The organism is Pseudomonas putida, from assembly GCF_050989985.1.
GTDB lineage: Bacteria > Pseudomonadota > Gammaproteobacteria > Pseudomonadales > Pseudomonadaceae > Aquipseudomonas > Aquipseudomonas putida_AI.
Genome location: NZ_CP158815.1, coordinates 4,445,583 through 4,502,859 on the forward strand (window position 1 = coordinate 4,445,583; position 57,277 = coordinate 4,502,859).

Below are 57,277 nucleotides of genomic sequence, written 5' to 3' on the forward strand. Positions count from 1 at the left end.
TCGCCGGCCTCTGCCTGTTGTTGGTGGTGGGTCTGCTGATGGGGTTGTCGTTCTACCAGACCCATCAAAGCAGCCAGCAAGTGGCCCGGGCCAGCAGTGAAATGCTCGCCGATGCGGCCAAGGAACACATGCAGGCGCTGGGCCGGGTCCAGGCGATGCAGGTGCAGCGCACCTTCATGCAGACCCATGAATTCGGCCAGGGCTTGTCGCGCTACTTACTCTATCTGCGACAACTCCAGCATCAGGGGACATTGACCCGCCAACAACTGCGCCAGGAGCTGAGTACCCAGCTTCATCAGGCCCTGAACGACAAGCCCGACCTGCTCGGGCTTTACGTCATTTTTGAACCCGACGCTTTGGACGGTGCCGACGCAAGCTTCGTCGACAAGGCTGATCTGGGCAGCAACGAGAAAGGCCGTTTTTCGTTGTACTGGGTGCAAAGCAAGCCCGGTGAACTGCAGGCGGTGATCGGCGACGAGGGCCTGCTCGCCAATACCGAACCGGGGCCGAGCGGCGCGCCCTACAACGCCTTCTACACCTGCGCCCGCGACACGCGCCAGGCCTGTGTGCTGGAACCCTATTTCGACGAAGCCTCGGGCAGTCGCAAGCTGGTCACCAGCGTCGCCTTCCCCCTGCTGGAAAACGGCAAAGTCATTGCCGTGGTCGGCCTCGACATCAACCTCGCCGCCCTGCAAAAGAACAGTGAATCCAGTGCCCTGCAACTGTTCGACGGCCATGGCCAGATCAGCATCATCAGCCCTCGCGGCGTCATCTCCGCCAACAGCCAGGACGTCAGCCGCCTCGGCCAGCCGATGGACAACGCCGAGGTGATGGATGCGCTGCGTCAGGGCCAGCCAAAGGTGTTTGTCGACCCGCAGCAGATCAAGGTCCTCGAACCCCTGGCACCGATTGCCGGCGCCGCGCCGTGGGGGGTGTTGGTCGGCGTGCCGCAAGAGGTGTTGCTGGCGCCGGTCACCACCCTGCAAAAGGAACTCGATGCCCAGGGCGCGCAAAGCACCGCGCTGGCCCTGCTGCTCGGTGGCGGCTCGGCCCTGCTCGGCCTGCTGCTGATCTGGTACACCGCCCAGCGCATCACCCGGCCGCTGCAAGTGCTGACCCGGGTGATGGAGGACATTTCCCTCGGCGAAGGCGATCTGACGCGACGCCTGCAAGTGCAGTCGCGGGATGAAATCGGTCAGCTGGCAACGGCGTTCAACCGTTTTGTCGAGCGCATCCACCAGTCGATTCGCGAGGTTTCGTCGGCGGCGCTCGGGGTCAACGAAGGCGCCCGCCGGGTGCTGGAGGCCTCCAATTCGTCGCTGAGCAATTTCGATGATCAATCGAGTCGCACCAACAGCGTGGCGGCCGCGATCAATCAATTGGGCGCGGCCGCCCAGGAGATCGCCCATAACGCCAGCGATGCTTCCCACCAGGCGTCCAGTGCCCGCCAGCAGGCGGAAGACGGACGTCAGGTGGTGCAGCGCACGATCGAGGTGATGAACGAGTTGTCGGGCAAGATCAGCGCGTCCTGCGCCAACATCGAAGTGCTCAACGACAAGACCGTGAACATCGGGCAGATCCTCGAAGTGATCAAGGGCATCTCCCAGCAGACCAACCTGCTGGCGCTCAACGCGGCGATCGAAGCGGCGCGGGCTGGTGAAGCCGGTCGCGGCTTCGCGGTGGTGGCCGATGAGGTGCGCAGCCTGGCCGGACGCACCCAGACCTCGGCGCTGGAGATCCAGCAGATGATCGAGGAGCTGCAAATCGGCGCCCGGGATTCGGTCACCACCATGACCGAAAGCCAGCAGCACAGTGAGGAAAGCGTCAACATCGCCAACCTCGCCGGCACCCGCCTGGGCAGCGTGACCCAGCGCATTGGCGAGATCGACAACGTCAACCAGTCCGTCGCCGCCGCCACCGAGGAACAGACCGCCGTGGTCGAGGCGCTGAACGTCGACATCACCCAGATCAACACCCTCAACCAGCAAGGCGTGGAAAACCTGCAATCGACCCTGCGCGCCTGCACCGAGCTGGAACAGCAGGCGGCGCGGTTGAATCAGTTGGTGGGGAGTTTTCGGATCTGACCATTGCGGTGCCTGATATACCGCTATCGCGAGCAGGCTCGCTCCCACAATGGATCTGCGTCGTACACAAATCCTGTGTTCACCGAAGATCCCTGTGGGAGCGGCGGTGCGACGATTCGACTTGCCCGCGAAGGGGCCGGCACATTCAGCATCTATGTCGACTGACACTCCGCCATCGCGAGCAGGCTCGCTCCCACAGTTGATCACCGCCGTACTCAAACCCAGCATCCAATGAAGATCCATTGTGGGAGCGAGCCTGCTCGCGATAGGGCCGGCACATCCAACATCTATTTCGACTGACACTCCGCCATCGCGAGCAGGCTCGCTCCCACAGTTGATCACCGCCGTACTCAAACCCAGCATCCAATGAAGATCCATTGTGGGAGCGAGCCTGCTCGCGATAGGGCCGGCACATTCAACATCCATGTCAACTGACACTCCGCCATCGCGAGCAGGCTCGCTCCTACAGTTGATCACCGCCGTACTCAAACTCTGCATCCACTGAAGATCCATTGTGGGAGCGAGCCTGCTCGCGATGAACGATAACGCGGTGTTCCTGCCCTCCTCCAAAGCCCAATCTGGCACCCACAATCAACCACATGGCATGCACGCAAACATGCCGCCGTGCACCCCGCGCGTAGTATCGAGATCAGCCCCGTTCAGTGGGCGCAAGCAACGCTCTACCCCCTCCATTTCTTACTAAAACAATAAATCGGCCTTCGGGTCGCGGGAGACTTCTGTGCTCAAGAAAAGTGCGCTGGGCTGGCCAAAGATTGCCGGCCTTGGAATTGCGTTGGTGGTGGCCGGGCAGTTTTCCGGCTGGAACTTCGGGCTGGCGGCCGGTGGCTGGTTGAACATGCTGATCGCCACGCTGTTGATGGCCCTGCTGTGCGGTGGCCTGGCGCTGTGCGTGGCGGAACTTTCCACCGCCCTGCCCAGCGCCGGCGGTGTGTTTGTCTATGCGCAAACAGCGTTCGGGCCGTTCGTGGGTTATCTGGTCGGTGTGGCCTGCGCGCTGGCACTGACCATCGGCACCGGCGCCGCAGCGACCTTCATCTGTGCCTACACCGAGTCGATTTTCGGCATCGGCGGCTGGCCGGTGAAGATCGCCCTGTTCGCGGTGATCATCGGCATCCACCTGCGCGGTGTCGGCGAGGCCATGGGCCTGACCTTCATTGCCGGCGTGATCGCCGTCGCGGCCCTGCTGACCTTCGGCGTCGCCATGGCGCCCCATGTCGAACTGAGCAACCTGCTGGCCTTGCCGGCCAGTGTCGCCACCCCCGTTAGCCTTGGCGGCATCTTCGCCTGCGTGCCGTTCGCCATCTGGCTGTTCATCACCGTCGAGCAGACCGGCTCGGCGGCCGAAGAAGCGGACAACCCTGGCCGCACCATGCCACGCGGCATTCTCGCGGCCATCGGCACCCTGCTGGTCACCGCACTGGTGGTGCTGGTTTGCGCACCGGGCGCCGGTGGCGTCGAGCTGGTGGGTTCGGCCGGCGATCCGCTGTACGCGGCGATGTCCAGCAACAGCGCCTTTGGTGAAAACTCCTGGCTGGCCAAGGTGATTGGCTGCGGCGGCGTGTTCGGCTTGATCGCCACCTTCTTCTCCCTGGTCTACGCCGCGTCCCGGCAACTGTTCGCCATGGCCCGCGACGGCCTGTTCCCGCAATGGCTGGGCAAGACCGGCAAGCGCGGCACGCCTTACCCGGCGCTATTGCTGATCGGCGCCATCGGCCTGCCGTTGTCCGAGGTCGATCCGGCCACCGTGATGCTCGCGGTCGTGCTGCTGCTCAACGTTTGCTACCTGTTCATTTTCGGCGCCTACCTGCGCATCAAAACCAGCCAGCCCGACCTGCCGCGCCCGTTCAGCCTGATCGGCGGAAAACTGGTCGCCTGGCTGGGCCTGGCGCTGACGCTGGTGGTGATCGCCGCCTGCTTCCAGCTCGACATGAAGATGTTGATCGCCCTCGGCGCGACCTTCGTGCTGTGCATTTTCAACTTCCTGCTGCGCACTCGCCGCAGCCCCGCCATCGAGGTTCCAGACCATGCCTGACACTCTCCTGCAACGCCGCCACCGCGTACTCGGCAGCGCCTCGCCCCTGTTCTACGACAAACCGCTGCATCTGGTGCGTGGTGAAGGCGTCTGGCTGTTCGACGTTGACGGTCGCCGCTACTTGGACGTCTACAACAACGTGCCCTGCGTCGGGCACTGCAACCCGCGCGTGGTCGAGGCGATGCACCGCCAGGCGACCACCCTGAACATCCACACCCGCTACCTGGACGAACAAGTGGTGCGTTACGCCGAGCGCCTGACCGCCACCTTCGCCCAGCCGCTGGACACCGCGATGTTCACCTGCACCGGCACCGAGGCCAACGAACTGGCGCTGCGCCTGGCGCGCTTCGCCAGCGGCGGTACCGGCATCATCATCAGCGATTACAACTACCACGGTAACTCGGCCTCGCTGGCCGAGGTGACCACTGCCCTGCCCTCGCCGGAACCCTTCGCCGCCCATGCCCGCGCCGTGCCGATCCCGTGCCTGTACCGTGCTCCCGCTGGCACCACCGAAGCGCAACTGGCGGATGAGTACGCCGCCAATATCGCTGCGGCGATTGCCTCGCTGCAGGCCCAGGGCATTCGCCCAGCCGCATTGTTGATCGACACTCTGTTCGCCAACGAAGGCCTGCCCCGTGTGCCGGCCAGCTTCGTGGCCCGGGCCGCCGAGCTGATCCGCGCGGCGGGTGGCCTGTTCATTGCCGATGAAGTGCAATCCGGGTTCGGCCGTACCGGCGATCACCTGTGGGGGCATCAGGCCCATGGTGTGACGCCGGACATCGTCACCCTCGGCAAACCCATGGGCAACGGCTACCCGTTGGCCGGGCTGATCACCCACAAGGCGCTGGTCGAATCCTTCGGGCGCAACGCCATGTACTTCAACACCTTCGGTGGCTCGCCAGTGGCGGCAGCGGTGGGCATGGCGGTGCTGGACGAGATTGAAGAGCGGCAACTGCTGCAAAACGCGCAGGACGTCGGCGCTTATGTGCAGCAGCGGTTGCAGGTGCTGGCCGGTAAGCACTCGATCATTGGCGATGTGCGCGGCAAGGGCCTGTTCTTCGCCATGGAACTGGTGCGCGATCACGCCAGCAAGGAACCCGCGGGCCTTGAGGCGCGCAAGGTGGTCAACGACATGCGCGACAACGGCGTGCTGATCAGCAAGATCGGCGCCGGCGACAACATTCTCAAGTTGCGCCCGCCACTGGTGTTCGGCCGTGAACATGCCGACCTGTTCGTAGACACCCTGGACCGGGCGCTGAGCGCCATTTGAGGACCTGCCATGACTGAATTTCACACCTTGAGCCATGACCAACAGGTCGCTCGCCTGCACGATCTGGCCCGCCACGCCCTGCAACACTGGGAAGGCGATTTCGCCGACATCGAACTGGTGAAATACCGCGAGAACGCGGTGTTCTCCGCCCGGCGCCACGACGGCCAGCGCGTGGCCCTGCGTATCCATCGCAACGGCTATCACTGCGAAGCGGCGCTGCGCTCCGAGCTGCAATGGATGGAAGCACTGGAAAGCGCCGGGATCACGGTGCCGCAGATCATCCGCGCGCAGGATCAGCGGCACTTGATCGAGGTGAGTCACGCGGAGCTCGGCGACCGTCACGTTGACATGCTTGCCTGGCTGCCGGGTGCGACCGCAGGCACCTCCGAAGCCGGGGTTCAGGCCGATACCGAGATCGATTTCCTGTTCAAGGAAGCCGGTGCGATTGCCGCGCGCATTCACCTGCATTCGGCGGACTGGCAGCAGCCGGACGAGTTTGTCCGGCATGCCTGGGATGAGGAAGGTTTGATTGGCACCAACCCGTTCTGGGGACGCTTCTGGGAACTGGAACAGCTGAGCGACGAGCAACGGGACCTGCTGCAACAGGCCCGGCGCCGGGCGCGGCAGGACTTGCGCCAGTACGGCCGGCACCTGGGCAACTTCGGCATGATCCACGCCGACCTCGTGCCGGAGAACCTGCTGATCGAAGGCCCGCGCCTTCGGTTGATCGACTTTGACGACGCCGGTTTCGGCTGGCACATGTTTGAACTGGCCACCGCGCTGTACTTCTGCCTGGATGACCCGCGTTATGAGCAGATCAAGGCCGCGCTGCTGGCCGGCTATCACGCCGTCAAGCCACTGACCGAGGCGGATCGCCAGACGCTGGCGCTGTTTCTGCTGCTGCGCGGGACCACCTACCTGGGCTGGATTCACACCCGCCAGGGCACCCAGACGGCGATTGAAATGGCACCGATGCTGATCGAACGGGCGTGTGGGTTGGCTCGGGAATATTTGCAGGTCTGATAGACAGCTATCGCGGGCAGGCTCGCTCCTACAGGGGTTCTCTGTCGTACACAAGCCTTGTGTTCACAGCAGATCCCACTGTGGGAGCGAGCCTGCTCGCGATGAGGCCAGGACATTCAACATCCATGGCGACAGATACACCGCCATCGCGGGCAAGCCCGCTCCCACAGGATCTGTGTCGGACACAGATTTTGTGTTCACTGAGATCTACTGTGGGAGCGGGCTTGCTCGCGAAGGGGCCAGCACATTCAACATCAGTGGCGGCTGATACACCGCTTTCGCGAGCAAGCCCGCTCCCACATGGGTTCTCTGTCGCACACAAGCCTTGTGTTCACAGCAGATCCATTGTGGGAGCGAGCCTGCTCGCGATGAGGCCAGAAGATTCAACATTGGTGGTGCCTGACACTCCGTCATCGCGGGCAAGCCCGCTCCCACAGTGATCAGTGTCGTACACAAATTCTGTGTTCACTGTAAATCTCTGTGGGAGCGGGCTTGCCCGCGATGAACGATAACGCGGTCTAATCAAGCCGCGCTGGCGTGTTCCAGGCGATGGAACAGGCGGTTGAAGTACACCAGGCTGTCACGCGGTTCGCGCACGCCGACCTTCTCCAACTCCACGAACATCACCGAATGCGATCCCACTTCCTTGCACTCGCTGATCCGCCCTTCAAGCTGCACCAGCGCATCGCGCAGCACCGGGACTTCGGCGGTGCCGTCGTCCCACAGGTCCCAGGCGAAGCGCTCGTCCATTGGCACCTTGGTCATGCCGGCGAAGTGCCGGGCCAACTCTTCCTGTTCGCCGCACAGCACGTTCACGCACAGCCGGCCGTTGGTGCGGAATACGTCGTGGGTGGCGCTGTTGCGGTTGACGCAGACCAGCACGGTGGGTGGCGAGTCGGTCACCGAGCACACGGCGCTGGCGGTGATGCCGCAGCGGCCGCCAGGGCCATTGGTGGTGATGATGTTCACTGCCGCCGGCAACTGCGCCATGGCGTTGCGAAAGTCGATTTGCTGCTGGCTCAGGTCGGCCATGTCGATGCCCCTTCCGTCTGGAGGACCGTCTTGTTGCGGTCCGTAGGTGATGGAACAAGAGTAAGGCCGGGCACCGGGCCCAACCATTCTGACGATCACCACAACGAGCTAGGCTTTCCGCTAGTCGACTAGGTGGTTTCTTTATCGCAAGGGCCGCCCACAGTGGTTATTCTGCACACTGGCTCCAAAAAGATGAGCCGATGCGTGCCGCGCGTTCGCGCGCGAAAACAATAATTAGAAATTTCGTGGCAGCCCCGATGGAAACCCGCAAACCGATTGTTTACATCGTTGACGACGACAAGGACCTGCGCACCTCGCTGGCGTGGCTGCTGGAGTCCGTCAGCGTCCAGGCGCAGTGCTTTGCCGGCGCCGAAGAGTTCCTCAGCCAGTACGACCCCCAGCAGCCCGCCTGCCTGGTGCTGGACGTGCGCATGCCGGAAACCAGCGGCTTCCAGTTGCAGGAAATCCTCAACCAGCGCGGCAGCACCCTGCCGACGATTTTCGTCTCGGCCCATGGCGACATTCCGATGTCGGTCACCGCGATGAAGAACGGCGCCCTGGACTTCGTCGAGAAGCCCTACAACCCGCAGCAGATGATCGATCGCATCCAGGCCGCGCTGAAGGCCGCCGTGCACGCCCAGGCGGACCAGCAGCAGCGTCAGAACCTGCAGGGCAAGCTGGCGCTGCTCACCAGCCGCGAGCGCGAAGTGCTGATGCTGGTGATCGATGGCAAGGCCAGCAAGGTGATTGCCCGGGAGCTGAACATCAGCGTGAAAACTGTGGATGTGCACCGGACCAAGATCAAGGAAAAGATGGGCGTGAGCAGCATTGCCATGCTGGTGCGCGAGGTGCTGCATTTGCCGGGTGAAGAGCCGGCGCGGCATTGAGATAGGGATCTGGATCTTCAGGGATCTTCAGGCCCTCATCGCGGGCAAGCCTTGCTCCCACAGGTCTTGATGGTGCTCACAGAATGTGTGTACGAAACCGATCACTGTGGGAGCGGGCTTGCCCGCGATGAGGCCAGCACAATCAACATCTTTAGCGACTGACAGGCCGCTATCGCGAGCAGGCTCGCTCCCACAGTGGTCCGTGGCGTCCACAAAATGTGTGTTCGCTGAAGATCTACTGTGGGAGCGAGCCTGCTCGCGAGGGGCCGGCACATCCAACCTCCATTTCGCCTGCCACGCACAAAACTGTAGGAGCTGCCGAAGGCTGCGATCTTTTGATTTTGCTTTTAAAAACAAGATCAAAAGATCGCAGCCTTCGGCAGCTCCTACATTGGGTTTGGAGTGTCAATTCTGGCTATAGCGCTTGCGATAGGCCCCCGGCGATACGCCGAAGCGTGACTTGAACGCCGAAGAAAAGTAGCTGGAGTCGGAGAAACCCCAGGCGTAGCACAACGCCGACAGCTTCTGCTCGACATCGCTGCGACGCAGGTTTTCCGCGCAGAAGTCCAGGCGCCGGTGCTTGATGTACTGCGCCACCACCAACCCGCGCTTGGAAAACATCCGGTACAGCCCGCGCACCGAAATCCCCACCTCACGAGCGATCAGCTCGGGGCACAGTGCTTCGTCGCTGATGTGTTCGTCGATGAAGGCAATGATCTTGCGGAACTGCCGCTCGTGGGCATCTCCGGTATTGTCGCGGGCACTGACGCCAGGCAACAGCAGGCTGGCCAGGGCGTCGAGCACCGCTTCGCTTTCCTGCATGTCCAGCCCTTCCTGCTGGCGGGTTTCCAGCACCAGCTTGTTGGCCATGGCCGCCAGCGGACTGTTGGCGCCGATGCGCGTGGCGCAGTTGACCGCCGTGAAGTGCGAACCACGCTCGACCACCTGGCGCGGCAGGATCAGCGACAACTGGCGCGAATCGTGGTTGTAGGTCATGTCGCTCGGACGGCTGGCGTCGATCAGGGCGATGTCGCCGCAACCCAGCTGCGCACGGTTGTCGCCCTGCTCCAGCTGCGAACTGCCGCGCATCTGGAACACCGCGTAGTAATGGCCGTCGCTGCTGATGCTGACGTCCTTGCTGGAGCGATACAGGTGCACGTGCGCCATGTCGACCACACTGAGTTTGATCGCGCCGCTGCGGAATTCCGCCAGCTCGCCATAAAAATCGGTGTCCAGTGCACGGGCGTCGAAACGCCCGCAGGCCTGGTTAACCTGGCTCAGCCAGGTTTCGAACGCCTCATTGCGCACCGTCGATGCTGTAATCATGTCCGCAAAGCCTCACGTGTTTTTGTTGTTATTTTTCGGCCGCTTCGTCGAGCGGCTCGCTAAAAATCTTTCGTACTCCAGCCATCTCCTCCCTTGACGGCCGCCGGGCGCCCATCCAACAGGCTCCGGCGTCGGCTTTCCAGCGTGGAAAGCCTTTAGATGTCCAATACCAGACGAGCGGAAAGCGCCCGAGAGACGCAGGCGCAAATCTGCTTGTTGGACGCCTTTTCCTTGTTCGACAGGCAGTTGTCGCGATGCTCCGGCAAGCCGTCCAGCACCTCGACAATGCACGTGCCGCAAATGCCTTCGCGGCATTCGGTGTCGATGTCGCAACCATGGGCCTGCAACACATCCACCAGACTGGAATCGGCCGGAACATGGAGCACCACACCAGAGCTGGCCAGTTCCACTTCGAAACTGCCGGTCGGTGCGCTGTTGGCCGCAGGGTCCGCGGCGAAATGCTCAAGGTGAATGGCGTCATCCGAACGGCTGCGTGCGGCCACTTCCACCACTTTGTTCATGAACGGCGCCGGGCCGCAGGTGTAGACATGGGCGGCGCTGCTGGCACGGCCCAGGCACTCGCTCAGCGCAGCGTCCAGGTCGGCAGGTTCCACACCGTAGTGGAACTCCACATGGTCGGCAAAATTCGTCGCCAGCAGTTCGGTGAACGCCGCGTACTCTGCCGAGCGGGCGAAGTAGTGCAGACGATACGGCTGGCCGCTTTCCGCCAGGCGATAGGCCATGCTCAACAGCGGCGTCACGCCGATGCCGGCGGCGAACAGCACGTGTTCGGTAGCGGTTTCATCGAGGCGGAACAGGTTGCGCGGCGCGCCCATCTCCAGCTCCATGCCCTCTTCCACCTGCTCGTGCAGGGCCAGCGAGCCGCCGCGCGATTGCGCTTCCTTCTTCACCGCCACCAGATAGGCGCAGCGATCCTGTGGCGGGCTGCACAGGGAATATTGGCGGGTCACACCGGTCGGGCCCGTCAGGTCGACATGGGCACCCGGCTCATAGGTGTCGAGCGGCTGGCCGTCACTGCGCACGAGGCGAAAGGAACGGATATCCAGCGCTTCGTCGACGATCCTTTCGATCTTCACCTTCATCATTGCATCACCTGAATTCTGTTGTTTCGGTTAAACGGTAAGTCTTGCGCTGGCTCCCTGTAGGAGCGAGCCTGCTCGCGATGAACCTGAGGTCACCACGGGGTGTCAGGTTTCCAGCGTCATCGTTGACGACCATCGCGAGCAGGCTCGCTCCTACAGGGGGTGTTTCGGGTTTAGCGCATGTACAAGCCGCCATTGATGTCCAGGCACGCGCCGGTTACGGAGGTCGCGTTGTCGGCAATCAGCAGCAGCACGCTGTCGGCGATGAACGTCGGGTCGCCGAGGCTACCGGCCGGGATCATCTTCAGAATCTGCTCCAGACGCTCCGGCGCCACGGTTTCGCGCACCACCGGCAAGTCCAGCGGCCCCGGCGAGATGCTGTTGACCGTCACGCCACGAGGCGCCAGCTCACGGGCGAAGACCTTGGTCAGGGTCGCCACGCCGCCCTTGGCCGCCGCGTAATGCGCGCCGGTGGCGGTGCCGCCGTTCTGCCCGGCCAGGGACGCGATGTTGACGATGCGACCAAAGCCGCGCTCGGCGAAATGCGCGCCGAACACCTGGCAGGCCACGAAAGTGCCGCGCAGGTTGATCGCCATCGACTCGTCGAACTCCTCGGGCGTGATGTCCATCAATGCCGCAACTTTCGACACGCCGGCGTTGTTCACCAGAATGTCAGTGCCGCCCCAGCGCTCGGCGAGCACGTCGCGAGCACGCTGGAAGTCGGCTTTGCTGCGTACATCCAGCTCAATGGCGACGGCGGTGGCGCCGCTGCCATCCAGCTCGGCGGCCAGCTGCTGAACGCCATCAAGGCGCACATCGGCCAGGCCGACGCGATAACCCGCCGCATGCAGACGGCGGGCGATGCACTCGCCCAGTCCGCGCGAGGCACCCGTTACAAGGGCTACTCGACTCATGATGTTGCCCTCACAGCAGGAAGCCGAGCGCACTCAGGCTGTCGGTGGAGTTGATCAGGCGCACAACCTTGCGCTCCAGGCTCGGCACACCGTCAGTGAAGCGAATGCGGTGGTTCAGGTCGGCCACGAACGGCGTGTGCACGCCGCGCTTGTAGGCGTAAAGCAGCTGCGCCGAGTTGACTTCGACGATGTCGCCGGCCGCTTCCACCAGGCGGAAACGCGAGACGGTGCGGATGGTTTTCGCCGCATCCACCGCCGACGGCGAGTAGCCGGCGGTCAGGCGTTCGATGCGCAGGTCACGCATGCGTGCGTCGTCATAGGCGTAGTTCAGCGTCGCCTCGAAGTCTTCGGTGTCCGGGTCGATCGGCACGATGTACTTGCCGCTTTCGCTCCACAGGGTCGCCCACTCGGCGTAGTTCTTGTGGTCCAGCAGCTCGGCTTCGCGCCAGATGAATTCGATGGCTTGGGCCAATGGGCCGGAAAAGCCGTTCAGGGTCTCGTGATTGCTCATTGGCTCATCATCCTTTTCCACATGTCGTAGGCACCGCGCATACCGCCTTCGTCGGTGGCGTGGCTGACTTTGTCACCGTTCTCGGCGGTGATTTCGCGGTTCAGGCCGCGGTTGACCAGAATCGGCGCGTCGACGCCGGCATAGGAGCCGCGCTGCACGCGGTCCCAGGCCTCGGCATCGTCGGGGCTGCCGAAACCGAACGGGCCCTGGAAGTGTTCGTGAATGCGCATGCGTTCGCGGTTGGCGATTTCCGGGCCGCCGTCCATGCCCAGGGCCACGTGACGGATCTCGGTTTCGGTGACCGACACCGGGCGCAGCACGCGGAAGAACGACATCGACATGGCCACGTTGGGGAACAGATTCAGGTTGAACCCGGCGCCGTGCAGCGAACGCACGATGCGGCGCACCTGTGCAGGCTCCATGGTTTTCGACAGCTCTTCGGTGACGTGGGCGAAGCGCTCCTGCAATTGCTCGGTGCCGTCATCGTGATCGAGGTCGACGTGCTCCGGCACCATCACCATCACGCTGTGGCCGTTGCCCAGCGAATGGGTCACGGCTTGCTCGTCGGTCATGAACGAGAGCATTTCCGAGGTTTCTTCATCCACCGAGGACATGAACGACTTGTGCACGATCGGGAAGTGATAACCGTCGGTGGTGTTTTCCAACTGGATCTTCCAGTTGCCCTTGAAGCTGAACTTGTGTTCGCCCTGGGTCTTGATCGGGTAGCCGGCGCCCTGCTTCATGAACAGGTCCATCCAGTGCTTGGCGCCGCCGAGGAAGTCTTCCAGCGGTTCGATCTCGTCGTTGTAGCTGGCGAAGATCATGCCGGCGTAGCTTTCCACACGCAGGCTGGTCAGCGGCAGCTCGGATTTTTCCAGGATGCCTTCATAACCGTCCGGGTACGGCAGCGCGCGCAACTTGCCGTCCAGGCCGTAGGACCAGCTGTGGTACGGGCACGTGAAACCGGTGGCGTTGCCCTTGTGCTTTTCGCACACGGTCGCGCCACGGTGGCGGCAACGGTTTTCCAGGACGTTGATGTTGTTCTTCTTGTCGCGCACGACGATCACCGGGCGACGGCCGATCATCGCGGTCTTGAAGTCGCCGCTGTTGCGCACTTCGCTTTCGTGGGCAACCCACACCCAGGTGCGGTAGAAAATCTTGTCCAGCTCGGCTTCGAACAGCGCCGGGTCGTTGTACAGCGAGACGTCGACGCGGTCGTGCTGGACCAGGTCTTCGGGGCTTTTCGACGTTGCGATCAGCCGGTATTCATGAGTGCTCATGCGGTTCTCCTCATGGCTTATTTTTATGATTGGGTTCTGGAGCCGGGGGCTAACCGACCATGCTCTGTTGCAGCTGCGCACCGAAGGCGCAGACCAATTCGTCCTGACCTTTGCGCCCGACGATCTGCAGGCCGACCTTCAGCCCGCCGCAATCGAGTTCCACCGGCACCGTCAGCGCCGGATGGCCGCTGAGGTTGAAAGGCCGCACCAGCGGGGTCATGCCGGCCACGGCCTTGCTGCCGGCGCGGGCTTCGCTGAGGGTCGGCGGCAGGCTTGGCAGGGTCGGCAGTAAAAGCACTGCGAAGTCTTCCAGCGCCGCATCCACCTGTTGGGTGAAACGGCTGCGTACGGCTTCAGCCTCGGCCAGTTCTTCACGGGTGGTGCGACTGGCCGCCAGCAGGCGGGTTTCCACGTCGGCGCCGATCAGGCCTTTGCCGGTCAGGTGACCGAACGCGGCCCAGTTTTCGAAATTGATCACAGTCAGCCCGGCAATGAAGGCGGCTTCGAACTCGCTCAATTGCAGGTGGCTGCGACGCCAGCCGGCGCGGTCGGCGGCCGCACCGAGGCTGGCTTGCAGATGCGCATCGCAGGCCACGTCGAGAAAGCCTACTTTGGCGCCGTCAGCGGGCAATCCTTGAACGTCGAAGCCCGGGCAGATCACCTGCATGGCCGCGATCAGATCGTCCATGGTCTTGGCGAACGGGCCGACGCAATCGAGGCTGGACTCCAGCGGGTGGGCGCCAATGCGACTGACCCGGCCGAAGGTGGGCTTGAGCCCGGCGATGCCGCAGCACGCCGCCGGCACCCGAACCGAACCACCGGTGTCGGTGCCGATGGCGATGTCCGCCAGGCCTGCCGCGACTGCCGAGGCCGAACCACTGGAGGAACCGCCCGGCACCCGGTCAGGGGCTTGCGGGTTGATCGGCGTGCCGGTCCAGTCGTTGATGCCGGTGACGCCAAAGGCCAGCTCGTGCAGGTTGGTCTTGCCGACGATCTGCCAGCCAGCGTTGAGAATCGCGTCCACGACGTCGGCGTTTTTCGTCGCCGCCGGTGCATCGGCAAAGGCCCGGCTGCCGGAACGGGTCGGGTAGCCGGCGATGTCGATGGAGTCCTTGATGGCAACGCGTTTGCCGTTGCCGCCGAGGAGAAATTCGCTGATGAAGGTGCTCATGCGTCCAGCCCCTTTTTGTGCAAATCAGTGTTGAACAAGCGTTGCGTGCGGAAATGCGCGATCAGCCAGGTACCGTCGACGCAGCGGAAATCGATGTTCAGGCGGGTGCCGAACAGTTCGCTGCGGCCATCGGCGTAGGTGGAAATCTGCTGCATGATCCACTGCCCCTGCGCTGTCCCGCCGTCGACCTGGATCGACTCGCTGGTGAGGTAATGCAGGTTCAGCCGGAAGTGATCCGACGGCGGCAGGTAACCGCCGACAAACGCCGCCACGGCCTCGCGTCCACGATGCTGGCCGAAGGTCTGCGCGGTCTGGCTGCCGATGCCTTCCCAGATCGCATCGATGCAGAACAGCTCGGCCAGTTCGCTGACCTGAGTCGGCGCCCTTGGCACATCGCAGAGGTCCATGTAGCGCGCCATCAGACGGCGCACTGCGCTTTCCCCTTCGAGCGTCGCCAGACGCTGGAGCAAGGCCTCGTTCATGGCTTACACCTTGGCCGCATCTGGGATGGTCAGCGGACGGCCGATGCGCGCTTCGACCTTGGCGTAGCGCCACAGGCTGTATTCGTTCACCGGCGTGGTGCGGAACAGGTTGCAGGCGTCGATCACCGATTGGTGGCAGTCGACGTCGGCCATGATGTACACGGTCCAGGGCGAGGTGGTGGACGGGCCGACCATCAGGCGGTCGTCATCCATCGCGCCGAGCACGGTGATGCCAGGCATCGCGCCGAGGTCAGCCATCATTTTGCTGAAGCCTTTCCACACAGCCAGGCCTTCGCCGGTGGGCAGGTCGAAAAAGTTCTGGGTGATGCCGATGCAGAAGACGACGCGCAGTGGTTCTTGAGTGGCTTGAGACATGAAGTAGATACCTTGAAAAAGTGACAGGAATTCAGATGTAGCCAGGGAACGGCGACACGCCGAGGAACACGGAACCGGCGCCGTCGTACAGCCCTTCGCTGAGGAAGGCGTGCTGGGTCACTACCATCGAGTCGCGCAGGTAGCGTTGCAGCGGGTGGCGCAGGTAGATGGCGGTGGTCCCGGCCAGGCTGTAGGCGCTCTGCACCACGGCGGCGCCGGCCTGGGACACGTGGATCGCGGACAGGCGCAGCAGGCTGGTCTGCTCCGGCGTCACAGGGTTGCCCGCCAGGATCGAGTTCCACACCTGTTCGGTGGCGTTGTAGAAGAAGCCACGGGCGGCGGCGAGCTTGGCTTCGGCCTTGGCGATTTCGATGCGAACGTAGGCGCGGTCGGACAGTTTTGGCGCGCCGGTGATGCCACCGCCGTTGGCCATGCGGCTGACTTCGTCGATGGCGGCACGCGCCAGGCCCAGGTTGACCACGGCCAGCACTTGCGCGGCGTAGGCAATCGACGGGTAGCGGAACAGCGGCTCGTCGATGGTAGCTGCGCCGCCACGGATGAAGGTCCAGCGCTCGTCGATGCGTTTGTCGGTGACGCGCAGGTCGTGGCTACCGGTGCCCTTGAGGCCGACCACGTCCCAGTTCTCGACGATGTCCACCTGATCCGGGCGGAACACCGCCGTGCGCGGCTTGCCGCCCGCTGCGCCGATGCCGACACCGAGCAGGTCGGCGCCTTTGCAGCCGCTGGCGAATTTCCAGGTGCCGTTGACCTGCCAGCCACCCTCGACCGCTTCGGCCGGTTGCAACGGGAACAGGCCGCCGGCGAACACCAAGTCAGGGCTGTCGGCGTAGATTTCGGCCAGGGTTTCCTGGGGCAAGGCGGCCAGATAGACACCGGCGCTGCCAAAACTGGCGACCCAGCCGGCGGAGCCGTCGGCTTCGGAGATGCGCTCGATCATTTGCAGAAACTTGGCCGGTGCCAGGGCGTCGCCGCCGTAGCATTTCGGCGTGGCGGCGCGGTAGATGCCCACCTGCTTGAAGCGCTCGATCATGTCCCGTGGCACATGGGAGACGCTGTCGAATTCATTGCGACGTTGGCGCACTTCATCCAGCACTTGCTGGAATGCCTGGCTGTCGACGACAGGCTCGTCAACGCCGATCAGGGCGTCTTGTTGCGCAACCGCTGAACGCAGCATGGGCTTTCTCCGTTTTGCTTATTGTTAGGTGGGGTGACACCGCACTGCTGTCTTATCTGTGGGAGCAAGGCTTGCCCGCGATGGCGCCCTTGAGAACGCCATCGCGGGCAAGCCTTGCTCCCACAAGGGATCGACGGCGTCACCCTTGCATTGAGGTCCAGTGTAAAAACCGCACCCCGGCGCAACTATTGGTGCGTGCAGCCCCCCGCCTAAAGATATCCCCTAGGCCGCCCCCGGTTACCTCTGAGCGCATCCCCGGGCGCGAGCCGGTATAAAAAGCCATACTTCCGGTTTCACCGGTCCCCACCCCCTGCCGCCAAGGGCTGCGCGATGTACTTGCCTGAACAGAACGACTTTTTCACGCTGATCGAAGCCATGCCGCTGTGCATCATTCTTCACGATGCCCACAGCAAGGAGATTCTCTGGGCCAATGCCGCGGCCCTGTCGGCGCTGGGCTTTACCCTTGAAGAACTGACGCCGCTCAAGGCCCCGGACATGACCCGCGATGCGCCCAAGTACCGGCGCTCGGTGGGTTTGCGCTGGCTGGAAGGCGCCGCGCGCGAGGGCCAGCGCGCCATCGAATGGTGCTACCGCTCCAAGCAGGGGGTGGAAATTCTCTCGGAAGCCGTGGCGACGCTGGTGCACCTGCAAGGTCGCGATGTGCTGATGGTGCAGTTCCGCGACATTTCCAAGGAGGACAAGGTCAAGCGCGACCTCAAGCGTTTCGAAAGCCGGCTCAAGGCATTCATGCAAGACCTGGCCGAAGGCGTCGCGGTATTGGGGCCCAAGGGTGAGATTCGCTTTGTCAGCGAGTCCGGTGCGCATCTGCTCAACAGCGAAGAACACCAACTGATTGGCAAGAATTTCCTCGACTGGTGCGACGAGGCTTCACGTCAACGCCTGCTGCAACAGCTGTCCACCGAAACGCCCGAGCACCTACCGTTCAGCGTGCATTACAAAGTACAGCGGCGTGACGGCGAATGGCGCTGGCACGATGCGACCTGCCGCTTTATCGAAATCGAAGACGACCTGGTGGGGCATCTGCTGCTGTTTCGCGATGTCACCGAGCAGGTGCAGGCAGAAGAGGCACGGCGGGTCAGCGAACAGAAACTCGAATACCTGGCGCGCTACAACGCCATGGGCGAAATGGCCGTGGCCATCGCCCACGAGTTGAGCCAGCCCCTGGCCGCTACGCGCAATTTCATCGAAGGCACGCTGATACGCCTGGGCAACGCGGGAGGCGCCGACGAGGGTGTCACCTGGGGTTTGCAGAGCGCGGTGCGGCAGATCGAGCACGCCTCGGTGATCATCAAGAGCGTGCGCGACTACGTGGTCAAGCTGGAGCAGAGCGAAGAGCTGATCGACCTCAACGAGCTGCTGGGCGAGACCCGGTATTTCATCAGCCTGCGGGCCGATCCGAGCCTGGTGAAGGTGGAAGTCATCACAGCCCCGGGGCCGTTACTGGTGAGCTGCGAGAAAGTGCTGATTGGCCAGGTGATCCTCAACCTGGCCTTCAACGCCATCGAAGAAATGGCCGACCTGCCCATCGAGCGCCGCGTGCTGCGCATCCATGCCAGCGCCGACAACGGCATGGCGCTGGTGCGCATCGAAGACCGCGGACGCGGCATCCAGGCCCAGGCCCAGGAAAAACTCTTCGACGGCTTTTTTTCGTCCAAAGTCAGCGGCAACGGCATTGGCCTGGCGCTGTGCAAAAACATCATCGGCCGCCATCGCGGGGATATCTGGGCGCAGAACCTGGAGCCTTGTGGCGCGGTATTCACCTTCTCCCTTCCCCTCGCCACTCCCGCCTGACGCACACAAAACCCGTGGCGAGGGAGCTTGCTCCCGCTCGATTGCGCAGCAATCGCAGAACTCTTCAGTGTCAGCACCATCTTGGGGCTGCTTCGCAGCCCAGCGGGAGCAAGCTCCCTCGCCACAGGGGAACGCCTACCCCGGTTTTGTGGCGTGTCGATGACACTGGCACAGATACACAAACACTTGGCAGGCAGCGCAATTCCCCCGATTGCCGGGCGAGGCACTATTCAATGGTCAAAATCTGCCCACTCACCCGCGATCCGCGTTACCAACAATTCAGGAAGTTCCCCTTATGCGAACAAACAGGATCTCCGTACAGTCAGCGCTAGGCCTGAGCCTGCTTGTACTCGGTTTGAACAGTGCCCGTGCGGATTTGCCCGCCGACACCGGTATCGGCCAGACCACCCTGGCATTCCCGGCCGAACCGCACCGCGCCTTTGTCGTGGATGTCGAGTTCGAAAGCTTCGTCGCCGGCCGTGTCACCGTGGTCGACCCGGACCAGAAACGCGTGCTGGGCATGGTGCCGACCGGTTTTGCCGCGCCTTCGGCCCTGAGCCATGACAAAAAGACCATCTACGCCGCCGACATCTGGTACTCCCGCGGTACCCGTGGCACCCGTACCGACGTGCTGACTGCCTGGGACACTTCGACCCTGTCGCCGGCCTGGGAAGTGCTGATCCCGAACAAGCGCGCCGAATCGCTGACCCAGCGCTACGGCCTGAAGACCAGCGGCGATGACCGTTTCGTCTACATCTACAACTTCACCCCGTCGACTTCGGTGACCGTGGTCGATACCCAGAGCAAAGCCGTCACCACGGAAATCGCGATTCCCGGTTGCGTGCTCAACTACCCGATCGGCAAGCGCAAGTTCGCCTCGCTGTGCGGCGACGGCAGCCTGCAGGTGGTGACGCTCAACGACGAGGGCAAGGAAACCGCGCGCAGCCGCACGCCGTTCTTTGATCCGAATGCGGAAAAACTGGTGGAGCGCGCGGTCAACGTCGGCGACACCTACTACTTCACCACCACCACCGGCACCGTGCGCGCCGTGGATTTCAGTGGCGACGCGCCGAAGATCCTGCCGAGCTGGTCTCTGGTGACCGACGAAGAGAAGAAGGCCGGTTGGGCGCCGGGCGGCTGGCAGCTGATGGCGGTCGCGCCGAAGCTGAACCGCTTGTACGTGCTGATGCATGACGCTCACGAAGCGATGAAGTGGGAAGACCCGAGCACCTTGATCTGGGCCTTCGACCTGAAGACCGGCAAGAAAATCGCCACCCTGGAAGCCCCGGCTCCAATCTGGAGCATGCAGGCCACCGGCGACGACAAACCGTTGCTGCTGGGTGCTGACGTCGAGGGCGGCTTGCAGATCTTCGATCTCAAGACCAACCAACACACTGGCGCCATGGCCAAGGTCGCAAAAACCGCGACTCAAGTCATGAGCTACTAAACGAGATTCGGCCATGCAATCAGATCCGATCTTCATCATTGCCAGCGCCATCGCCATCGCGGTGCTGCTGGCCAGCGCCGCGACCCACAAGGTCCGGGCGCCGGCGCGCTTTCGCAAACAGCTTGGCGACTATCAGTTGCTGCCCGATGCGCTGGTGCGCCCGGTCGCCCGACTGGTTCCGTTGCTGGAACTGGCCATTGCCTTCGCCTTGCTGGTACCGGTCAGCCGGCACTGGGCAGCGTTGAGCGCCGCCAGCCTGCTGGCGCTGTACGCCGCCGCCATCGGCATCAACCTGTGGCGCGGTCGTCGCGACATCGACTGTGGCTGTGCCGGCCCTGACCAGGCGCAACCGCTGCGCCCGGTCCTGCTGCTGCGCAACAGCGTGCTGGTCGGGCTGGCTCTGGTGGCCAGCCTGGCACCGGTCGCCCGCGACATGAATGCGTTCGATGCCTTCGTGACCCTGGCCTCCGCCGCCGTCGCGCTGCTCATCTACGCCGCGGCCGACGGCCTGGCGGCGAACTCCCCTCTTCTGCTCAAATTGATTGGTAGGTAATCAAAATGGAAGGCTTGATAGTTTCCAACGTTCTGCTCTGGGTATTGCTGGTGGCCGTGGCGTTCGTCGTCATGGGCCTGGTGCGCCAGATTGGCGTACTGCACGGTCGTCTGGCTCCGGCTGGCGCGCTGATGATGGACAAAGGCGTGGCCGTCAACGAAGCCGCACCGCAAGTGACCGCTGCCGACCGCAATGGCCGCCCGGTGAACTTCGGTTATGCCGGCGAGAAATCGCAACTGCTGTTCTTCCTCTCGCCGACCTGCCCGATCTGCAAATCCCTGCTGCCGGCGATCAAATCCATCGCCAAGGAACAAGCCAATACCCTTGACGTGGTGTTTGTCAGCGACGGCGACATGGACGCCCAGCAAGCGCTGATCCGCGAACACAAACTGGAAGACGCCACCTACGTGGTCGGTCCGGAAGTGGGCATGACCTACCAGATCGGCAAGCTGCCTTACGCCGCCCTGATCGACAAGTCCGGCACCCTGCGCGCCAAGGGCCTGGTGAACTCCCGCGAGCACCTGGACAGCCTGTTCGAAGTGGAACACCTGAAACACGCCACTTTGCAGCAGTACCTCAATGCTCAGCCGCAAGAGCATAACCCTCACAACCACGACCACAGCCACGGCCATAGCCACTGATAAGGCAGGGAGACCTACATGAAACTGCTGGATCTGTTGTTCGAGCGCTCCTCGCGCCGTGTTGCCGACACCACTTCGCGCCGCAAACTGCTGGCGCGCATGGGCTCGCTGATCGTTGCCGGTGCCGCTCTTCCCGTGCTGCTGCCATTGGACCGTACAAGCAAGGCACTGGCCGCCACCGACCCGAAAGCCGGCGACCCCGGTGATCCGAACAGCTGCGACTACTGGCGCTACTGTTCCATCGACGGCTTCCTGTGCAGCTGCTGCGGCGGCTCGGTGACCTCCTGCCCACCGGGTACCGAGGCCTCGCAAGTGACCTGGATCGGCACCTGCCGCAACCCGGCCGACGGCAAGGACTACATCATTTCGTACAACGACTGCTGCGGTAAGCAGAGCTGCGCCCAGTGCGCCTGCACCCGCAACGACAGTGAAGAACCGGCCTACCGCCCGTTCAACAACAACGACGTGAACTGGTGCCTGGCCGCCAAATCGCACATCTACCACTGCACCGTTTCGATCATTCGCGGCGTAGCGGTTTAAAGCGTTATCGCCGGTTGCCCATGCAACCGGCGTTTTTTCTTTTCTGTAGGAGCGAGCTCTGCTCGCGATGGACTCAAGGGCGTCGCGGTCATTCAGACGGGGCGCGTTATCGTTGACGACCATCGCGAGCAGAGCTCGCTCCTACAAAGGATCGCCAGCAGAGGTTTATATGCGTAGGTTGCTCTTCCTCGGCCTCATCTGCGTTTTGGCCACCCCACTCGCTCATGCCCGAGCCATCCCCAATCCAAACCAGCACCACGCACCGGGCAACGAATCGCCGCAAACACCCATCGCGCAGGCCAATTACAGCGTGGGGGTGAACTACCAGTTGCAATGCGCCGGCTGCCATCTGGGCGACGGCTCGGGTTCCGCTGCCAACGACACACCGCGAATGAAGGGTTTTGTCGGCAATTTCCTGAAAGTCCCTGGTGGCCGCGAATTTCTGGTGCGTGTACCGGGCATGTCGCAGTCGGCGCTGAACAATGCGCAACTGGCGGATTTGCTCAATTGGCTGATGCGCGAAGATGGCATGGCGGGCAAGAGCATGCCCGAGCACTACCAGCCCTACACCGCCGACGAGGTCGCCGCGCTGCGCGCCAAGACCATGCTCAACCTGCCCGGTACTCGGGGCGAACTGATCAAGGCCATGCGTGCCCAAGGCATCGCCATCGACGACGGGATGAATTACTGATCGTTGTCGATCGCCGCCTGCCTGAGTGAGCGATAGGCGTCCACCAGCTGCGCCTGGCTGAACGCGAGATTTCGTCCGCTCGGGTTGGGCAACACCCACACCGCGGCATTGCCGAACGTCTTCGGCTGAAGTCCCCACGCCACCTGCCGCTGCCCCGACAGCGCCGAATATGCCGCCTTGCCGAGAAACGCCACGCAGCGTGGCGCATAACGGGCGATCTTCCTTTCAAAGTCCGCCGCCGCGGCAATGAATTCCTGTTTCGACAGCTGGTCGGCCCGCGCCGTCGGGCGCTCAACCACAGCGGTCAGGCCGCACTGGTAGTGCAGGATCGAGCGATCCTGCTCCGGGCGCACCTCATGCGGCGTAAACCCGGCCAGGTGCAATGTGCGCCAGAAGCGGTTGCCGCGCCCGGCAAAATGATGTCCCTGGGCGGCGGCCAGCATGCCGGGGTTGATGCCGCAGAACACCACCGCCAGCCCTTCGGCGAGAATGTCTTCAAGCCCTTCACTCACCCCCTCACCCGCCACAGATCACGCTGACGGCATTGCGCACAAGCTCCGACAGTTCTTCCCGGGGCTTACCGGCCCGTGCACGGATCGAAATGCTGTGCAGCAACGATGCCGCGAGTACCGCCAGTGCCCCGATATCGACATCGTCTTTCAATTCGCCGGATTCGACGGCCTTGCGCAGACGCACTTCCAAATCGGCATCGAGCCGGCTGAGCCGGTCTGACAGTACCGCGCGAATTTCCAGGTCCTCGACGGCCTCGGTGGTCGCGGTGCCGATGGCAAAGCAGCCACGCGGTGCACCTTCGCCCGAGTAGTAGATCGACAACTGCCCTTCGTAGAAACGCAGCAGGGCCTCGCGCAAAGGCAAGTCGTTGTCCGTCAGCGCTGCCTGCATGTTGGCGAAGGCAAATGCCCAGTATTGCTCCAGCGCCTTGATATAGAGCGCGTGCTTGTCGCCGAACGCGGCATAGAGGCTGGGGCGATTCATCCCGGCCGCCGTGGCGATGCTGTCCAGGGAAGCGCCGGAATAGCCGGTGCTCCAGAACACACCAAGCGCTTGCTGCAGCGCTGTCTCGGGGTCGTAGGCGCGGGGCCGGCCGCGGCCTTTGCCTTCTGCAACTTTATTTTGTGCCATGTCGTACAAAATCCTTGTGGAAGGGTGGGTGCGGGGATATTCTTACACCATCGCACAAAATTAAGGAACCAGAAGTTCCTGAATTTACGTTTGTTGAAGCACGGCTCAAAACGGCTATGGCGGCGACGAAACGAGTGCGGCGGAGCGACCCTCCCCACCGCGCACGGGTTTGCTTTCTCACAGCAATTATTCGTTTTGAGGTGTATTCGATCATGACCCAACAAATCGACATCCCCGCTTCGCAGGCCTTCGAGCACCCGGAGCGGATCAAAAAGCCGCTCAAGGAAAAACTGCGCCCATGGCTGATGTTCGGCGTACCTGCCCTGGCGGCCGTCATCGGCTACACCAAATACGTGGCCGGCGAGCCCTTCGTCACCACCGACAACGCCTACGCCCGGGTGGCCAAGGCGTCGATCAATGCGCGGATTTCCGGGCAGGTGGTGGAAATCGCGGTTGAGGACAACCAGTCGGTACACAAGGGCCAGGTGCTTTTCCGCATCGACCCCAAGCCGCTGCAAATCGCCATCGACCGGGCCCAGGCCCAGCTCAGCGTGGCGCGGCTGCGCATCGATGGCCTGAAGGCCAGCTATCGCCAGCAGCAGGCTGAATTGCAGTCGGCAAAGGAGTCCGCCGACTTCGATCAAAAGGAATTCGCCCGCAAGAAAGCGCTGGTCGCGACCGAGTTCGTGTCCCGGGCCATCTACGAGCGTGCGGAAACCGACCTGAAGATTTCCCGGCAACGGATCAATTCGATCGAACAGCAGATCTCCAGCACCGTGGTGGCCTTGAACGGCAACCCGAACATCGACGTCGACAGTCACCCGACGGTGCGCGAGGCCCAGGCGCAGCTCGACGAAGCCCAGCTGTACCTGTCGTACGCCACGGTTTATGCACCTGCCGACGGCATCGTCGCCAAGGTCGACGATTTGCAGGTAGGCAACTACCTCAACAACGGCGCGGCGGCCTTTGCGCTGATTTCCGACCACGAGATCTGGGTCGAAGCCAACTTCCGCGAAACCCAGGTCACGCACATGCGCCCCGGGCAGGAAGCGACCATCAGCATCGACACCTACCCGGATCGCGTATTCAAGGCCCACGTGACCAGCATGAGCCCGGGCGCCGGTTCGGACTTCTCGGTGTTGCCGCCGGAAAACGCCACCGGCAACTGGGTCAAGGTGGTGCAGCGGGTCCCGGTTCGCCTGGAACTGGATGACGTGGACCCTGCCCTGCCCCTGTTCTCGGGCACCAGCGCCACCGTGAAAGTCGACACCGGCCATCGCTCGCCGTGGTGGAGTCCGCTCAAATCGCTGTTGACCGCAGGTAACTAGTGATGAACGCCAAAACCGCGACCACAGGCACGGGTGCCGCAGGCTCGCTCAGGTTCGCCGCTCTGTTGGCGACCTGGATGCAGTCGGCGAACCTGCCGCTGCCGAACGCAGTGCTCAGGCTGATCCAGGGCTCACTGTCGATGACCGACGACCAGGCTGGCTGGATTTTCACCGCCTATCTGGCGGCCAGCGCCATCACTTTGCCGATTGCCCAGTGGCTGGCCGGCCGCTTCGGTTTGAAGCGGGTTTATCAAGTCGCGCTGGTGGTTTTCATGCTCGGCCTGCTGCTGGGTACGGCTTCGGCGACGCCGCTGGAATTCATCGGCGCCCGTATCATCCAGGGCCTGGCCGCGGGTGTGCTGGGACCGCTGTCGATGGGGATTGCCCTGGAGACGCTGGCCCCGGAGAAGCGCATGAAATTTGGCGCGACCCTGACCGCAGTGGTGCTGCTGGGCATCGCCACGGGCCCGGCCATCGGCGGCTGGATCGCCGAGCATTTCGACTGGCGGCCGATCTTCTATATCAGCCTGCCGTTGGCGGCCTACATCTTCATGGTGATTGCGCTGTTGCTGGCCGAGAAGAAAGCCGACAAGGCACCAACTTATGACTTCTTCGGCTTTGGCAGCTTCACCCTGGCGCTGATCAGCCTGCAAATGCTGCTCGACCGTGGCGAACGCATGGACTGGTTCGACTCGCCGGAAATCTGGATCGAGGCCATTGCCTGTGCGCTGGGCTCGTACTGGTTCTTCGTGCACGTACTGACCAGGAAGGTGCACTTCTTCAACAAGAGCCTGCTGCGCGATCGCAATTACGTGCTGTCGACGTTGATCTTCTTCGCCATCGGTTTCGTGCTGCTGTCGACCATGGCCCTGACCTCGCCGATGCTCGATGAAATTCTCGGCTACCCGCCTGACACCACCGGTGCCCTGACCCTGCCCCGTGGCGCGGGCATGGTGGGAGCGTTCCTGCTGACGGTGCGTCTGCCGGAGCGTTTCGACCGCCGGTTGTTCGTGGCCATCGGCGTATCGCTGGTGATCTACGCCAACTGGCTGATGCTCGGTTACTCGCCGCTGATGGACTGGCCGCCGGTAGCGATTGCCGGAGCCCTGCAGGGTATCGGCATCGGCATGTCGATGGCGGCGCTGGCCAAGGTGGCGTTCAGTACGCTGCCCATGCCGTTGCGCCCGGAAGCCACCGGTCTCTACAACCTGTTGCGGGCGTACGCCAGCACCCTGGGCGTGGCCATCGTGCAGATCTACTTCTTCAACAACACCCAGGCGATGCACCAGGCGCTGGGCGCCAACATCACGCCCTATCACGGCGTGGGCCATGGCGCCTCGCTGGCGTTGCCGTCGCTGGAAGGACTGAACCACCTGATCACCCATCAGGCTGCGTTCATAGCCGTGATCGACCAGTTCAAGATTTTGATGGTGGCGATGCTCGTGGTGAGCCCGCTGGTTCTCTTTCTTCGCAAACCCGTTGCGACCAACTAGCCTCGTGGAGTGTGCCAAATGAAATCCAGTCATTCGTTCCAAACGCCATTCCCTGCCAAACTCAGTGCCCTGTCGGTGTTTGTGTTCCTCGCCGCCTGCACCGTCGGCCCCGACTTCAAGGCCCCGGCCGACAGCACCTCGCAGCACTACGACCAACAGGCCGAACAAAGCCTCGGCCACAACGGCGAGCAGCACATCCAGTACGGCAAGCACATCACCGGACAATGGTGGTCGGCCCTGTGTTCGCCCAAGCTCGATCAGGTCATGCGCCGGGCCATCGACGGCAACCTTGAGCTGGTGGCGGCCGATGCGACCATTCGCCAGGCCGCCTCCTCCGTGGCCGCCGCAGAAGGTGCGCTGTATCCGCAGGTCGACTTCGGTGCCACTGCCGGTCGTGCGCGGGTGCACAACGCCAAGGACCCTTCGATCTCCAACTTCTATGCCATCGGGCCACGGGTCGGCTTCGACCTGGACGTCTTCGGCGGCAACAAGCGCCAGGTCGAGGAACAGCAGGCGTTTACCGACCTGCAAAAACGTCGCTACGACGCGGCGTACCTGACCCTGACCGCCGATGTGGCCAGTCAGGCATTGCTGGTGGCCTCGGCCAACGAGCAAATCAAGGCGGTGGAAAAACTGCTGGCCAACGACGCGAAAAACCTCGAACTGGTGCGCGCGGCGCATATCAATGGCACCACCACGCAGATCGATGTATCGCTGGCCGAAACCCGGCTGGCCCAGGACCGCACGCTGTTGCCTCCACTGGCCCAACAGCGTGATGCCGCCACCCATGCCCTGTCGATCCTGACCGGCAAAGGGCCGGCGGACTGGATCGCGCCGCAGTTCGACCTGAGCGAATTCACCCTGCCGAACAACGTGCCGGTCAGCCTGCCCTCGGAGATGGCCCGCAACCGGCCGGACATCCAGCAAGCCGAGGCCGAGTTGCATATCGCCAGCGCCGCCGTGGGCGTGGCGACCGCCAACCTTTACCCGAAGGTGACGCTGTCGGCCTCCCTGGCCCAGACCGCTTCCGGCAATGGCGGTGCGGCGCTCTGGGGATTCGCCGCCGGTATCGCCGGGCCGATCTTCAATGGCGGCACGCTCAAGGCGCAGCGCCAGGCCGCGGTCGAGGGCTACAACGCGATGCTCGCCGGCTACCAGCAGACGGTGATCAGTTCGTTCGGCCAGGTCGCCGACACGCTGCAGGCGATCAACCATGACGCCGAGGAATTCCACGCACAGGAAGACGCGTTGCGCTCGGCCGAGACCAGCTCGCGCCTGAACCAGCAGGCCTACGCCCAAGGCGAAAACAGCATCCTCCAGGTGCTGGAGGCCGAACGTGCCTATCAGCAGGCGTTGCTGGGCTATATCCGCGTGAAGACCGCGCGCTACCTCGACACGGTGCAGTTGTACGTGGCGTTGGGCGGTAATTCGGTCGGTGTGTTCGATCAGCAAGTGGCCAGTCGCGAAACGCGCCATCCATTGTAGGAGCGAGCTTGCTCGCGATGGACCTGAGAACACCGCGGGGTGTCAGGCATCCAGCGACATCGTTGACGACCATCGCGAGCAAGCTCGCTCCTACAGGGAATTTTTCAGAACCTGAGTGGAATCCAGACATGTCTTACGAACCGATTTTTGATGAACTTGCCGACACCCGATTTGCCCTGGACAACGGTGCGGGGCAGATGCCCGCCGTTGGCTTCGGCACCTTGTTCGAAGATCCCGGTGTCACCGCCGAGACTGTGACTCACGCCCTGCAAAGCGGCTTCCGCCAATTCGATTGTGCCGAGCGTTTTGGCAATGAAGCCTTGGTGGGTGATGCGATCAAAGCCTTTATCGAAAGCGGCAAGGCGCAGCGTGAAGAGCTGTTCATCAGCAGCAAGCTATGGAACAACAACCACCATCCGGAGCGAGTGCTGGCAGCCTTCGAGGCCAGTTGCCAACGGCTCCGGGTCGACTACCTCGATTGCTACCTGATCCACACGCCCTTCGCCTTTCGCGCGGGTGACGATCAGTACCCCATGGACGCCTTCGGCCATGTCCAATACGACTCGGGCGTGACCTTGATCGACACCTGGCGGGCCATGGAACGCCTGGTGGACAAAGGCCGCTGCAAGGCCATCGGCTTGTCCAACATCACCCTGCAAGCCTTGCAGGAAGTGGTCGCTGTGGCACGGATCAAACCGGCCGTGGTGCAGGTGGAAGCACACCCTTATCTGCCGCAATGGGAACTGCTGGAGTTCTGCCAGCAGCACGGCATTGTCCTTCAGGCCTATGCGCCCCTCGGCCATGGCCTGGCGCCGGGCATCGCCAAAGACCCCGTGCTGAGCCAAATGGCCCGGCGCCTGCAAAAGACCCCGGCACAAGTGGCATTGGCCTGGGCGGTGCAGCGCGGAACGGCGTTCCTGACCCACTCCACTTCGCTGGGGCATATCCAGCAGAACATCGACATCTCGACCCTGCCTCACCGGGCGATGCATGAAATCCGTCAGGACATCAGCACCCGGATCCGCTTCAACTCGGTGGCGGAGAATGGGGTTCACCTGTTCATGTCGCCTGCCTCGTAATCCTGTAACCCTGCAACCCTATACCCTGTGGGAGCGAGCCTGCTCGCGATGGACGCCCAGACAACGCGATCATTCAGACAGAAAGCGTTATCGTTGACGACCATCGCGAGCATGCTCGCTCCTACAGTTGGAATCGGCGCCCGCAAAGAGGTGAAAACGATGGATGTGTTCCAGACCATGCGATTTTTCATGGCCGTGGCCCAGAGCGGCAGCTTCACGGCAGCGGCCAACTTGCTGGATACCACCACGACCAATGTCTCCAAGGCCGTGTCGAGCCTGGAGAGCCGGCTGCAGACGCGCCTGATCAACCGCACCACAAGGCGCCTGGCATTGACCGAGGCCGGCACGCGTTATCTATTGCGCTGCGAGAGAATTCTGGAGGAGTTGCGCGAAGCGGAGGAAGAAGCGGGAACGGCGCAGATCAATCCGGTGGGCCGCCTGAAGATTCATGCGATGTCGGCCATCGGCATTCATTACGTTATCGATGCCATCGCCAAATACCGCGAGCGCCATCCCTCGGTCCAGTTCGACCTGACCCTGACCAATCGCCTGCCGGATCTTTTGGAAGAAGGTTTCGACATGTCGATCGTACTGGCGCGGGACCTGCCCGACTCGGGATTTGTCGCCCAGCGGCTGGGCATCACCTACAGCATTCTCTGCGCGTCGCCCGCGTACCTGAAAAAACGCGGAATACCGGACTCACCGGCATCGCTTCGCGAACATGATTGCCTGAGAATCGTGAACACCCCCATGCCCACCGAGCATTGGGTGTTCGAAGGGCCCCATGGCAGCGAGACCATCAGCACCCCGGCGTCGCCGTTTCAAATCAACACCGCCGATGCCATGACGGTCGCCCTCACCCACGGCATGGGCATCGGCATCCAGCCGGTGGCATCCGCCGTTGCCGGCCTGAAATCCGGCGCGCTGGTGCGGGTATTACCGCACTATCAATTCGAAGAGTTGAGCCTGTTCGCCATCTACCCTTCACGAAAATTCGTCGATGCAAAAATAAAAACCTGGCTGGAGTTCCTGAAGGACTACATACCCGGGTTGCTGGCTGGCGATGAAAAAATTGTCTGCTCGTCCAAAAACGCAAAAGCCCTCTGACTGAAACGCACCGCCCGGATGGAGTGTCGACCCTCCATCGTCCGCACGCAAATCAACCGTTGGAACAGCCGTTGCCCATGATCTGGTACTGCACCACGTGGCGTTGGCCTTTTGAGTCTTCGTAAGTCATTTGCGCCGGGACCGGACCGCACTCGTTGGGTACATCGGATACGGCGATGACCTTCTTGATGTCCAGGTGCGAACCATAGGTGTAAGTCTCGACAGGGGATTTGTTTTCTTCGGCGAAGGCCTGCGCGCCGAGGCAACTGAGTGCAAGGATCATTGCGATTTTTGAGATGTTCATGCTGTTCACCGTCTCGTTGGTTGCTTTGGTAGAGACGATGCTAGGGCTTTGGGACGGGGCTAAACAGAGAGGAGTTGGACATACACTGTTGTCAAAAAGCGTGGGAATGGCCTTGGGTGGATTGCCTGGTTTTTTTGGATTGGGGGCATATCCGTTTTTTGGGTGATGGCTGATATTGGTTCCGCCCTTACGGCGGGTTACTTGGAAAAGCGCCAAGTAACCAAGCGCTTTTATCCCCTGACGTACGGCCCTTCGCCTAGGCTCAGGGTTCCCTCGCTCCGGTATTCATCCGGGGGCATCGCCTCCGGTTTGCTTCGCTGCACCTCCTCTCGATGTGTGCGGCTGCGCCGCACGGCGCTGCGCGCCTTACCCCCGGATGAACACCTCCACTCGGCCTTCCGACGGGGCAGATCAAAATCAAAAGCAAGGCGGCCGACCGGCCGGCCTGATTGCGCTGGTCCCTTGTAGGAGCGAGCCTGCTCGCGATGGACGACAGAACACCGCGGGGTGTCAGGCCGCCAGCGTTATCGTTGACGACCATCGCGAGCAGGCTCGCTCCTACAGGGGGAACGCGTACGCTTCAAATGACAGGCCGTAAGGGCGGAACCCATTTCAGCACGCGATCAACAAGCCTACGCAGCAACCGCCGGCTCACGACGCTGAGCAACCTCCGGCACGACATCCAGCGCCGGCGTCCAGGCCTGTACGCTCGGCATTTCCCGGCGCAGGCTATGCAGCAAGGTGTAGGACATCACCAGCAGCAACATGGCAATCGGTAACCCCGCCGCAATACTCGCCATCTGGATGGCCTTGAGCCCACCCGCCAGCAGTAGCCCTGCGGCGATGGCCCCTTCCAGGATGCACCACAGCAACCTGATCCAGTTCGGCGGGTTGGTGCTGCCCAGCGCGCACAGGGTGCACAGCACTTGGGTCCCGGCATCCGCCGTGGTCACGAAATGCACCCCGAGCAACACACAGACCAGGATCGACAGCGCGGCACCAATGGACTGGCCATCGAGGGTTTGCAGCAGGGTGAACATCGCCGAAGTGGTTTCTTTCTTGGTGGCCAGCAGCACGGTGCCGCCTTCGAACTTCGGTTGTTCTACCCCGGCAGTCACTGGCTGGGTGGCGACCGATGCCTGATACGCCTGGCGATCCTGCTGTTCGTGCTTGAGCGCGGCGCCACCGAACACCGACATCCACAGGATGGTCACCATGGTCGGCACCACCAGCGCACCGATCACCAGTTCGCGGATGGTCCGGCCCTTGGAGATACGCGCAATGAACAGGCCAACGAACGGGCCCCAGGTCATCCACCATGGCCAGTAGAACGCCGTCCACCAGTTCTGCCATTCGGTGTCTTTCTGAGTGTCCATCCAGAAACTCAGGCCCACGATGTTTTGTACATAGTCACCGGTGGACTCGAACATCAAGTTAAGGATGTAACGGGTTGGCCCTAGTGCAAGTACGGCAAACATCAAGATGAAAGACAGGTACATATTCAAAGTAGATATACGCTTCATGCCTTTGGACAAACCGGCAACCAGCGAAATACACGCCACGACACTGACAAACAGAATGATCGATAACTGCAGGGCAATACTGATCGGAACACCAAAGACATTATGTAGACCGGTATTGATTTGAACGACTCCCAAACCCAGCGACTGGGAAACACCAAAGGCGGTAATAACAACGCCCATGATGTCGACCACATGACCGATCCAGCCATAAATGCGATCGCCAATCAGCGGATAAAGCAGCGAACGCAGGGCCAGCGGCAGGCCTTTACGGTAGGCGAAGTAAGCCAGGCTCAGGCCGATCATGGAGAAGATCGCCCAAGGGTGCAGGCCCCAGTGGAACAGGGTAATACGCATGGCCAGGGTCGCCGATTCATCGGTCAGGCCCTTGGAAAACGGGTTGTCGGCGTAGTGCAGCATGGGTTCTGCCACCGACCAGAAAATCAGGCCGATGCCCATCCCGGCGCTGAACAGCATGGCAATCCAGGAAGCGAAGCTGAACTCGGGCCGGTCATGTTCGCCGCCCAGTTTGAGATTGCCGAAACGGCTGATGGAGATATAAAGCAGCAGGCCAAGTACGCCACTGATCAGGGCGAGGTAATACCATTTGAAGTTATGCAGAATAAACGCCGAGGCCATTTCAAAGGCCTTGGCTGCCTGCTCGTCTTTAAATGCACAAAACAGTACGAATATGACAACTCCAATTATGGAAGCCACTGTCACAGTCGGATTAAGGCCTTTCAATATGCCTGATTGAGCACGCATTGTTTTCCCCTTTTGTTTTTGTTTAAGGGTGTAATCACTGTTCCGCAGGTTGTTTATCGCCTGGTATCGACCGACGCCAGGACAATGTCACTGTTATCTGCAGGTCTATCTCGGTTTTGGCAGCATCGCCAAGATGATTGAATCCTGAACACCGTTCAAACCATATTTAGTCACCGACTCATGAGAAAAACGCATCAATAAAACCTGTCTGAACGCACAGAAAAAACTGTAGGAGCGAGCATGCTCGCGATGGTCGTCAACGATGATGCTGGCGGCCTGAATGCCCGCGGTGTCCCGGCGTTTTTCGCGAGCGTGCTCGCTCCTACAGAGGTACTCGTGTATTGCAGTTCAGGTCGCTCGGCTCGGCGACCGACACCAGGTTAGAGCTGGCAATCCCGTTGGGCGTCACCGGGTGCTGCAACGGCGCATCCTTTTGCAGGTGCTTGCCGGTGATTTTTGCCTGGCCCACGCACAGCGCGAGCAGCAGCGCACTGGCGGCATAGAAGTAGTAAAAACTCGGGGCGCCGAGGTGCTCCATCAGCGCGCCGGCGATCAGCGGCCCGAAGCAGGCACCGACGCCGAAGGTGATCAACAGCATGCCCGAGAGCGATACGCGCAGCGCCGGCTCCATATTGTCGTTGGCCAACGCCACGCCCAATGGATACAGACAGAACTGCAGGAAGCCGACGCCTGCGCCGAACAACAGCAAGGTGGCAAACGAAGGATGTGAATTGAACGCCAGCGGCAGGCTGATGACGATCAACAACAGCGCCACGGCGCGGATCAGGGTGGCGCGGGGCAAGCGATCCGAGAGCCAGCCCAGGGGCAACTGCGCCAACAGCCCGGCCCCGATGGACAAGGCCATGAATTGCCCGACTTGCGCCGTGGGCAGTCCCTGCTTGCTCGCATAGATCGCGGCCAAACCATAAAAGGCGCCGTTGAGCATGCCCGACACCAGAATGGTCACCAGCGACTGGGGAATCCTGCGCAGGAACAGGCGCAGATCAATCGACGCCGCCGGCACCGCCGTCGGGTGCATGCTGCGGGTCAGGGCCACCGGCACCGAACCCAGGGCGAAGACCATGGCCACGCCCAGCAGGACGCGAATGCCCAGCCCTTCATCCAGGCTCAGGGCCAGATTGCCAAGCATCATGCCGACGTAACTGGCCACCATGTACAGCGACAGGACCCTGCCGCGCTGTTCGGTCCTGGCCTGGTCGTTGAGCCAGCTTTCCAGCACCATCAGCTGACACATCATCGCCAGCCCCACCAGCGCCCGCAGCACCAGCCAGAACGGCAGCCAAGTGCTGAATTCGTGGGCCAATACCGCCGCCGCAATGATCCCGGCACAGGCCGCAAAGGTGCGTATGTGTCCCACCTGCGCGATCAGGCTGCGCCCGACCCAGCCGCCCAGCACCATGCCCAGGGCATTGGCAGCCATCAACGCACCGCCTGCGGTTTCCGCCGCGCCCAGTACATTCAGGCGCAACGCCAGCCAGGTCATCAGCAACATCGATCCCAGCTGCATCATCAGGCTGGCCAAGTACAGCGCGCCGAACGTCTTCGTCAGTCCAAACACGGTGTCGATTCCAGAAAAAAAGAATGCGAAATCCGGGCGCGCAACCCACGGTCACACGCCCGGGCAGATGCTTCAGGGCACTTGTTTCAGGACAGCGGGCTCAGCTCAGGCCGTGAAGTTCTTTCCAGTTGCCCGGATGCACGACGTAGCCGAACAAGGCATGCCCGCCGTACACCAGTTCGGTGCCTTCCGGAATCCACAACAGCTGGCCGGGGGTGACCTCGAACAGCTCATCGCCGACCCGCAACTCGAAGCAGCCCTCGATGACAAAAATCACTTCGTCATACAGCACCGTCCAGGCCACCTGCGCCCCTTCCCAACGGGCGAAACCCACGCCGATGTTCGGCGAGATTTCATTGCTCAGGGCCCGGGCCACAAAGGCGGCGCCGGGTGGGCCGCCGCGGAAAGTGAAATCCAGATCCTTGTGGTCGATGCGCAAGACCCGGCCTTTGCCTTCGCCGGGCGTGCTCATAGCTCGCTCCGGCTGTTCCACGCGGCCAGGTGAATGCGCGAACGCACGCCCAGGCCGAGGAAAGGTTCCGGCGGATTGAGCGACGGCATGCCGGTCACCGCGCGAATGTCGTTCAACTGCGTGGAGTCGGCACCCACGGCCAGGTCCGCCAGCAAGGTGCCGGAGATGGTGCCCCACGCCGCGCCCACGCCGTTGTCGCATGCCGAGGCATGGACGCCCGGTTCCAGCTCGCCGAAGAAGTTGGTGAAGTTGCGCGAGATCGCGTAAACCCCGCCCCAGGTGTGGCTGAACGGCACGTCGGCCAGTTGCGGGAAGCGCGCCTGGAAAGCCTTGCGATGGGACTCGCGAATCTTCAGGCGCATGCCGTCGCTGGTGCTGCGGCCGTACTTGGGCACGTGCTTGTAGGTGTTGCGGATGATCAGGCGGCGGTCCTGGGTCATGCGTACCGTGGTCCCGGCGTGGTCCGCCGGGGTCAGGCCCCAGTCCAGTTGACCGCCGTAGGTGGCCAGTTCCGCATCGGTGAGCGGGCGGGTCCAGCTGGCGAAGGTCATCACTGGCAGCAGGCGGTTGCGCAGATAGCCGAACTCCTGGGTGAAGATGCTGGTGCCCAGCAGCAATTGCGGCGTGCGGATCACGCCGTTGGTGCCATGCAGAATCCAGCCCCCGCGACCGTCACGCTCCAGACGCTGGATCGGCGACTCTTGCAGCAGCTCGACGTTGTCCGGCAGCGTGCGGGCCAGCCCGGTGACCAGTGCCGCCGGTTGCATCAGGTAGCAGCCAGGGGTGTAGATCGCGCCGCTGTAATGCTGGGTGCCCAGCACGCCGGCCAGCTCCGTGGTGCCGACCCGACGGAAAGGTTCGCCCAGGTCGGTCATCAGCCGCTCGAAGTGATCCAGATAAGCCATACCACGCGGACCGACCGCGCCTTGATACTTGCCGGCATGGGACCACTGGCAATCGATGTGATGCTCCTGCACCAAGCCCTGCAACTGCGCGATGGCCGCGCGATTGAGCGACAGCAGGCGCTGTTTGTGTGCCGGGTCCGGATGCTCCAGGGCGAACTTGTGCGGCAAGTCGATGACGAACCCCGAGTTGCGCCCCGAGGCGCCATGGGCGACCCGCTGCGCATCCACCAAAATGATGCGCGCTTCGGGGTGATGCTGGGCCAGGCGGCGGGCGGCGGCCAGGCCGGCAAAGCCCGCCCCGATCACCGCGTAGTCGGCACGTTGCTCGCCGGAAAGACGCGTACAGGCCGGTTGTTCAGGCAAGGCCGCGTACCAGCCGCAGCTCGCATCGTCGAAAGGCAAATTGATCGAATTTTTCATGTGTGCGGCCTCAGGCGACAGCCTGCTGAGTGTTCTGACAGGACTGCAGCAATACGCTGCGCTGGGTTTGTGCCTGGCGGCCCAACAGGACAAAGCCGTTGAGCCTGCCTTGGGCGTCATAGAATCCGGCGCTCAAGCCATCCTGGGTCGGCGTGCAGCGCCATTCACCTTCGCCTGCCTGAGCCGGTGCCAACAGGCACAGCGGCGCGGCGGGGGTTTTCACGGTGACCGGCATCAGCGGGTACTCGACAGCGGTGGTTTGGCCGAGCAGGGTTTTGCTCAGTGCCTGGATGCCCTGGTTGATCGGCGCCAGATACGGCAGCAACTGCCCGTCGATCTCGATGCAATCGCCCAGGGCGTAGATGCCCGGTGCCGACGTTTGCAGCTGGGCGTTCACTTGAATGCCGCGTCCAACTGCCAGGCCGGCGCTCTGCGCCAGGCTCAGGTCCGGGCGCAGCCCGACCGCCGACAGCACCAGATCCGTGTTGAGCACCTGGCCACCGGCGAGCTTCAAGACATAGCCCTGCCCGCTCGATTCGATGGCGTCCACGGTGTTCTGCAGGTGCCACTTGACCCCCAGATCACTCAGCGCCGCTTGCAGCACCTCCCCCGCTTCGGCGGGCAACAGGCGCTCCATCGGCCAGCGACCGAGGCCGATGACGTCCACCTCGAATCCGTTGTGGGCCAGGTCGTTGGCGAACTCGCAGCCAATCAGGCCATCACCGAGGATCGCCACCCGCTTGACGCCGGTCAGGCGTTCGCGGAACCCGTGGTAATCCTGCAGGTTGTTGACGCTGACCATGGCCGCCGCTTCACCGCGAATCGGCAGGCGGATCGGTTGCGCGCCGCTGGCGATCACCAGCTGGCCGTACTCCATGTCACCGAAGCTGGTGCGCAGGCGCCGCGCCGAGCTGTCGATGGCCTGCACCGTGCAATGCGGATAAACGCGGATGTCCAGGCGCTTTTCGATGGCCAGTGGCGATTCGCCGGACAAGGCCTCGGCGCTCTTGCCCTGGGACAGGCCGATGGACAGCGCGGGCTTGGAATACAGGTGGCCGGACTCCTGGGTCAGCACGCGGATCTCGACCTTCGGGTCCGCCTTGCGCAATGCCTGGGCCAGGCCCAAACCGGCATAACCGCTACCGATGATGACGATCGGCCCACGCGGCAATGCAGCGACCACGGGTACCGCTACTGCTGGCGGCGGTGCGCTGACCGGCACGCTCGCGACCGCAGCCGCTTCGGTGTACTCACTGATGTCGAGCATCTCGAAATCAGCCTTGCCAACGTGACATTCCGGGCAGATCCAGTCTTCGGGCACATCTTCCCAGCGGGTGCCGGCGAGAATCCCGTCCTCGGGCCAGCCCAGCGCTTCGTCGTAAATCAGACCGCAAACGATGCAAAGCCAAGTCTTGAACATGCTGTTCACTCCCCGGCGATCCGAATCGCCACGTTTTTGGTGCGCACGTAGCTGTACAAGGCTTCCTGGCCCTTTTCGCGACCGAAGCCCGACAACCCGACCCCGCCGAACGGTGTTTCGATGCCGCCGGCGTACCACTCGTTGACGAACACCTGGCCGGATTTCAGGCGGCGGGTGCAGCGCATGGCGCGGCTGATGTCCTGGGTGAACACCCCGGCCACCAGGCCGAAATCGGTGCCGTTGGCGATGGCGATGGCCTGTTCTTCGGTGTCGAACGGCATGATTGCCAACACCGGTCCGAACACCTCTTCCTGGGCAATGCACATGTTGGGCGTCACGTCGCGGAACACCGTCGGGCGCATGAAGTGCCCGGCACGGTCGGCGAAGGCTTCGCCACCGGTGACGGCCAAGGCGCCGTCTTCGATGGCCCGGCGGCACAAGGCTTCGATGCCCGCCAGTTGCCCGGCGCTGACCACCGGCGTGAGGTCGGCGTTGTCCTGGCCCAGGCCGACACTGAGGCCCTCGGCCATGGCCACCACGGCCTCGACCACCTGCTCATAGATCTCGCGCTGCACCAGCAGTCGCGACATCGCCGAACACACCTGGCCGGCATTGAAGAAGATGCCCAACTGCACACTGGCCAGCAGTTGCTGAAGATCGGCATCGGCGAAGGCAATCGCCGCCGACTTGCCACCCAACTCCATCACGCTCGGAATCGCATGCTGGGCCGCGTCGCGCAAAATCGACTGGCCGGTGGGCACGGAGCCGGTGAACACGATCTGGTCGACGCCGCGATGGCTGACCAGATGCGAGCCGACTTCGCGACCACGGCCGCAAATCAGGTTGACCGCGCCGTCCGGCAGGCCGGCCTTGGCAATGGCCTGGATCAGCACGCACATGCCCAGCGGCGACAGTTCCGGCGACTTGATGACCACCGCGTTACCGGCCGCCAGGGCCGGTGCCAGCGAACGGGCACAGATCGACACCGGGAAGTTCCACGGCACGATCTGCGCGGAAACCCCCATCGGGTCGTACAGGGTGAAGTCCATGTAGCCGTTGCCCAGCGGGATCGAGGTGCCCTCGATCTTGTCCGCCATGCCGGCGTAGTACTCGAAGTAGCGCGCCGCTTCGATGAACTCGTCCTTGGCGTCGCTCAGGCGCTTGCCGTTTTCCTGGCACAACACCCAGGCGCCCTCATCCGCCACCGCACGAATTTCCTCGGCGATGCGCAGCAGCCAGGTGACTCGCTGCGCGGGACGCGCCCGGGTCAGCTCGCCGCTGTCGGCGCAGCGGCGGGCCGCCTGCAATGCCCGCTCGGCGTCGGCCACGGTCGCCTTGGCGATGGTCGCCAGCGGTTCGGCGGTGCCTGGGTTGTTGACCGTCAGGCGCTGGATGCTGTCGACCCATTGCCCGTCGATGTAGTTGAGCCAGTGAGAGGCTATCGGATACATGGCGCCGCTCCTCAAGCCGATTCGGTGGTGGCGAGCAGCTGACGCGCGGCCCACTGGTGGAAGAAGTGCGTCGGGATGTCCATTTCCGGAGAAAAGGCGCCGCCTTTGTAGCCCGGGGAGTAACGGCCTTTCTGCATGCCTTCCACGGAGCTGATGTCTTCGGCGAACACCACTTTCCAGGATTCCAGGATTGCATCGCGGCAAGCGCTGAATTCTTCGCTGGTCGCGGCTTCGTCGCCGACGTAGAACAGGCGCAGGTGCTCGATGGTGCGGCCCGGCGAAACCGGTTCGAGCTGCATGGCGAAGGCATGGTCAGCCTGGATGCCCAGCAAAACGTTCGGGAAGAACGCGACGTATTCGGCGTTGCGCAGACGGTCCTGAGGCCAGCTAGGGAATTTCGGCAAGTGAGTGCCAGCCACGTCCGACAGGTTGTAGGCGTAGCTGCCCTGGCCGGAGAAGTGTTCGCCGACGATGATGTTGTAGTGGTCTTCCAGGCGTGAATAGGAGTTCAGGCTCGGGTGCACCCACGGCAGGTGGTAGGCCTCGCAGTAGTTCTCGACGGCCAGCTTCCAGTTGCAGTTGATGTCCAGCACGGTAGCGTCGTGACCCGGGCGGCGGCTCAGCAGGCTCATGCCGTCTTCGCCGAGGAACTGGCTCCAGCGCGCGGTCAGGGGGGCGAGCATCTCTTCCAGTGGCTGTGCTTCACCCGACAGGTTGATGAACACCATGTCCATCCAGATCGCGCTGCGGATGGCTTTCAGGCCGTGTTTTTCACAGGCGAAACGCTCGTCCTTGTGCTGGTCGATGCCGCCGACGTGAGGCGTGCCGCGCAGGCCGCCGTTGAGGTCGTAGGTCCAGGAGTGGTAAGGGCAGCGAATCACGCCTTGCACCTCGCCCGCCTCCTCCACCAGCTTCATGCCGCGGTGGCTGCAAACGTTATGGAACACCTGCACCAGGCCTTCGCGATTGCGCATCAGCAGCAGCGGCAGGCCCATGAAGTCCACTGGTTTCACGGAACCGGCCTTGGCCAGGTCGCTGGCGAAACCGACGCAGGCCCAGGTCTTGCCCAGGACCTGGTCGCGCTCGAGTTCGAAGTAGCGCTGTTCGGTGTAGAACTCGTTGCCCAAGCCGGTCGCTTCGTGGATCGGGTTGAGGACGGTTTCGAGGTTCTGCACTGGGATCTGTTGGAGGGTGGTCATTATTGTTCTCCCCTGCTGGGCACGGTATTGGAATGATCGGCAGGCGCTTGGTGGCCAGGTCCGCTGGCGGCAAGTTTCGGAAAACGGGAGGGGGGTCGACAAACGATATTTCGGGAGGGATTCATGACTTTTGATCATGAATAACAAACTGTAGGAGCGAGCATGCTCGCGAAAAAACCAAAGACAACTCGGGGCATCAGGTTTCCCGCGTTATCGTTTGCCTCCATCGCGAGCAGGGCTCGCTCCTACAGGGAATGCGGGGCTGTTACATGTTGGTGGGCGGCGTCGGAAGCTGATTCATCAACCAGCTGCGAAAGCGTTTGACGCTCTGCCGCATGCCGCCACGGGACAACGGCTCCAGCAGGCAAAACTGCGCATCGGTACGCAAGGTTGCCTCAAGCGGGCGCACCAGCGCGCCACTTTGCAGGTAGTCCTCGACCAGGTTGGACCAGGCCAGCGCCACGCCCTGCCCATTGAGCGCCGACTGGATCACCATCGAGTAACTGTTGATATTGATCCGGCGCTTGGGCTCGACGTTCTTCAGCCCCTGGCTTTGCAGCCAGTCGGCCCAGCCCAGCCAGTCACGCTGCGGGTCGTCGAGCACCAGCCAGGTACAGGCCGCCAGGTCCTGCGGCTTGCTCAACGCAGGATGCTTGGCCAGGTACGCCGGGCTGCACACCGGGTAGACCTCTTCGGAAAACAGCGGCGTGACCTGCATGTCCCGGGGCGGCGTACTGCAGTAATACAGCGCCAGGTCGCAATCGAGCCGCGAGAAATCCTTGACCTGGTCATGGGCAATGATCCGCAGGTCGATCTCTTCGTTTTCACGCTGGAATTCGGACACCTTGGGCAGCAGCCACAACGAAGCCATCGCCGTACTGGTGGCCACCGTCACTTGCTCGGCCCCTTGCCAATGGCGAATTTCGCCGGTGGCCTGGGCAACTTGCAGCAGCGAGGCGCGGACCGTTTCGTAGTACCGGCTGGCCGCCGGGCTGAGTTGAATGGTGCGGGTGGTGCGCTCGAACAGGACCTTGCCCAGGTAATCCTCTAGCAGGCGCACTTGTCGACTGATTGCGCCTTGGGTCACGTTCAATTCCTGTGCGGCCAGGGTGAAACTCAAGTGGCGCGCCGCGGCTTCGAACGCGACCAGACTGTTGAGGGGCGGTAGCGGGTGGATTTTCATCAGGCAAGGTCACGTCGTTATTTTGGTTTTGTGGCGTGAGTTTAGCTTTTGGTGTTGGAGGTGGACAGCGAGATCAGAGGGCGGTTTGGTGGGAGGGAGTCTGCTCGCGATGGGCACCAGCCTGGATGAACACATGCTACCGATGTTCATCGCAATCGATGCGCTGGAACAATGACAGGCGCCGACCGTCACCAAGTGGATCGGGCCGGCGCCTGCTATTTGAAGTTTTCAGGGCCTGGCGACTTCGCTCCCGAAATCTGTCGCCAGGCTCTTTTTTTATATCAGCAACGCGTCAGGCTCTTGTGCTGATCGCTTCAGTGCGCGATCGCATTGACCCATTGCGGCACGGCAGGGGTTTCCTGGCGCTTGGCGCGCTGGGTCAGCACCAGCATCGTCACAAAGCCCAGTACGATCAGCGCCGGATAGGCCATCAGCAACTCGGAAAGCGAGTATTTCCAGGCCAGCGGACGTCCGACACCGAGCATGGCGGCGTACATCCAGGACACTGCCGACAACGAACCACAGTACAGCGCCATCATCCGCGCACTGAAGCCAAGCTTGAGCAGCGAGCCGGCCTTTTGCAGCGCAGGCAATACCAGACGGTGCAGCAGGATGCCGTTGTAAGTCAGCATCATGACAATGATGACCTTGGCCTGGAGCTTGGGATTCATGAAGTACTGCATGCCCTTGTCCAGGTAATCGATGCCGATGATGGCAGCTCCCGTCACCCATAGCGCGATCAATGCCCAGACCACGGAGCGCTGGAGGCTCTCCATGTGCGCGTGATCGTGGTCGGTGAGTGCCTTGCGTTTCAACATGTCCCTGACCATTGCGATATCACTTGTCAGCACCAGGCCGATCGCCACGCAACAGGCGACCAGATGAACGTAAACAACGCCCAGTCGCAAAAACTCCATGAATTCTTTATGTTCGATCAGGCTCATAATTGTATTTATCGCCACGGGTAATATCTCCACCTTATTCGATAGTACAGATAGGCCAATCAACAGAGTTCTTATGTGTGGTGACTCTGAATGACCTTGCTTATACAAGAAAATTAACAACAGGTTAGTTATGTAATTCCTATTGTTTGCTCTAAAAACTCAATGACAGCTAGTTAGTTCCTCTCAATTTTTTTGGTAAAAAAATCCCCATCTGCATTCACTGCATATGAGGTTCGGATTCCACTTCTTTGCCGCCGGAGGGTGCGCATGTCACCAAGTGACTTGCTACGTACTATGAGGGTCTAAGCCCGTAAATGTTCATTTTTCGGGCGCGCTACCGACAGACGGTCGGTGATTTTTTGGCGATTTGCCATAGGACCAAAGGCCTAGGACCTTCGTCGAAGCCCGTACTTGCTGGCCTGCTTATCCAGATGACTTTCGCAGATGACTTATTGGATCCACTAGTTGCCTGCGGGAAAATTTCACACGCAACTGGGATCAACTTTCATTAAAAATCGCCCAAACTAAAACAGTCATACTATTTTTTCCGGATTGGATCCTGAAAAACATCGAAGTTCACAACAAGTGCATACAATCCTTGTACGACAAACTAACTTATTATTGAGAATTTAAAGCGGAAGTTTAATCCGTAAGAGTTTTGGCCCTGGCGACGATGTTTGCGCTATCGGTCGCCAGGACCTGGTTGTTCAACTCAGGCGAGCTTCACAACCACATTGATGTTGTTACGAGTGGCTTTCGAATAGGGGCAGTACTTGTGCCCGGTATCGACCAGTTTCTGTGCCGTTTCGCGATCCAGGCCAGGCAGGCTGACATTGAGCCGTGCCTGTAACAGGTAGCCACCTTCATTGGTGCCCAGGTCGACTTCGGTGTCGACCGCCACGTCCTTGGGCAGTGCCACCTTCAGCTCCTTGGCCGCGACGCCCATGGCGCCGATGAAGCAGGCCGACCAGCCAGCGGCGAACAGTTGCTCCGGATTGGTCCCGCCACCGCCCGCGCCCGGGGACGACAGTTTGATATCGAGAATACCGTCCGAACTTCTGGATGCGCCATCCCGGCCGCCAGTGGTGTGGGTTTTGGCGGTGTACAAGACTTTGTCGAGCTGGGTCATGATGATCTCCTGATTGAATTGGGGTTCATGCGATGTCAGGTGAATCAGAAAACGGCCTGCCGATGCTTGAGCCGGGCGGGTTGCGATCCCCCGCCACGGACCCGGTTTCTCAATATAGACGGCGCCGGTCAATCAGGCGCCCGGGCCGACGAAGTCGATCTCATTTACAAAAATGGATTGGGGACATTCGCGCGATCAGGCCTGTGTGTTGTTAATTGGGTACATATCCGTTTCTTTGGTGATGGCTGCTTATGGTTCCGCCCTTACGGCGGGTTACTTGGAAAAGCGCCAAGTAACCAAGCGCTTTTATCCCCTGACGTACGGCCCTTCGCCTAGGCTCAGGGTTCCCTCGCTCCGGTATTCATCCGGGGGCATCGCCTCCGGTTTGCTTCGCTGCACCTCCTCTCGATGTGTGCGGCTGCGCCGCACGGCGCTGCGCGCCTTACCCCCGGATGAACACCTCCACTCGGCCTTCCGACGGGGCAGATCAAAATCAAAAGCGAGGCGGCCGACCGGCCGGCCTGATTGCGCGGGTCCCCTGTGGGAGCGAGCCTGCTCGCGATGGACGACAGAACACCGCGGGGTGTCAGGCTGCCAGTGTTACCGTTGACGACTATCGCGAGCAGGCTCGCTCCTACAGGAGTTGAGGCACATCAGGAAGAAATGTGTCGGCTGTCAGGCCGCCTTCGCGGGCAAGCCTTGCTCCTACAGGGGACGGCGTACACCCGCTCCGCTCCTCACCACTCAACAGGCCGAGCGTTAGCTCGCCTGCCGCTGTTGATCTTGATCCACCCGCCCCTTCGGGAGGCTGAGTGGAGGCGTTCATCCGGGGGTAAGGCGCGTAGCGCCGTGCGGCGCAGCCGCACACATCGAGAGGAGGTGCAGCGAAGCAAACCGGAGGCGATGCCCCCGGATGAATGCCGCAGCGAAGGAACCCCGAGCCTCAGCGAGGGGCCGGACGCCGGGGCGAGCGCTTTTGGTTACTTTTAACTGGGCCGGCACTCCGGGCGTTTGTTAAAAGTGACTCGCCGTAAGGGCGAAACCATAAGTCGCCGTTACCGCAGCAATGGATATGTCCCCAATTCAAGACCTCAGCGCCGCGCCAACTTATACCTCACACAATCCTCATAAAAACTCGCCCGAACCGCCGCCGGCTTGATCCTGGTCGGGCTGTCATAGGTCTGTTCGGTAATCCCCATCGCCGTCATCCGCATCCATGGCTTGGAAAACTTGTACGCCTGGATTTTCTGCCGCGCCGCATACAACGAAACCCCGGACAACTTCAGTTCCTGCGCCCGGGCCGCCGTCCCCGCCCCCCAACTGCACATATAACGGTCACTGTCCTTGAGTTCCCTGGCCTGGGCAGACAGCGCAAGACCCGCGACACCGACCGAGATCAGCGCGATCCATATATTTCGCATTCGCTTTGCTCCCTAACCGCCTGAAAATGAAGCGATTCTGGCGACAAGCGAGCAACCCGGGGGCCAGCATAGTGCCTTACCCCGAAAACACTGACTGATGTCAATCGGCGAAACCCGATTTCTTGCGACATTTCAATACTTTGCTATAGCTAAGGCTCCCTTCGGCAACTCAAAGAGGCAACGGAATGTCAGTCGCAAAGAAAATGAGTGTGGGGCAACTGACCATGTTGACCGCCGTGAACATGTTGGGCTCCGGCATCGTGATGCTACCGTCGAAACTGGCGGAAGTCGGGGGTATCTCCATTCTGTCCTGGCTCATCACCGCCACCGGCTCCCTCGCCCTGGCCTATGCCTTTGCCCGTTGCGGGATGCTCAGCCGCAAGACCGGTGGCATGGGCGGCTACGCGGAATACACCTTCGGCAAGGCCGGCAACTACCTGACCAACTACACCTATGGCCTGTCGCTGTTGATTGCCAACGTGGCGATCAGCATCACGGCGGTCGGCTACATCCAGGAGCTGTTTCATATTCATCTGAACTCTCTGCAAGTGGGGCTGGCGACCATCGCGCTGCTGTGGATCACCACCTTCGCCAACTTCGGCGGCGCGCGGATTACCGGGCGAATCGGCGCCATTACGGTCTGGGGAGTGATTGCCCCTGTGGTGCTGGTGTCCACCGTCGGCTGGTTCTGGTTCGACAGCAGCATCTACGCCGCCGGCTGGAACCCCCACGGCAAAGGCTGGTTCGAAGCGGCAAACGCATCGGTAGCCATTACCCTGTGGGCGTTCCTGGGCCTGGAATCGGCATGCGCCAACACCGATGCGGTGGAAAACCCGGAAAAGAACGTTCCGATTGCAGTGCTCGGCGGCACCCTCGGCGCGGCGGTGATCTACATCCTGTCCACCAACGTCATCGCCGGCATCGTCGACAACCCGGAACTGGCGGCCTCCACCGCCCCGTTCGGACTGGTTTTTGCCAAGATGTTCACGCCTCTGGTCGGTGACATCGTGATGGGCCTGATGGTCCTGGCCTGCATCGGCTCGCTGCTGGGTTGGCAGTTCACCATCGCCCAGGTCTACAAAAGCTCGGCAGACACCGGTTATTTCCTGTCGATCTTCGCCAGGGTCAACAAGGCCGGTACGCCGATTGTCGGCATGCTGGTGTTGCTGGCTGCGCAGACGGCGCTCGGCCTGCTGACCATCAGCCCGGACCTGAGCAAGCAGTTCGACACCCTGGTCAATCTCGCGGTGGTCACCAACTTGGTGCCATACATCTTGTCCATGGCCGCCCTGATGACCCTGCAAAAAGTCTCGAACGTGCCCGCCGGCAAAGCGCTGGTCACCAACATCGTTGCCTGGGTCGCGGCGGCCTACAGCTACCTGGCGCTCTACAGCTCCGGGGAACAGGCACTGATGCTGGGCGGCGTGGCGACCATCTTCGGCTACACGATCTTCGGCTTCGTCAACAACCGCTTGATCCGGCTCGAAGCCATCAATAACAGCGTACCGACGCAAACCGTCGCCGCGCAGCACATGACTGGCGAACCGGTGCCGGTCTACCGCTTGAAAAGAACAACTCGGGAGATTCAATCATGACGGAACATAAACAGGCCCTCGGCATGCTGGCGTTGCTGGTCAGCAGCCCGCCGGACAAACGCACGGTCTTCGGCCGCGCCCTGAACCAGTTGATCAGCGATGTAGAAGAGCGCGGCATCCACGTACTGGCCTCGGAATCCTTGAGCGACGCCACCTCGATCCTGCGCTCGGACCCGGCCATCCAGTGCCTGCTGCTCAGTTGGGAAATGGACGACAGCGAAGGCCACGAGCACTGCATCAACCTGCTGACCAGCCTGCGCGAACGCAACACCCGGGTACCGGTGTTCCTGATCAGTGACCGCAGCACGGCGTCCAGCATTCCGCTGGTGGTCATGCAGAACGCCGACGACTTCATCTGGCTGCCCGAAGACACCAGCCGCTTCCTCAGCGGGCGCATCCTGGCGGCCATCGAGCGCTATCGCCAGGCCGCGTTGCCACCGATGTTCGGGGCGCTGGTGAAGTTCTCCGGTTCTTGTGAATACTCCTGGCACACCCCTGGCCATGCCGGCGGCACGGCGTTCCTGAAAAGCACCGCCGGGCGCGCGTTCTACGAATTCTTCGGGGAAAACCTGCTGCGCTCCGACCTGTCGATTTCCGTCGGCGAACTGGGTTCGCTGCTCGATCACAGCGGCCCCATCGGCCAGGGCGAGCGCTATGCCGCCAAGGTCTTCGGCGCCCATCGCACCTACTACGTGACCAACGGATCCTCGACTTCCAACCGGGTGATACTGATGGCCAGCGTGACGCGCAATCAGGTCGCCCTGTGCGACCGCAATTGCCACAAATCCGCCGAACACGCGATGACCCTGTCCGGGGCGCTGCCGACCTATCTGGTGCCGACGCGCAACCGCTTCGGCATCATCGGCCCGATCCTGCCGCAAACCCTGAGCGCTGCCCGCGTGAAAGAGGCCATCGCCAAGAACCCGCTGGTCAAGGACGGCATCGATCCGACACCGGTGCACGCGATCATCACCAACTCCACCTACGACGGCCTGACCTACAACGTCACGCGCGTCGAGGAACTGCTGGGCCAGAGCGTCGACCGCCTGCATTTCGACGAAGCCTGGTACGGGTATGCGCGTTTCAACCCGCTGTACCGCGACCGCCATGCCATGCACGGCAGCCCGGACGATCACGACGCCAACCGGCCGACCGTGTTTGCCACGCAATCGACCCACAAGTTGCTGGCGGCCTTGTCCCAGGCCTCGATGATTCACGTGCGCAACGGCCGCAACCCGATCGATCACGCACGCTTCAACGAGTCGTTCATGATGCACGCCTCGACATCGCCCAACTACGCGATCATGGCCTCCTGCGACGTCAGTTCGGCAATGATGGAGGCGCCCAGCGGGCAAATCCTCACCACCGAGTCGATTGAAGAAGCGATCTCTTTCCGCCAGGTCATCTCGCGCATGCACGACGAGATCGCGAGCCGCAACGACTGGTTCTTCACCTGCTGGCAGCCACCGACCGTGCAGGTGGGCGAGACCACGCTGCCCTTCCATGAAGTCGACCCGACGCTGCTCAAGAGCGAGCCCGATTGCTGGGTCCTGCACCCCAACGAGGTGTGGCACGGTTTCGGCGATATCGAAGACGGCTACTGCATGCTCGACCCGATCAAGGTCTCGGTGCTCAGCCCCGGCATGGGCGACGACGGCAACCTGCTCGACCGGGGCATCCCGGCGTGCATACTCAGCGCGTACCTGGGGCACCAGGGCATCGTGGTCGAGAAAACCACCGACTTCACCCTGCTGTTCCTGTTCTCCATCGGTATCACCAAGGGCAAATGGGGCACGCTGGTCAACTCCCTGCTCGACTTCAAGCGCGACTATGACCACAACGTCGAACTGGAGCTGTGCCTGCCGGATCTGCTGGTCGCCAACCAGAGCCGCTACGCCGGCATGGGCCTCAAGGACCTGGCCGACGAAATCTTCGCCGCCATGAAGCAACACAAGACCACGTCGAGCATGGCCCAGGCCTTCGGCATGCTGCCGCAAGCGGTATTCAGCCCGGTGCAGGCCTACGAGAAACTGGTACGCAACGACATCGAGCGGGTCACCCTGGAAGAAGCCGCCGGACGCGTCGCCGCCACCGGTATCGTGCCGTATCCGCCGGGCATTCCGTTGCTGATGCCGGGCGAGAACGCAGGTCCCGCAGACGGCCCGTTGCTGGCCTATCTGAAGGCGCTGGAAGCCTTCGACAGATCCTTCCCCGGATTCACCCATGACACCCATGGGATCGAGGCCGAGGGCGGGGGTTATCGGATGCTGGTGTTGAAATAACAGGTTCCCCCACTGTAGGAGCGAGCCTGCTCGCGAAAAACGTCCAGGCCGCGCGGGCATTCAGACAGCCCGCGTTATCGTTGACGACCATCGCGAGCAGGCTCGCTCCTACAGGGGATCTCCATCAGTCCAAACACTATGGGCAAACTCGATCACAGCGCTCTATGATTGAACCCCATGACCACCTCTGCGCCGATCCGCCAACCCTGCCCGCCCGGTGCCTGCGATTGCGGGCGTGACCCGTTGCTGGAAACACCGGGGGCGGACGTGCGCATCCTGTTTCTGACCCGCAATGAAGAGAAGCGCCTGATCGAGCGCCTGGAAAACCTGTCGAGCTTCAACGACCTGCAGCACCTGCAACGGCGGATGTTCGACCAGTTGGGCATTCGCGTGAACATCGCCCCCGGCTTCAACGAAGTGCGGACCATGCGCGGCATCAACATCCAGGTCGGCGAGCTGCCGGGGCTGTGCCGCAAAACCCGCGCCTCGATCCCCGCCGCCATTCGCCGCGCCATGGAAAAATACCCGGAAATCGCCTACGACGTGCTCAACGCCAACGACCTGTTGCGGGATACATGATGGACCCCGTCCTGGAATTCCCCGTCACTGACGAGATACTCACCTCCTTCGCCCTCGCGGTGGGCCCCGACCTTCCGGGCTATCGCAATCACATCTACCGGATGCTGAATTTCTATTGTGCCCTGCGTGGTCTCCAGGGCCCGCCCAGTGAAGCGGTGCAGATCGCCGCGGGGTTCCACGACCTGGGCATCTGGACCGACAACACTCTGGACTACTTGCCGCCCTCGGTGCGCCAGGCCACCGAATATCTCGACAGTAGATATCGCGGCGACCTCGCCCAGGAAGTGAGTGCGCTGATTCTGGAGCACCACAAAATCCGCGCCTATGGGTCGACACACGCAACGACTGTCGAGCCATTCCGGCAAGCGGACCTGATCGATGTGTCCCTCGGAGTGGTGCGCTTCGGCCTGCCGCGAGCCTTCATCAAAACCATCCAGTCGATGTTTCCCGACCATGGTTTCCACGCCATGCTGCTGAAGCTTTCCGCACGGCAACTGCTGCGTTCCCCGCTACGCCCGCTGCCTATGTTTCGCTGGTGAAAAGTTTCGTTGATGAAACAGACAGCCTTTCAACCCTGAAAATCCTCCCGAACAGGATCAGCGGTCGTACGCGCGATGCGCCACGCTGCTATGCCTTCACATGGGAGCTTTGGCAGTACACCAGCCAGGACGGAACTGGAAACCGAGTGCGACCCTGACTCCGGCGCCAGTCAGGCAAGCCATGGAAAACCGGTGCCAATGCGCAACAGGAGGTGGCCGATGTTATTCATCGTCAACTGGACGCTCAGTTCGGCAAATCGAAACAGTGCGATCGAGCGTTTTCTCAAGACCGGCGGTGCTCCCCCCGCAGGCGTGAAACTGATCGGGCGCTGGTACGCCGTCGGTGGCGCCGCGGGTTTCGGCGTGGCCGAGGCCAGTGATCCGGCGTTGATTCAGAAGTGGGTACTGGAATGGAGCGATCTCATGACCATGGAGGTTCAGGTTGCCCTGACCGACGAGCAGATGGCGCCTCTGCTGGCGGGCATCGGCAAGTAATCGCCGTTGGGGCAGTGAGCGATGCTCGCCGCCCCATTTCGCGCTGCAACATTTTCCCGGATACGTTTCCAGCATCCGCCATCTGCCATCTGCCATCGCGGCAGTTCTCGCGCAGCCCGCCCTGACTGACACCGGGCCAGGTTGTGGTGAACCTGTTACTGGATTTTTCTCAATTCAAACCTACTCTCTTCGCGGGGGAACCTATAAATGACGGTGACCGCGCAGCCCGTCTAAAAGGCTCGATCCTGCTCGCCCGCACATCGTTATCCATCTGTCTTTGAGGTAGCCCGATGCCGACAAAAACAGCGACCCTGCCCGCCCTCACCCTGCTTGCCCTGTGCAGCCAGCAAGCACACGCCGGCGGCATCCTGCTCTATGAAGTGGGGACCGATAACGTCGGCCTGGCCAACGCCGGTGCCGCTGCCCGGGCCCAGGGCCCCTCCACCATCGCCAGCAACCCGGCGGGCATGAGTTACCTGCCGGGCACGCAGATCACCGCGGGCTTGCAGGTGCTGTACGGCGATATCAAGTTCGATCGCGACGACGACACCAATGTGTCCGGCAGTGGGAGCGGCAATGCGCTCGAGCCACTGCCTGGCGGCAGCTTTTTCGTCAGCCATGAACTGGACGATCACTGGAGCGTCGGCTTCGGCCAGTACGGCGATTTCGGCCTGGCGGTCAACTACGACAATGACTGGTCGGGGCGCTACTTCTCACAGAACTCCAGCCTGCTCGGTTTGTCGATGGTGCCCAGCGTGGCGTATCGCTTCAACGAGCAATGGTCGGTGGGCATCGGCGTCAAGGCCATGTACGGCATGCTGCAGGCGCAGACCGCCATCGACCGCTCTCCATTCGGTTTCACCGAACGCGATGACGGCCAGTTCAAGTACAAGGACAAGGACTGGGGTTTCGGCGCCAATGTCGGGGTGATCTACGCCCCGCAACCCGGTACGCGCATTGGCCTGACTTACACCAGCAAGGTCGACCTTGAGTTCGAGGACGGCCTGGACATCAAGGGCAACGGGCCGTTGCTCAATCGCCTGGACGGCACCACGACCAAACTCGATATCACCGTGCCGCAAACCGTCACCCTGAGCCTGTTCCAGCAACTGGACCGGCAATGGGCGCTGCTGGCCTCGGTCAACTGGCAGGACTGGTCGGAATTCGGCGATATCGGCATCGAGGTCGACACCTCGGCAAACGAAGCCCGCTCGACCAATATCGATGCGGGCTTCAAGGACACCTGGCACCTGTCCCTCGGCGGGCAATACCAGGCTACCCAGCAGCTGCTGTGGAACTTCGGCGTGGCTTACGACAGCAGTGCCGTTTCCGACGGCAAGCGTTCGGTGATCGTGCCCATGGCCGAATCCTGGCGCATTGCGACAGGAGCCACCTATGCTCTGAACAGGGACACCGACGTGAACGTCAGTTGGGCCATGATCTGGATGGGCGACATGCCGGTGGACCAGAGCAAATCTTTGTCGGGCAATCGAATTTCCGGTCAATTCGACAACGCCTGGATTCAAGCGGTAACCGGCAACATGACCTGGCGTTTCTGATGAACCGAGACATACAAAACGTTCAAACCAAGGAGCAACCAGCACTATGAACCTGTCGCGAAACTTGCTTGTCGGCGCCGCACTGACCGGGCTACTGCTCGGTGGCTGCACCTCGAAAGTCACCGAGCGGGAGCAATACTCCGGCTACCTGTCCAACTACAACAACCTGCAAGAAGTCGCCACGCCAAGCGGCGGTACGGCGATGCGCTGGGTGAGCCCGTCGTGGAACCCCGATGCGTACAACACCGTGGCGTTCAACAAGCTGGAACTCTATCCGGCGCCCAAGCCCAATGAGCGGGTCAACCAGCAGACACTCACCGACATCCAGAACTACATGACCAACAGGGCCAAGCAGACACTGGGGCAGAAATACCGGGTGGTCTCCAGCCCGAGCGCAGCGCCGGCCGGTTCCAAGACCCTGATCATGAAAGCGGCCATCACCGGGGTGAGCGCTTCGAACGAAGGCATGAAATGGTATGAAGTGGTGCCCATCGCTGCCGTCGTTGGCGCGACTCAGGCCGCCACCGGCCACCGCGATCAGGACACCGAGCTGTATATCGAGGCCGAGTTCATCGACGCAAAAAACAACCAGACCGTGGCCAAGGTTGTGCGCAAGGTATTCGGCAAGCAGCTGTCCAACGAAAGCCAGAAAGTCACCGCCCAAGACTTCAAGGCGGCGATCGACAAGCTGAATAGCGACCTGCAAGCGTTCATCAAATAACCGCATTGCTTTTCTGTAGGAGCGAGCCTGCTCGCGATGGTCGTCAACGATAACGCTGGGTGCCTGACACCCAGCGCCGTTCCTGGGTCCATCGCGAGCAGGCTCGCTCCTACAGGTGTTGCGGATTCCCTCGATGATTATTTTTTCATCCCCACCCGCCGCCGCATCTCGGCGGTGATGGTCTGCCGGGTCTTCTTCATTTGCGCCCAGGGTTCATCGCCCACTTCAGCCAGGCGTTCGTGCACGTTGTGGATGGTCCACTGGTTGCCGCCCTTGATTTCTCCAACTTCATCGTAAAAAAGCGGCACAGACACTGGCAGCCCCTCTCGGGTGCGTGCGGCGTAGGCGCAAATGGTGGTGGCGCCCAGCCCGTTGCGCAGGTAATCGATGAAGATCCGCCCTACCCGGTTCTTCGGCCCCGACACTGCGGAAAAACGCTCCGGCAGCATCTTCGCCATGTGGCTGACGATCCCGTGGCTGAAATCCTTGACCTCGTCCCAGCCGAGTGTGCGGATCAGCGGCACCACCAGGTGAATCCCCTTGCCGCCGCTGGTCTTGAGAAACGCCTTGAGCCCCAATTCATCGAGCACCGTCAGGGTCAGTTGGGTCGCCTCGACCATGCGCTTCCACGGCAGCGCCGGGTCGGGATCGAGGTCGAGGACGAAGCGGTCGGGTTTGTCGAAGTTGTCCGAAGTGGCGTTCCAGGTGTGCAGCTCCACGGTGCTCATCTGCACCGCGCCCACCAGTGCTTCGGCGTTGTTGATGAGCATCATCGGTTGCCCGGTGAGTGCCTGGTCCAGGGTCACGATGCCGGGGATGGCCAGGTGCTCGGCGTTCTTCTGGAAAAACAGTTCCCCGGCGATCCCGTCCGGCGCCCGCACCAGCGCCACCGGGCGGTCCTTGAGTTGCGGCAAGATCCACTCGGCAACGCTGGCGTAGTACTCGGCCAATTGCATTTTGCTGGTGCCGCTGCTGGCGTCGATGACCCGATCAGGATGGGTAATGCGTACCTTGCCCTCGGCCAGCCCGAGTTGGGACGGCGCGGGATCGGCTTTTTTCGGCGCAACGGATGGCTTGGAGGCGACTGCCTTTTTGGCAGCGGCCGGTTTTTTAGTAGACGCAGGCTTTTTCGCGGCTGAAGTTTTCACGGTACTCGCACGCTCCTCAGTGATCTCCCGGGCCGGTTTGTCGTCACGCAGGCCATGGAACACTGCGTGTCGCACCGAACCCTCCTTGGTCATTTCGGCAAAGGCCACTTCCGCCAACAGCCGCGGCTTGAGCCAGTGCACGGTCTTGAACTCGGCGCCACCGGGTGGATTGACCAGCGCCGGCTTTTTCGTCTGCAAGGGTTTGAGTTGCCCATGAATGCTGGCCAGGGTGGCTTCGGTGAACCCGGTGCCGACCTTCCCGGCGTAGCGCAACTGGCCGCTGTCGCGGTCATGCAGGCCCAGCAGCAAGGCCCCGAAGGCACTGCGCGACCCCTTGGGCTCGGTGAAACCGACGATGACGAATTCCTGCCGATGCTTGCACTTGAGCTTGATCCAGTCGCTGCTGCGTCGGGACACATAAGGCGACCCCAGGCGTTTGCCGATCAAGCCTTCCATGCGCATCTGGCAGGCGCTGTCGAGCAGGGCCTGCGGGTCTTCGCTAAAGGCATCGGAAAACCGCAGCAGCGGGTCGTTTGACGTCTTGAGCACGGTTGCCAGCGCCGCACGGCGTTCCTCCACCGGCACTTCGCGCAGGTCCACGCCATTGAGGTATGGCAGGTCGAACAGGTAGTAGAGGATGTGGCCGCTGCGATTGGCATCAAAGGCGTTTTGCAGCGCCTGGAAGTCCGGCACGCCCTGCTCGTCTGTCACCACCATTTCGCCGTCGAGCCAGGCCGATTCCAGGCCCAGTCCCGCCAGGGCCCTGGCCTGTCCCGGCAATTTGTGGGTCCAGTCGTGGCCGTTGCGGGTCAACAGCCTGACGTCGTCGTGGTCGATGCGCGCCATGATCCGGTAACCGTCGAACTTGACCTCATAGCTCCATTGACCGTCCGGGGCGCGTTCAACCAGCGTCGCCAGTTCAGGCTTGATCTGGTCGGGCAGTTTCGCTTTGCGCGCGCCGGTCAATGCTGCGGTTTTTTCCTGGCGCGCCTGGGTGGCCGGTCTTTTGATGGCTCCGGGTTTGGCTCTGGATTGGTAGTCAACGAGGTCCTTGTACATGGCTCACCCTGCTGGTCGCGGCAGGACGCGCCATCAGCGCGCCTGTTTCTCAGCAGAGCGAACGGCATGGACAAAAATTCCATCGACGTTGAAGGCGCCCGGACAGACGGGCCAACGTTGCGGATGCTGAAGAGTCCTGTAGGAGCGAGCATGCTCGCGATGGTGGTCAACGATAACGCGGGGAACCAGATGCCCCGCGGTGATCTGAAGTCCATCGCGAGCATGCTCGCTCCTACAGGGGGCAATGTATCAGGCGCGTCCCGAGGCCTGCTGTTCCAGATGCACCTGCAAATCCGGATCAATCCCCAGCGCCGCCGCCAGCTCGTCCAGATAACTGCGTTCGGCATCCTGTTGATCATCCACCAGCATCACGCTGGCCAGGTACATTTCGGCGGCCATGCCCGGGTCGGTGGCCGATTGTGCGACTTCGCCGGCGTCCAGCGGTTTAGCGACTTCATCGTCGAGCCACTGCTGCAATTGCGGGTCATCGGTGTGGCGGGCGATTTCCGCGTTGATCATCTGTTTTTCCGAATCGTCGAAGCGGCCATCGGCCTTCGCCGCGGCGATCAATGCCCGCAGGATGGCGTGGCTGTGTTCTTCTACTTCCGGGCCGGCCAGCATATCGACGGTGCGCATCGCCTGCTGTGGTGCCTGCTGTTGTGGCTGCGCGGCCTGGCTGCGTTGCCAGGCCTGATACGCCTGGAAAGCCATCATGCCCAGCGAGGCAAGCGCGGCGTAGTTGGCGCCACCGCCGGAACGGCCCTGGGGCGCGCCGCCCATCGGCGAGCCACCGCCGAGCAGGCCACCGAGCAGTCCGCCCAGGCCACCCATGCCTCCACCGCCAGCGCCAGCGCCACCACCGCCGCCACCGCCAAGCAAGCCACCGAGCAATCCGCCCAGATCGCCGAGCCCGCCTTGCGCCCCGGCGCCGCCTTGTTGCGACATCGCGCCCTGGCCGCCGCGCAGTAATTGTTCGAGCAAATCGCTGGTGTTCATGACGACGTCCTCATCAAGGGGTGGATCCAACCCAACAACGATAGCTTTCCCCGGCAAATGTGCTACCACCGTTTGGCCGAGACGCCTTTGCACCCGCCCGGGCAGATTTATCCGCAGTCTTTTTCCGCGGCGCAGCTAAGATTCATAGGTGGTGAACCTTATTCCCGGAAACCCGGTCGATACCTGCAACCCGACCCGGTTTGCCGCTGCCTTCGATGCTGAGGGCGATGACTGGCTTGCTTCATTTTCTGGAGAACGCCCCCGTGATAACGACTCTACACATCGCCAGGCTCAAAGCGTGGGGAGCCCATGGTTTTACCGCCACTGGCGTGGTCACAGCCTTCCTTGCAACGCTCGCCCTGCTCGACAACCAGCCGACCAATTGCCTGCTGTGGCTGGGCGTGGCCCTGATCGTCGATGGCCTGGATGGCGCGCTTGCGCGCAAGGTCAACGTACAGTCGGTACTGCCGAGTTTCGACGGCTCGATCCTCGACCTGGTCATCGATTATCTGACGTATGTGTTCATTCCGGCGCTGTTCATCTATCGCTACGTGCCGCTGCCGGACTACACGCTGCTACTGAGCGTGTCGCTGATCCTGGTGTCGTCGCTGTTCTGTTTCTGCAACGTCAACATGAAGAGCAAGGACAACTACTTCCAGGGTTTTCCCGCCGCGTGGAACGTGGTCGCCCTGTGCCTGTACATCATTGCGCCGTCGCCGTGGATCACCCTGCTGACCATCATCGGCCTCGCCCTGCTGACGCTGACCCGGATGAAGTTCCTGCACCCGTTCCGCGTGCGCCGCTTCATGCCGATCAACATTGCCGTGACGGCCATCTGGTTGCTGTGCAGCCTGTCGCTGGTGGTCAACCATCCGGTGATCAACCCGCTGGTGATGGGCCTGTGGTTATTGATGTCCGCCTACTTCCTGGGCATCTGCTTCTGGCGCACCGCGCTGGAGTGGTTCGACGGATCGCGACTCAAGTAACGCCATGCCCATTCATATCGTACGGCTCGGCTCCCCCCGAGCACCCAACGAAGGCATGCGCCTGGGCACCGTGCGCCGCCCGCCCCGTGGCGTGCCCAAAGCCGAGTTCGCCACGCGGGATTTCTACGATGTATGGCAGCCTTTGCTGTCGCCCAGCGCGGAACTGGTGGCCGAAGCCCTGGTGGCGCAGGATGCCAGGGACTGGGCGGTGTTCGTGCGCAAGTTCAAGGCTGAAATGAAACAGCCGGCGGCCAGCCAGATGCTCGATCTGCTGGCCGCCCTGTCCCACACCACTTCGCTGGCCGTGGGCTGCTATTGCGAAGAGGAAGCGCATTGTCACCGGTCGGTGTTGCGTGAACTGCTGGAGGCGCGTGGGGCGCAGGTGATTTAGATCGCCGGGGCACCCAATATCCCCTGTGGGAGCGAGCCTGCTCGCGATTGCAATCTGTCAGCCAAATCATCTCTGTCTGAAAGACCGCCATCGCGAGCAGGCTCGCTCCCACAGTGGGTAGTGTGTTGTCAGGTCAACGCCTCGTGATGACCACCTCCAGATACTCACTCGGCACCACCATCGACTTCTC

General features: G+C 62.0%; 51 protein-coding genes and 3 pseudogenes (1 of these 54 running past the window's edge). 26 read left to right on the top strand and 28 right to left on the bottom strand.

Annotated features, from left to right (window positions below; all coding sequences use genetic code 11):
- Positions 1 to 176 precede the first annotated feature (176 nt).
- The 5 genes and pseudogenes from ABTV29_RS20230 to ABTV29_RS20250 form a co-directional block, all read left to right on the top strand.
- A pseudogene (locus ABTV29_RS20230) lies at positions 177 to 1,181 on the top strand (PDC sensor domain-containing protein); the annotation flags it as partial.
- A 303-nt stretch (positions 1,182 to 1,484) separates the two neighbouring features.
- Positions 1,485 to 2,084, top strand: a pseudogene (locus tag ABTV29_RS20235) (methyl-accepting chemotaxis protein); the annotation flags it as partial.
- Positions 2,085 to 2,823: 739 nt separating this feature from the next.
- Entirely contained in the window at positions 2,824 to 4,137 is a 1,314-nt protein-coding gene (locus ABTV29_RS20240; RefSeq protein WP_433766457.1) for an amino acid permease, read from the top strand.
- Complete coding sequence (locus ABTV29_RS20245; protein WP_433766458.1) at positions 4,130 to 5,407, top strand: aspartate aminotransferase family protein; 1,278 nt, start codon at positions 4,130 to 4,132, stop codon at positions 5,405 to 5,407. The genes ABTV29_RS20240 and ABTV29_RS20245 overlap by 8 nt, the downstream gene beginning before the upstream one ends.
- Positions 5,408 to 5,416: 9 nt before the next feature.
- On the top strand, positions 5,417 to 6,430 hold the full coding sequence (locus ABTV29_RS20250; RefSeq protein ID WP_433766459.1) for a phosphotransferase enzyme family protein: 1,014 nt from the start codon (positions 5,417 to 5,419) through the stop codon (positions 6,428 to 6,430).
- A 522-nt stretch (positions 6,431 to 6,952) separates the two neighbouring features.
- Here ABTV29_RS20250 and hpaC read toward each other — a convergent pair.
- Positions 6,953 to 7,462 carry a 4-hydroxyphenylacetate 3-monooxygenase, reductase component gene (hpaC, locus tag ABTV29_RS20255; protein WP_433766460.1) on the bottom strand — a complete coding sequence of 170 codons (510 nt, stop codon included), beginning with the start codon at positions 7,460 to 7,462 and terminating at the stop codon, positions 6,953 to 6,955.
- Between the two features lie 257 nt (positions 7,463 to 7,719).
- Here hpaC and ABTV29_RS20260 point away from each other — a divergent pair, with 257 nt between their 5' ends.
- Complete coding sequence (locus ABTV29_RS20260) at positions 7,720 to 8,349, top strand: response regulator transcription factor (protein WP_433766461.1); 630 nt, start codon at positions 7,720 to 7,722, stop codon at positions 8,347 to 8,349.
- A 405-nt stretch (positions 8,350 to 8,754) separates the two neighbouring features.
- Here ABTV29_RS20260 and feaR read toward each other — a convergent pair whose 3' ends face one another.
- From feaR to ABTV29_RS20305, 9 genes are all read right to left on the bottom strand, one after another.
- On the bottom strand, positions 8,755 to 9,675 hold the full coding sequence (gene feaR / locus ABTV29_RS20265; protein ID WP_433766462.1) for a transcriptional regulator FeaR: 921 nt from the start codon (positions 9,673 to 9,675) through the stop codon (positions 8,755 to 8,757).
- Between the two features lie 155 nt (positions 9,676 to 9,830).
- Entirely contained in the window at positions 9,831 to 10,781 is a 951-nt protein-coding gene (locus ABTV29_RS20270) for a PDR/VanB family oxidoreductase (RefSeq protein WP_433766463.1), read from the bottom strand.
- A 170-nt stretch (positions 10,782 to 10,951) separates the two neighbouring features.
- A complete protein-coding gene (locus ABTV29_RS20275) occupies positions 10,952 to 11,692 on the bottom strand; it encodes an SDR family NAD(P)-dependent oxidoreductase (protein WP_433766464.1) in 741 nt (246 codons plus the stop codon).
- Positions 11,693 to 11,702: 10 nt separating this feature from the next.
- Positions 11,703 to 12,203 (bottom strand): aromatic-ring-hydroxylating dioxygenase subunit beta, encoded by a 501-nt coding sequence (locus tag ABTV29_RS20280; protein ID WP_433766465.1) that lies wholly within the window; start codon positions 12,201 to 12,203, stop codon positions 11,703 to 11,705.
- The gene (locus ABTV29_RS20285) at positions 12,200 to 13,483 is read right to left on the bottom strand and encodes an aromatic ring-hydroxylating oxygenase subunit alpha (RefSeq protein ID WP_110967567.1); all 1,284 of its coding nucleotides are present in this window, start codon (positions 13,481 to 13,483) and stop codon (positions 12,200 to 12,202) included. The genes ABTV29_RS20280 and ABTV29_RS20285 overlap by 4 nt, the downstream gene beginning before the upstream one ends.
- A gap of 49 nt (positions 13,484 to 13,532) precedes the next feature.
- A complete protein-coding gene (locus ABTV29_RS20290; RefSeq protein ID WP_433766466.1) occupies positions 13,533 to 14,654 on the bottom strand; it encodes an amidase in 1,122 nt (373 codons plus the stop codon).
- Complete coding sequence (locus ABTV29_RS20295) at positions 14,651 to 15,136, bottom strand: nuclear transport factor 2 family protein (RefSeq protein WP_433766467.1); 486 nt, start codon at positions 15,134 to 15,136, stop codon at positions 14,651 to 14,653. The genes ABTV29_RS20290 and ABTV29_RS20295 overlap by 4 nt, the downstream gene beginning before the upstream one ends.
- 3 nt (positions 15,137 to 15,139) lie before the next feature.
- The gene (locus ABTV29_RS20300; protein ID WP_433766468.1) at positions 15,140 to 15,511 is read right to left on the bottom strand and encodes a hypothetical protein; all 372 of its coding nucleotides are present in this window, start codon (positions 15,509 to 15,511) and stop codon (positions 15,140 to 15,142) included.
- A 31-nt stretch (positions 15,512 to 15,542) separates the two neighbouring features.
- Positions 15,543 to 16,706: an acyl-CoA dehydrogenase family protein gene (locus tag ABTV29_RS20305; protein WP_433766469.1), complete on the bottom strand. Its 1,164-nt coding sequence runs from the start codon at positions 16,704 to 16,706 to the stop codon at positions 15,543 to 15,545.
- 330 nt (positions 16,707 to 17,036) lie between these two features.
- Between ABTV29_RS20305 and ABTV29_RS20310 the strand changes: the two genes are divergently transcribed.
- The 6 genes from ABTV29_RS20310 to ABTV29_RS20335 all read left to right on the top strand — a co-directional run bounded on the left by ABTV29_RS20310 (position 17,037) and on the right by ABTV29_RS20335 (position 22,390).
- Positions 17,037 to 18,518, top strand: a complete 1,482-nt coding sequence (locus tag ABTV29_RS20310; RefSeq protein WP_433766470.1) for a PAS domain S-box protein — start codon at positions 17,037 to 17,039, stop codon at positions 18,516 to 18,518.
- A 295-nt stretch (positions 18,519 to 18,813) separates the two neighbouring features.
- Positions 18,814 to 19,965: an amine dehydrogenase large subunit gene (locus ABTV29_RS20315; protein WP_433766471.1), complete on the top strand. Its 1,152-nt coding sequence runs from the start codon at positions 18,814 to 18,816 to the stop codon at positions 19,963 to 19,965.
- Between the two features lie 13 nt (positions 19,966 to 19,978).
- The gene (locus ABTV29_RS20320; protein ID WP_433766472.1) at positions 19,979 to 20,518 is read left to right on the top strand and encodes a MauE/DoxX family redox-associated membrane protein; all 540 of its coding nucleotides are present in this window, start codon (positions 19,979 to 19,981) and stop codon (positions 20,516 to 20,518) included.
- A gap of 5 nt (positions 20,519 to 20,523) precedes the next feature.
- Positions 20,524 to 21,159, top strand: coding sequence for a methylamine dehydrogenase accessory protein MauD (mauD, locus tag ABTV29_RS20325; RefSeq protein ID WP_433766473.1), 636 nt, complete (start codon positions 20,524 to 20,526; stop codon positions 21,157 to 21,159).
- An 18-nt stretch (positions 21,160 to 21,177) separates the two neighbouring features.
- Complete coding sequence (locus ABTV29_RS20330; protein WP_008062110.1) at positions 21,178 to 21,699, top strand: methylamine dehydrogenase light chain; 522 nt, start codon at positions 21,178 to 21,180, stop codon at positions 21,697 to 21,699.
- Between the two features lie 169 nt (positions 21,700 to 21,868).
- A complete protein-coding gene (locus ABTV29_RS20335; RefSeq protein WP_433766474.1) occupies positions 21,869 to 22,390 on the top strand; it encodes a cytochrome C in 522 nt (173 codons plus the stop codon).
- On the opposite strand, the gene mug is transcribed toward ABTV29_RS20335, so the two are convergent.
- Entirely contained in the window at positions 22,384 to 22,902 is a 519-nt protein-coding gene (gene mug / locus ABTV29_RS20340) for a G/U mismatch-specific DNA glycosylase (RefSeq protein WP_433766475.1), read from the bottom strand. The genes ABTV29_RS20335 and mug overlap by 7 nt on opposite strands.
- Positions 22,903 to 22,906: 4 nt before the next feature.
- On the bottom strand, positions 22,907 to 23,533 hold the full coding sequence (locus ABTV29_RS20345; RefSeq protein WP_433766476.1) for a TetR/AcrR family transcriptional regulator: 627 nt from the start codon (positions 23,531 to 23,533) through the stop codon (positions 22,907 to 22,909).
- Positions 23,534 to 23,745: 212 nt separating this feature from the next.
- Between ABTV29_RS20345 and ABTV29_RS20350 the strand changes: the two genes are divergently transcribed.
- From ABTV29_RS20350 to ABTV29_RS20370, 5 genes are all read left to right on the top strand, one after another.
- The gene (locus ABTV29_RS20350; protein WP_433766477.1) at positions 23,746 to 24,861 is read left to right on the top strand and encodes an HlyD family secretion protein; all 1,116 of its coding nucleotides are present in this window, start codon (positions 23,746 to 23,748) and stop codon (positions 24,859 to 24,861) included.
- Positions 24,862 to 24,863: 2 nt separating this feature from the next.
- Positions 24,864 to 26,354: an MFS transporter gene (locus ABTV29_RS20355; protein ID WP_433766478.1), complete on the top strand. Its 1,491-nt coding sequence runs from the start codon at positions 24,864 to 24,866 to the stop codon at positions 26,352 to 26,354.
- Between the two features lie 18 nt (positions 26,355 to 26,372).
- Positions 26,373 to 27,839 (top strand): efflux transporter outer membrane subunit, encoded by a 1,467-nt coding sequence (locus ABTV29_RS20360; RefSeq protein ID WP_433766479.1) that lies wholly within the window; start codon positions 26,373 to 26,375, stop codon positions 27,837 to 27,839.
- Between the two features lie 128 nt (positions 27,840 to 27,967).
- Entirely contained in the window at positions 27,968 to 28,918 is a 951-nt protein-coding gene (locus ABTV29_RS20365) for an aldo/keto reductase (protein WP_433766480.1), read from the top strand.
- Between the two features lie 159 nt (positions 28,919 to 29,077).
- Positions 29,078 to 30,025, top strand: coding sequence for a LysR family transcriptional regulator (locus ABTV29_RS20370; protein WP_433766481.1), 948 nt, complete (start codon positions 29,078 to 29,080; stop codon positions 30,023 to 30,025).
- Positions 30,026 to 30,077: 52 nt separating this feature from the next.
- On the opposite strand, the gene ABTV29_RS20375 is transcribed toward ABTV29_RS20370, so the two are convergent.
- The 13 genes and pseudogenes from ABTV29_RS20375 to ABTV29_RS20435 all read right to left on the bottom strand — a co-directional run bounded on the left by ABTV29_RS20375 (position 30,078) and on the right by ABTV29_RS20435 (position 44,737).
- Complete coding sequence (locus tag ABTV29_RS20375) at positions 30,078 to 30,329, bottom strand: DUF2790 domain-containing protein (RefSeq protein ID WP_433766482.1); 252 nt, start codon at positions 30,327 to 30,329, stop codon at positions 30,078 to 30,080.
- A 632-nt stretch (positions 30,330 to 30,961) separates the two neighbouring features.
- Positions 30,962 to 32,614, bottom strand: coding sequence for a BCCT family transporter (locus ABTV29_RS20380; protein WP_433766483.1), 1,653 nt, complete (start codon positions 32,612 to 32,614; stop codon positions 30,962 to 30,964).
- A 322-nt stretch (positions 32,615 to 32,936) separates the two neighbouring features.
- Complete coding sequence (locus ABTV29_RS20385) at positions 32,937 to 34,193, bottom strand: MFS transporter (RefSeq protein WP_433766484.1); 1,257 nt, start codon at positions 34,191 to 34,193, stop codon at positions 32,937 to 32,939.
- A 100-nt stretch (positions 34,194 to 34,293) separates the two neighbouring features.
- A complete protein-coding gene (locus ABTV29_RS20390) occupies positions 34,294 to 34,665 on the bottom strand; it encodes an ethanolamine utilization protein EutQ (RefSeq protein WP_433766485.1) in 372 nt (123 codons plus the stop codon).
- Positions 34,662 to 35,990 (bottom strand): NAD(P)/FAD-dependent oxidoreductase, encoded by a 1,329-nt coding sequence (locus ABTV29_RS20395; RefSeq protein ID WP_433766486.1) that lies wholly within the window; start codon positions 35,988 to 35,990, stop codon positions 34,662 to 34,664. The genes ABTV29_RS20390 and ABTV29_RS20395 overlap by 4 nt, the downstream gene beginning before the upstream one ends.
- A 10-nt stretch (positions 35,991 to 36,000) precedes the next feature.
- The gene (locus tag ABTV29_RS20400; RefSeq protein ID WP_433771955.1) at positions 36,001 to 37,257 is read right to left on the bottom strand and encodes an NAD(P)/FAD-dependent oxidoreductase; all 1,257 of its coding nucleotides are present in this window, start codon (positions 37,255 to 37,257) and stop codon (positions 36,001 to 36,003) included.
- A pseudogene (locus ABTV29_RS20405) lies at positions 37,246 to 37,410 on the bottom strand (rubredoxin); the annotation flags it as partial. The pseudogene ABTV29_RS20405 and the gene ABTV29_RS20400, both read right to left, overlap by 12 nt.
- Before the next feature lie 5 nt (positions 37,411 to 37,415).
- On the bottom strand, positions 37,416 to 38,861 hold the full coding sequence (locus ABTV29_RS20410) for an aldehyde dehydrogenase family protein (protein WP_433766487.1): 1,446 nt from the start codon (positions 38,859 to 38,861) through the stop codon (positions 37,416 to 37,418).
- An 11-nt stretch (positions 38,862 to 38,872) separates the two neighbouring features.
- The gene (locus ABTV29_RS20415) at positions 38,873 to 40,060 is read right to left on the bottom strand and encodes an aromatic ring-hydroxylating oxygenase subunit alpha (RefSeq protein WP_433766488.1); all 1,188 of its coding nucleotides are present in this window, start codon (positions 40,058 to 40,060) and stop codon (positions 38,873 to 38,875) included.
- A gap of 265 nt (positions 40,061 to 40,325) precedes the next feature.
- A complete protein-coding gene (locus ABTV29_RS20420; protein ID WP_433766489.1) occupies positions 40,326 to 41,243 on the bottom strand; it encodes a LysR substrate-binding domain-containing protein in 918 nt (305 codons plus the stop codon).
- A 314-nt stretch (positions 41,244 to 41,557) separates the two neighbouring features.
- Complete coding sequence (locus ABTV29_RS20425; protein WP_433766490.1) at positions 41,558 to 42,205, bottom strand: hypothetical protein; 648 nt, start codon at positions 42,203 to 42,205, stop codon at positions 41,558 to 41,560.
- Positions 42,206 to 42,899: 694 nt separating this feature from the next.
- Positions 42,900 to 43,316 carry an organic hydroperoxide resistance protein gene (locus ABTV29_RS20430; RefSeq protein WP_433766491.1) on the bottom strand — a complete coding sequence of 139 codons (417 nt, stop codon included), beginning with the start codon at positions 43,314 to 43,316 and terminating at the stop codon, positions 42,900 to 42,902.
- 1,091 nt (positions 43,317 to 44,407) lie between these two features.
- Positions 44,408 to 44,737 carry a hypothetical protein gene (locus ABTV29_RS20435; RefSeq protein WP_433766492.1) on the bottom strand — a complete coding sequence of 110 codons (330 nt, stop codon included), beginning with the start codon at positions 44,735 to 44,737 and terminating at the stop codon, positions 44,408 to 44,410.
- Positions 44,738 to 44,922: 185 nt separating this feature from the next.
- Here ABTV29_RS20435 and potE point away from each other — a divergent pair, with 185 nt between their 5' ends.
- The 7 genes from potE (at position 44,923) to ABTV29_RS20470 (ending at position 52,507) form a co-directional block, all read left to right on the top strand.
- Positions 44,923 to 46,332, top strand: coding sequence for a putrescine-ornithine antiporter (gene potE, locus ABTV29_RS20440; RefSeq protein WP_433766493.1), 1,410 nt, complete (start codon positions 44,923 to 44,925; stop codon positions 46,330 to 46,332).
- On the top strand, positions 46,329 to 48,614 hold the full coding sequence (locus ABTV29_RS20445) for an Orn/Lys/Arg decarboxylase N-terminal domain-containing protein (protein WP_433766494.1): 2,286 nt from the start codon (positions 46,329 to 46,331) through the stop codon (positions 48,612 to 48,614). Before potE ends, ABTV29_RS20445 begins: the two co-directional genes overlap by 4 nt.
- 177 nt (positions 48,615 to 48,791) lie before the next feature.
- Positions 48,792 to 49,193, top strand: a complete 402-nt coding sequence (locus ABTV29_RS20450) for a hypothetical protein (protein ID WP_433766495.1) — start codon at positions 48,792 to 48,794, stop codon at positions 49,191 to 49,193.
- The gene (locus ABTV29_RS20455) at positions 49,190 to 49,732 is read left to right on the top strand and encodes a phosphohydrolase (RefSeq protein WP_433766496.1); all 543 of its coding nucleotides are present in this window, start codon (positions 49,190 to 49,192) and stop codon (positions 49,730 to 49,732) included. The genes ABTV29_RS20450 and ABTV29_RS20455 overlap by 4 nt, the downstream gene beginning before the upstream one ends.
- Before the next feature lie 219 nt (positions 49,733 to 49,951).
- On the top strand, positions 49,952 to 50,227 hold the full coding sequence (locus ABTV29_RS20460) for a DUF3303 domain-containing protein (RefSeq protein WP_433766497.1): 276 nt from the start codon (positions 49,952 to 49,954) through the stop codon (positions 50,225 to 50,227).
- 290 nt (positions 50,228 to 50,517) lie between these two features.
- On the top strand, positions 50,518 to 51,786 hold the full coding sequence (locus ABTV29_RS20465; protein WP_433766498.1) for an OmpP1/FadL family transporter: 1,269 nt from the start codon (positions 50,518 to 50,520) through the stop codon (positions 51,784 to 51,786).
- 46 nt (positions 51,787 to 51,832) lie between these two features.
- Positions 51,833 to 52,507 carry a DUF3313 domain-containing protein gene (locus tag ABTV29_RS20470; protein ID WP_433766499.1) on the top strand — a complete coding sequence of 225 codons (675 nt, stop codon included), beginning with the start codon at positions 51,833 to 51,835 and terminating at the stop codon, positions 52,505 to 52,507.
- Between the two features lie 137 nt (positions 52,508 to 52,644).
- Here ABTV29_RS20470 and ligD read toward each other — a convergent pair whose 3' ends face one another.
- The gene (ligD, locus tag ABTV29_RS20475) at positions 52,645 to 54,714 is read right to left on the bottom strand and encodes a DNA ligase D (RefSeq protein WP_433766500.1); all 2,070 of its coding nucleotides are present in this window, start codon (positions 54,712 to 54,714) and stop codon (positions 52,645 to 52,647) included.
- 249 nt (positions 54,715 to 54,963) lie between these two features.
- On the bottom strand, positions 54,964 to 55,710 hold the full coding sequence (locus ABTV29_RS20480) for a tellurite resistance TerB family protein (protein ID WP_433766501.1): 747 nt from the start codon (positions 55,708 to 55,710) through the stop codon (positions 54,964 to 54,966).
- Between the two features lie 263 nt (positions 55,711 to 55,973).
- Between ABTV29_RS20480 and pcsA the strand changes: the two genes are divergently transcribed.
- Positions 55,974 to 56,696, top strand: coding sequence for a phosphatidylcholine synthase (gene pcsA / locus ABTV29_RS20485; protein WP_433766502.1), 723 nt, complete (start codon positions 55,974 to 55,976; stop codon positions 56,694 to 56,696).
- 4 nt (positions 56,697 to 56,700) lie between these two features.
- Entirely contained in the window at positions 56,701 to 57,087 is a 387-nt protein-coding gene (locus tag ABTV29_RS20490) for a DUF488 domain-containing protein (RefSeq protein WP_433766503.1), read from the top strand.
- A 133-nt stretch (positions 57,088 to 57,220) separates the two neighbouring features.
- Here the strand turns inward: ABTV29_RS20490 and ABTV29_RS20495 are convergent, their stop codons facing one another.
- Positions 57,221 to 57,277, bottom strand: the final stretch of a protein-coding gene (locus tag ABTV29_RS20495) for a class I SAM-dependent methyltransferase (RefSeq protein WP_433766504.1). Its footprint extends 756 nt past the window's final position; 57 of the gene's 813 nt are visible here — the last part of the coding sequence; its start codon lies off the right edge, out of view; it ends in the stop codon at positions 57,221 to 57,223.

Coding starts and splice junctions, on each gene's coding strand:
- ABTV29_RS20330 (WP_008062110.1), top strand. CDS start 21,178: ATGAAACTGCTGGATCTGTTGTTCGAGCGCTCCTCGCGCCGTGTTGCC.
- ABTV29_RS20345 (WP_433766476.1), bottom strand. CDS start 23,533: ATGGCACAAAATAAAGTTGCAGAAGGCAAAGGCCGCGGCCGGCCCCGC.
- ABTV29_RS20380 (WP_433766483.1), bottom strand. CDS start 32,614: ATGCGTGCTCAATCAGGCATATTGAAAGGCCTTAATCCGACTGTGACA.
- ABTV29_RS20390 (WP_433766485.1), bottom strand. CDS start 34,665: ATGAGCACGCCCGGCGAAGGCAAAGGCCGGGTCTTGCGCATCGACCAC.
- ligD (WP_433766500.1), bottom strand. CDS start 54,714: ATGTACAAGGACCTCGTTGACTACCAATCCAGAGCCAAACCCGGAGCC.
- ABTV29_RS20490 (WP_433766503.1), top strand. CDS start 56,701: ATGCCCATTCATATCGTACGGCTCGGCTCCCCCCGAGCACCCAACGAA.
- ABTV29_RS20455 (WP_433766496.1), top strand. CDS start 49,190: ATGATGGACCCCGTCCTGGAATTCCCCGTCACTGACGAGATACTCACC.
- ABTV29_RS20415 (WP_433766488.1), bottom strand. CDS start 40,060: ATGACCACCCTCCAACAGATCCCAGTGCAGAACCTCGAAACCGTCCTC.
- ABTV29_RS20370 (WP_433766481.1), top strand. CDS start 29,078: ATGGATGTGTTCCAGACCATGCGATTTTTCATGGCCGTGGCCCAGAGC.
- ABTV29_RS20375 (WP_433766482.1), bottom strand. CDS start 30,329: ATGAACATCTCAAAAATCGCAATGATCCTTGCACTCAGTTGCCTCGGC.
- ABTV29_RS20320 (WP_433766472.1), top strand. CDS start 19,979: ATGCAATCAGATCCGATCTTCATCATTGCCAGCGCCATCGCCATCGCG.
- ABTV29_RS20365 (WP_433766480.1), top strand. CDS start 27,968: ATGTCTTACGAACCGATTTTTGATGAACTTGCCGACACCCGATTTGCC.
- ABTV29_RS20270 (WP_433766463.1), bottom strand. CDS start 10,781: ATGATGAAGGTGAAGATCGAAAGGATCGTCGACGAAGCGCTGGATATC.
- ABTV29_RS20285 (WP_110967567.1), bottom strand. CDS start 13,483: ATGAGCACTCATGAATACCGGCTGATCGCAACGTCGAAAAGCCCCGAA.
- ABTV29_RS20280 (WP_433766465.1), bottom strand. CDS start 12,203: ATGAGCAATCACGAGACCCTGAACGGCTTTTCCGGCCCATTGGCCCAA.
- ABTV29_RS20410 (WP_433766487.1), bottom strand. CDS start 38,861: ATGTATCCGATAGCCTCTCACTGGCTCAACTACATCGACGGGCAATGG.
- ABTV29_RS20290 (WP_433766466.1), bottom strand. CDS start 14,654: ATGAGCACCTTCATCAGCGAATTTCTCCTCGGCGGCAACGGCAAACGC.
- ABTV29_RS20435 (WP_433766492.1), bottom strand. CDS start 44,737: ATGCGAAATATATGGATCGCGCTGATCTCGGTCGGTGTCGCGGGTCTT.
- ABTV29_RS20360 (WP_433766479.1), top strand. CDS start 26,373: ATGAAATCCAGTCATTCGTTCCAAACGCCATTCCCTGCCAAACTCAGT.
- ABTV29_RS20470 (WP_433766499.1), top strand. CDS start 51,833: ATGAACCTGTCGCGAAACTTGCTTGTCGGCGCCGCACTGACCGGGCTA.
- ABTV29_RS20295 (WP_433766467.1), bottom strand. CDS start 15,136: ATGAACGAGGCCTTGCTCCAGCGTCTGGCGACGCTCGAAGGGGAAAGC.
- ABTV29_RS20315 (WP_433766471.1), top strand. CDS start 18,814: ATGCGAACAAACAGGATCTCCGTACAGTCAGCGCTAGGCCTGAGCCTG.
- ABTV29_RS20400 (WP_433771955.1), bottom strand. CDS start 37,257: ATGCTCGACATCAGTGAGTACACCGAAGCGGCTGCGGTCGCGAGCGTG.
- ABTV29_RS20430 (WP_433766491.1), bottom strand. CDS start 43,316: ATGACCCAGCTCGACAAAGTCTTGTACACCGCCAAAACCCACACCACT.
- ABTV29_RS20420 (WP_433766489.1), bottom strand. CDS start 41,243: ATGAAAATCCACCCGCTACCGCCCCTCAACAGTCTGGTCGCGTTCGAA.
- ABTV29_RS20480 (WP_433766501.1), bottom strand. CDS start 55,710: ATGAACACCAGCGATTTGCTCGAACAATTACTGCGCGGCGGCCAGGGC.
- ABTV29_RS20260 (WP_433766461.1), top strand. CDS start 7,720: ATGGAAACCCGCAAACCGATTGTTTACATCGTTGACGACGACAAGGAC.
- ABTV29_RS20245 (WP_433766458.1), top strand. CDS start 4,130: ATGCCTGACACTCTCCTGCAACGCCGCCACCGCGTACTCGGCAGCGCC.
- ABTV29_RS20335 (WP_433766474.1), top strand. CDS start 21,869: ATGCGTAGGTTGCTCTTCCTCGGCCTCATCTGCGTTTTGGCCACCCCA.
- ABTV29_RS20450 (WP_433766495.1), top strand. CDS start 48,792: ATGACCACCTCTGCGCCGATCCGCCAACCCTGCCCGCCCGGTGCCTGC.
- ABTV29_RS20460 (WP_433766497.1), top strand. CDS start 49,952: ATGTTATTCATCGTCAACTGGACGCTCAGTTCGGCAAATCGAAACAGT.
- ABTV29_RS20355 (WP_433766478.1), top strand. CDS start 24,864: ATGAACGCCAAAACCGCGACCACAGGCACGGGTGCCGCAGGCTCGCTC.
- ABTV29_RS20300 (WP_433766468.1), bottom strand. CDS start 15,511: ATGTCTCAAGCCACTCAAGAACCACTGCGCGTCGTCTTCTGCATCGGC.
- ABTV29_RS20350 (WP_433766477.1), top strand. CDS start 23,746: ATGACCCAACAAATCGACATCCCCGCTTCGCAGGCCTTCGAGCACCCG.
- ABTV29_RS20395 (WP_433766486.1), bottom strand. CDS start 35,990: ATGAAAAATTCGATCAATTTGCCTTTCGACGATGCGAGCTGCGGCTGG.
- potE (WP_433766493.1), top strand. CDS start 44,923: ATGTCAGTCGCAAAGAAAATGAGTGTGGGGCAACTGACCATGTTGACC.
- ABTV29_RS20250 (WP_433766459.1), top strand. CDS start 5,417: ATGACTGAATTTCACACCTTGAGCCATGACCAACAGGTCGCTCGCCTG.
- ABTV29_RS20305 (WP_433766469.1), bottom strand. CDS start 16,706: ATGCTGCGTTCAGCGGTTGCGCAACAAGACGCCCTGATCGGCGTTGAC.
- feaR (WP_433766462.1), bottom strand. CDS start 9,675: ATGATTACAGCATCGACGGTGCGCAATGAGGCGTTCGAAACCTGGCTG.
- mauD (WP_433766473.1), top strand. CDS start 20,524: ATGGAAGGCTTGATAGTTTCCAACGTTCTGCTCTGGGTATTGCTGGTG.
- ABTV29_RS20275 (WP_433766464.1), bottom strand. CDS start 11,692: ATGAGTCGAGTAGCCCTTGTAACGGGTGCCTCGCGCGGACTGGGCGAG.
- hpaC (WP_433766460.1), bottom strand. CDS start 7,462: ATGGCCGACCTGAGCCAGCAGCAAATCGACTTTCGCAACGCCATGGCG.
- ABTV29_RS20310 (WP_433766470.1), top strand. CDS start 17,037: ATGTACTTGCCTGAACAGAACGACTTTTTCACGCTGATCGAAGCCATG.
- ABTV29_RS20465 (WP_433766498.1), top strand. CDS start 50,518: ATGCCGACAAAAACAGCGACCCTGCCCGCCCTCACCCTGCTTGCCCTG.
- ABTV29_RS20445 (WP_433766494.1), top strand. CDS start 46,329: ATGACGGAACATAAACAGGCCCTCGGCATGCTGGCGTTGCTGGTCAGC.